The following is a 57,671-nucleotide window of genomic DNA, read 5'->3' on the forward strand; positions in this document are numbered from 1 at the left end:
CTTTCCGGTCACAGCACTAGCAGGGGCGCTTGCGGAGTTCCATCACGTAGTCGTGCGGCGCGCCCGCGGACTCGGCGGCGTCGGCGATCTCGCCCAGGTAGCGCGCCGACGGCAGGCCGCCCTCGTAGCCGTTCAGGACGTACACCCAGGCCGCCTCCTCGCCGTCCAGCGTGTGGACGCGGATCCGCATGCGGCGGTAGATGTCGAGGCCCACGCCCTCCCACCGGTCCATCGAGTCCTCGTCCAGCGGCGCGACGTCGTACAGGGCGACGAAGACCTGGTGGCGCGGCGCTTCGACGATCGTCGCCAGCGCACCCTCCCAGCCCATCTGCTCGCCGCCGAAGGTCAACCGCCAGTCGTTGATCCAGCCCGTGCCGCGCAGCGGCGAATGGGGAGCGCGGCGCGTCATCAGCCGCGGGTCGAGGTTGCCGGCGTACGCGGCGTAGAGCGACATGAGGTCGAGGGTACGGGAGGGCCGGGGCCGACCGCGTGCCCGGATCCGCCCGGATGCTGCCGGGACGGCGCCCGGATGGCCGGACCGGGGGAGAAGCACCTTGAAGCGTGCGGGACAATGGGGCACGGAATGCATCCCCCGGGGAGACCCCCCGGACCACCGGCCGGGGCGGCAGCCGGCCGGGTAGACGTGAGGCGGAGTTTTCGTGACCCGGATCGTGATCATCGGCGGCGGACCCGGCGGGTACGAGGCGGCCCTGGTAGGGGCCCAGCTCGGCGCGGAGGTGACCGTCGTGGACTGCGACGGCCTGGGCGGGGCCTCGGTCCTGACCGACTGCGTACCCTCCAAGACCCTCATCGCGACTGCCGAGGTCATGACGACCTTCGACTCGTCGTACGAGGAGCTCGGCATCGTCGTCGCCGACGACACCCCGCACATCGAGCAGGCCGCGCGCGTCGTCGGCGTCGACCTCGGCAAGGTGAACCGGCGTGTCAAGCGCCTCGCCCTCGCCCAGTCGCACGACATCACCGCCTCCGTCACCCGGGCCGGCGCCCGCGTCGTACGGGGCCGCGGCAAGCTCGGCGGCCCGCAGGGCATCGACGGCACGCGGGACGTCATCGTCACGGCCGCCGACGGTACGGAGACCATCCTGACCGCCGACGCCGTGCTGATCGCGACCGGCGGGCACCCCCGCGAGATCCCGGACGCCATGCCCGACGGCGAGCGGATCCTGAACTGGACCCAGGTCTACGACCTCGACGAGCTCCCCGAGGAGCTCATCGTGGTCGGCTCGGGTGTGACCGGCGCCGAGTTCGCCGGCGCGTACCAGGCCCTCGGCTCCCGGGTGACGCTGGTCTCCTCCCGCGACCGCGTGCTGCCGGGCGAGGACCCCGACGCCGCCGCCGTCCTGGAGGACGTCTTCCGGCGGCGCGGCATGAACGTCATCGGCCGCTCCCGCGCCGAGTCGGCCAAGCGCGTCGGCGACCGGGTCGAGGTCACCCTCTCCGACGGCCGGGTGATCACGGGCACCCACTGCCTGATGGCGGTCGGCGCCATCCCCAACACCAAGGACATGAACCTGGAGGAGTCCGGGGTCCGGCTCAAGGACTCCGGGCACATCTGGACCGACAAGGTCTCGCGTACGTCGTCGCCCGGCGTGTACGCGGCCGGCGACGTCACCGGCATCTTCGCGCTGGCCTCCGTGGCCGCCATGCAGGGCCGGATCGCGATGTACCACTTCCTCGGTGACGCGGTGGCCCCGCTGAACCTGAAGACGGTGTCGTCGAACGTCTTCACCGACCCCGAGATCGCCACCGTCGGCTACACCCAGGCCGACGTGGACGCCGGCAAGATCGACGCGCGGGTCGTCAAGCTCCCGCTGCTGCGCAACCCGCGCGCCAAGATGCAGGGCATCCGGGACGGCTTCGTGAAGATGTTCTGCCGCCCGGGCACCGGCATCGTCGTCGGCGGTGTGGTCGTCTCCCCGCGCGCGAGCGAGCTGATCCACCCGATCTCGATCGCGGTCGACAACAACCTGACGGTCGAGCAGATCGCAAACGCGTTCACGGTGTACCCCTCCCTGTCGGGTTCGATCGCCGAGGTGGCCCGCCAGCTGCACACGCGGAAGGCGGCCGGGGAGGCCTGATCCGCCCCAACCGCCCCATACTGCAAGGGCTTTGGGGCGGTGGGCCGTCCCGGCGCCGGGTGTTCACCCGCCTCTCGGGCCGCGTATACCACTAGTCGCCCGGCCATATGGACAACTTCGGTATTCCGGCGCAAGGAGCTGAAAGCAGACGGTCGTTGGGGTTACTGTCAGTTTCGTGTTCGCTGCAGAACGTCGCCAATTGATCCTCGAAATGGTGCGGGCCAACGGAGCGGTGTCGCTCCGGGAGCTCGCCCGCGTCGTCCAGACCTCCGAAGTGACCGTACGGCGGGACGTGCGGGCACTGGAGGCAGAAGGACTCCTCGACCGCCGGCACGGCGGTGCGGTGCTGCCGGGCGGTTTCACCCGTGAATCCGGCTTCCCGCAAAAGTCCCATCTCGCGACGGCGGAGAAGACCGCCATCGCCGATGTCGCGGCCTCCCTCGTCGAAGAGGGCGAGGCCGTCGTCGTCGGCGCGGGCACCACGACCCAGGAGCTGGCCCGCCGGCTCGCCCGGGTGCCCGGACTGACCGTCGTCACCAACTCGCTGCTCGTCGCCCAGGCGCTGGCCCATGCCAACCGGGTAGAGGTGGTGATGACCGGCGGCACCCTGCGCGGCTCCAACTACGCCCTCGTCGGCAGCGGCGCCGAGCAGTCCCTCCAGGGCCTCCGCGTCTCCCGCGCCTTCCTCTCGGGCAGCGGCCTGACCGCGGAGCGCGGCCTGTCCACGTCCAACATGCTCTCCGCGAGCGTGGACCGGGCCCTGGTCCAGGCGGCGGCGGAGGTGGTGGTCCTCGCGGACCACACGAAGCTCGGCACCGACACCATGTTCCAGACGGTGCCGACCGACGTGATGACCCGCCTGGTGACGGACGAGCCCCCGCCCCACGACGACCGCGCGGCCACGGAACTCCAGGCCCTGGCGGACCAGGGAGTCCAGATCACGGTGGCCGGCGCGGGCATGCCCGGCGCGTCCTCCGGCGACGGCATCCCCCCGGGCCGCCGCCCCCGCCGCGACTCCCCCCTCCCGGTCCAACGCCGAGGCGGCCCCCAGCTCCGCAGCGCGGGCGCCATGCCGGAGCCGCAGCCGGGGGAACGGGCGCGGGTTGCGGACATGCGGCGGCGGTGAGGGGCGTCCGCGCAGAGGGCTTCGGCTGTGAGGCCATACGAATGAGGGTCGTGCTGCCGCTCGTCGACGGCCGCCCACGCAAGACGCCCGGCTGGGAAACCCCAGCCGGGCGTCTGCATGAACGGCCCGCGGTCTGGGCAACACGAGCCCGTGTTGCCCAGACCTACAGGCATCGCCTTTCGTTGCTGTTCGGTTGGAGTACCGGAAACCCCAGATCAGTCGCCACTCAGGGATTCGGCGGCTGCTGCAAGAGCTTCCTCCAGAGAGGCGGCGAGCCTGCCCGGACCTGGGGCTGCAGTGTCCTCCACTCGGTAGGTGCCTCCGGGTGTCGGGATTACATGTATTTCCTGGGACCCCTCAATCCCGTAATTCGTGCTGAGTCGCAGAGTCCCGTGGCTGAGGTTGGGGAAGAGGTCATTGAATCGGCCATCCGCGCGAAATGCTTCCACTAGGGGGCGCTCCTCGGCGAACATCTCCGAGGTTCGCAGCCATTTCCACTGAGCCGGAGTCGATTCACCTGTCTCGCGAGCTCTGGCCAGCCGACCGGGAGTCATGAAGTGGAACTTCTCGGCGAAGTTTTCCACTGGCGTACCGTCGCGCCATGCGGTGCATGCCATGACCACCTCTTCGAGGTCCTCAGTCACGCCATCGGCCCAAATGAATCGATTCTCCTGGATCCCGAGGTGGAATGCTCTGCTCCAGTCGCCCAGCGACACGGAGATCCTTCCTCGAGATGAATCGACCTCAGCCGTGACGAAAAGCCCCGGCCCCGATGTGTACTGACTGTAGACCCGACCCAAGTCGATGCCCTTCTTTCGGGCGACACCCTCCATCGCCGAGATGAGACCACCCATCGCGACGATGTCAGGATACAGATCGCCCTTGATCGATTCCGTCATCGCAGAGCCTCCCTCCGAACTCGACACGGTGCTCACAGACCTAATTGATATAAGGCCTGATCCTACCCATCGTCGACCAATCCGGCTCCGGGATCGAGAAAGGCTCGAGGACTCCCTTGGCGTTTGGTCGATAGAATGTGATGGATGACCATTTACGGCCACCGTGTACGACGGCCCTGGCTATCATGCCGAACTCCACATCCGTGGCATATGGGTGCCCCGGCTTGAGTCCGTCCATGGCCGATTCTTTGAAGCTGCCCATACCCTTCATGTTCACATGAAGGTTGTTGGACGTGTCCCGGATAGCAGCCTCCACAGGCCCCTGCCACTCATCCTTGCCGAGCTTGCCGAAGTGCTTGAAGTCCTTGCTCTCCGCCCAAGCGTAGGTTCCCTCCCCCTTCTGCCCCAATGCCACGTTGCAATTGTGGACAAGGATTGGAGCGGCCCCGGCGAGCACGTAGTACGTGTGCTCGCTGGCAACGGTGAGGTTGCGGACCTTCTTCTGCTGGGTCCAGCGCTGGACCTCGGTGACCTGAACCCAGGTACCGGAGGAGGTCTGGAGCCACTGGCCGGCCGTGAGGTCGGTAGCTTTCAGCCACCTGTCCAGGCTCGGGGCCCAGAAGGGGTGACCGTCGGTTGCGGTCAGCTTCTCGGAGGCGTCACCTGCTGCGCCATCGGTGTCGATCGTGATCTCGACCAGGTTCTTCTGACCCTCGCCGATGATCTGCGCGACGACCGGCTGAGCCGTGGTGGCACCGGACTCCGCGTTGGTGGCCACGACCTCGTCGCCGATGGCGACGTCCTCAATGGGCTTGGACGAGCCGTCGGCCATAAGGACCTTCGTGCCGGGCACGAAGCTGTTGCAGGTTTCGCCCTGCTGCGAGCCGCCGCTGTCGGAATCCTTGCCGTTCGACTTCTTCGGGGAGTCGGCCTTCTTCGTCTCCGAGGACTTCGACGCCTTGCCGTCTCCGTCGGCCTTCTTGGCCTTTTGTGCGGAGGCCTTGCCCTGCTTGGCCGCCGCCGCCTTGGCCTCATCGGCCTTCTTGGCGGCTGCGGCGGCTGCCTCTTGAACCCTTCTTCGGGCCGCCGCTGCCTCTTCCTCCAGTTTTCTCGCGCGTTCGGCGGCTTCTTCTATCTGCCGCTTCCATTCGGCGAGGTCTTCGGCGTATTTGGCCATGGCCTGCTGGTAGCGCTCGACCCGCCTGAGGATGTCGCGGGCGAGGGCGAGTTTGTGCGACCAGCTATTGAAGGCGTCCCAGGCTCGGTCCAGCGCCTTGAGGATGCGCTTGGCGCGGCCCGCGAAGGGCAGTGCGGCATCCAGGGCGAGTCCGGCGCATGCGCCCCAGTCGCCGCCCAGGCAGTCGCGGATGTCGTTGTAGCCGGAGGCGTCCTTGAGGATGCCCATGGCGACTTCGAGCGCGATGTCCAGGGCGCTCTTGCCCTGGATCATGTTGGCCCAGGCCGCCTCGGCGTCCGAGAAGTCCTTGATCGGCATCGTGGGAGGTGCGATCGACAGGCCGCTGGGGTCGCTGAACGTGACCGGCGAGTTGTTCGCGTAGACGTACGGGTTCTGCTGCTTGGGCTCGTTGAAGTCGACGACGGGGTCGACCGACAGGAACCGACCCGTGGACGGGTCGTACTCACGTGCACCCAAATGCACGAGCCCGGTGCTTTCGTCGAGCTCTCCGCCGACGAAGTTCTTCTTCCCCGGCCATATGGACGGGGCCGCACCGCGGACCTCGCCGTACGGCATGAACTTGCGGCGAGTGACCGCCATGGTGGTGGCGTCCACCGCGGTGGTCGCCGTGCCGTTCTTGTCGCCCATCAGGTACGACGTCGTGATGACGCCGTCCTTGGCCGTCTTGACCATGGTCGGGCCGGCCGGGTGGGCGTAGTAGCGGGTGCCCTCCAGCTTGCCCGCCGTCGTGAGCTTGACCTCGGTGCCCGGCAGATACAGCGTGGTACCCGACGGCTCGCGCCTGATCAGGCGGTTGCCGCCGGCGTCGTAGACGAAGTCGGTCGTCTCGGTGCCCTTGGTGACCTTCGCCAGCTTGCCCGAGGCATCCCACTCCAGGTTCTGGGTGTTGCCCTGGATGGTGCGGGTCTTGGTGTTGCCCGTCTCGTCGTACGTGTAGGACTCGGTGCGGGAGCCGCCCGGTCCGGTGGTGTCTACCTTCTGCAGCCTGTTGGCGCCGGCCTGGCCGGGAGTGCCGTAGGTGTAGGTGCGGGTGACGTCCTTGGTGAGGTCACCGGTCGGGGAGTGCTGGACCTCCTTGGTGCGGTTGCCCGCCGCGTCGAAGCTGTACGAGTTCCAGTAGGCGCTCGGGCCGCCGACCTGAGGCTTGGAGCCGGGACCGGATGCGCCGGGCTGGGCCGCGCAGTCGTCCGTCGCGGTCCACGCCTCGTTCATACGGCGCAGGTAGTCGTAGGCGAAGCACTGCACGTCGGCAGTGGCGGTCGGGCCTTCCTTGTCGGTGACCTTGAGGATGTTGCCGACGGCGTCGTAGTCGTAGGACGTGTCGTTGATCCGGCTGGGCGACTGTTCCTTGTCGTTGACCGTCCGGGTGAGGCGGCGGGTCTGCTCGTCGAAGAAGTTCGTCGAGTAGACCTGGGATCCGGCCGGGCCGGACTCGGTGCGCAGGACGTCGCCCATGGGCGAGTAGTCGACCTTGCCGACGAAGGTCTTGCCCTGGATGCCCATGATGGTGGGCAGTTCGAGGTGGTTGTACTTGATGCTGGTTAGCTCGGCGGGCAGGCCGCCGACGGCGGGCTGGTTCGTCCAGGCCGTCAGGCCGGTGTTCGGCCGGTATCCGTTGGAGAAGCTGTACGAACCGGCGAGGGCACCTTCCGACGCGGGGATGGTGATTTTCGTCCCCGTCGGGCGGTACTCGCTGTCGTAGCCGGTCACCTCCTGCGTGTAGGCGTTGCCGTTGACATAGCGGGTCGATGCGACCGGCAGGCCGACGGCACCCGGCAGGGTGTCGTAGGTGGTCGACGTGAGCTTCGGACCCGTCAGCGAACCCTCATGGGTGGCGATGACACGGCCCAGGTCGTCGTACTCGGGGGCGATGACCTTGCCGCGGGCATCGGTCAGGGTGGCCAGTCGGTCCCCCTGGCCGTACGTCATGGTCGCCGTGCCCTTTTCGGGGTCCGTCTGCTTGGTCTGGCGACCGCGGATGTCGTACTCGAAGCCCCACTTGTCGCCCGCCTGGTTGACGATCGACTCCATGGCGCCGCGCTGGTTGTACGAGTAGAGCATCTTGTCGTACTCGCCGGTCGGCGAGTCGGAGCGGAAGAGCCGCAGTTCCGTCTTGCGGCCCGCGCCGTCGAGGAAGGCCCGGGTGGGGGTTTCCCCCTTGGGCGGATCGACGGTGATGTTGTCGCCGCCGTACGAGGTGGTCGTACGGGAGGTCTCCAGGCCGAACTTGCGGGAGATCTGCGCGACCGAGCGGCCGGAGCCGTCGTACTCGGTCATCGTCGAGGACGGGACCTCGTTGTCCTTCGGGGCCCACTGGACGCCGGAGGGGGCACCGTCGGTGTAGTAGGCGCCGTTGCTCTTCCAGACCTGGCCGAGGCTGTTGTAGAAGGTGTCGGAGATGAGCCGACCGCCTCCCAGGGCCTCCATCTGGGTCTGGCGGATCCGCAGGCTGCTGTCGTAGATGTCATAGCTGGTGCGGTAGGTGCCGTCGTCCAGCAGACTCTTGTTGCTGATGACGACCGGACCGTCGGTGCGGACGTCGTAGGAGAACTCGCCGTCGGGCGACTTCGAAAGCGGGTCTCGGTCCGGGGACCAAACCTTCAGCAGCCGGCCGAGGCCGTCGTACTGCATCACCTGGCGGCGGCCGTTGGTGTCCTGCTTGGCCAGGATGGAGCCGCGGCCCTGGTCGGTCTCCGTCGTCTCGGTGTGACCGGCCGGGTTGGTGGTGACGACCTTGGTGACGATCTGACCCGAGGCGGGCGTGTAGTCGACCTTGGAGGTCTTCCCGAACACGTCGGTCGTGGTCTTCATACGGCCGTACGCGTCGAAGGTCGCGCTTCCGTCCGTCGTGTAGAGCGGGGTGCCGTTGGAGTAACCGGACAGCGACTCCGTGGACTTCAGATTGCCGACAGCGTCGTAGTACATCCGCGCGTCCGAGGTCACGTCCTCGGGGCGCTTGACGTCTGTCGCCGTGCAGGACTTGGCGACCGTCTCGATCCGCTTCTGGCGGGCGATGATCCAGCGCGTCTCGTCCGAGTCGTACTCGTAGCGGGTGCAGCTGGCGTCCGACGGGTCGGCCATGTCCCCGAGGTTCGATACCGACTGGGCGAAGCCGCGGTTGTCGTAGACCGTGCTCATCGCCGTACGGCGCCAGCCGCGGCCGTCGGAGAGCAGGATTCGGGAGTTGACGCCCGTGGTCTGCTGGACGAACGACTGCTGAGGTTCGATCGCCTCCTCGGCGGTCGCGCCCGGGCGCAGGCGGGTCGCGGTGGGGCCGTAGATCCACGGGGTGTACGTGGTCGCGGCCTCCAGCGCGCCGCCTTCGCCGTTGTAGGCCAGGACCTCGCGGGTCTGGCCGGCGTAGAGGCGGTGGTCCGCGATCTCGTTGCCCTCGGAGTCCTTGACCTTGACCGACCGCTTGCCGCCCGTAGGCGTCGCCCGGTCACCGTCCAGGCCGCGGAAGAACAGCGTCTCCGTCTGCGAGCGCTTGTCCGGGGCCGAGCCGATGAAGGTGCGCACCCGCTCATAGCCGCGCCATTGAGACCAGGTGCGCGTCTTGGGACGCATCGTCTCGGTCTCGTCGTCGTAGGCCCAGGCCGGGTTGCCGAGGAACTGGTATTCGGTGCGCCGCGTGGGCGAGTTGCCGTTGCGGTCCTCCTCCTGGACCCAGTCGACGACGTGCTTGTGGAACCAGTCGGTGACGTAGAGCTTCTTCTCGTGCGAGGGATCGTTCGGGTCCGGGATCTCGGAGACGACCGGGTAGCAGCGCAGCGTGTTGGTTTCCGGCGAGGCCGGCATGACGCGCGGGTCGGCGGCGCGGCACTCGGGGTCCTTGTAGTGCGCAAGGATCGTCGAGCCGGTCTCGCTGTCGATCGCCTCGATGCGGTAGCGGAGGTACGGCGGCTTGCCGTCTGCGGCGCCGTCGACCCGGTTGGGGAGCTGCTTGCCGCGGAACTTCACCGGCGGGAGCGGGGTGTCGGCCCCGTTCTGGCCGGTGTGCTTGATCTCGCCGAGCCACAGCGGGTAGTCCGTGCCGTCGCCGGTCATCGGGAAGTCCTGGGTGAGCTTCCAGGAGTCCACAGGCTTGCGGGCGGTGCCGTCCCAGACCGAGGTGCTGATCTCGGTCAGGCGCTTGCGGGTGAAGAAGGTCGGCGTGAACCGTCCCTTGCACTCCTCGCCCGCCGCGCAGAGCTGGTCACCGGGGGTGTCGGGCCAGTTCTTGGCGATGTCCCAGGCGACTTCCGGCTTCAGCTTCTCCGGCGCGCAGTCGAACGTCGCGGTGACGAGGCAGCGTTCGGCGACGGTGAAGTTCACCTGGGCCGGGGCCTCGGTGAACAGGTTGTCGTTGCGCAGGCCGTAGGAGATGTGGTCCAGCCAGCCGGAACGGTCGTACGCACGGGCGGTGGAGCCACCCGCGATCTTGTAGTTCGACCCGTAGTAGTTGACCTCCTTCTGATACCAGTAGGTCATCGCGTTGCCCCGCGGGTCCACGACGTAGTCGAGGTTCCAGCGGTAGGCCTGGTCGCAGACCGCGTCGGCGAACACCGCGTTGTAGCAGGGCTCACCGGGCTGGTTGCCGTAGACCGGAACCGTCCAGGCGGAGTTGGTGACGGGCTTGCCCGTCGCCCAGCCGGCCAGCCTGTTCAGACCGAAGTAGAACTGGATGCCCTGGGGGTTGGTGAACCTCCAGTGGTCACCCTCCTTGTCGCCGTTCTGGGCGCCCTGGAGCAGTTCGACCCGCGAGCCGTCGTCCTTGGCGGGGCGCCACTTCTTGGTGGCGTCGTCCAGGACCAGCTGCGTGGAGCCGCCGTTCAGCGACAGGGTGACCATCGGTGCGCCGTGGCAGAGGTCGCCGGTGTCGTCCTTCGGGTTGTTGAACCCGGAGCCGGCCAGCTTGTCCTGGCTGCAGGGGACGTAGCCCCGCTCGATGTAGTTCGAGGCCAGATCCCAGCCGTCACCGACCCACGAGGTCTGCTGCGCGGAGGCCGACGTACGGCCGTCGATCTGCGCGCTGGAGTAGCCCAGCGACAGCGAGGGGCTCGGACCGCCCAGCGAAGCGGGGATGTCCATCGGGTAGGACCACGAGAAGTCACCCGCCGAGCCGCCGGCCTGCCAGGCACCCGACGGGTTCAGGGAAGTGGCCTTGTACGTGCCGTTCGCGCCGTCGGCGCCCGGGCTCGCGGCCAGCGTCATGCTGCCGGTGCTCGCAGCGGTCGCGGTCACCGACGAGGCCGAGGACAGGTTCATGCCGGCCTTGTCGGACGACGCGGCCTGCGGGGCGGGAGCGGTAGCGGAGGGCGCCGTGAAGGTGGCGATCAGCTTCCCGGTCACCGGGTCGTTCTTCGTGGTGACCGGAACGCTGCCCTTGCACTCGGGCTTGTTCGGCGTGGTCAGCGCACACGTGGGGATCGCCGTGAAGCGCAGCCGGGAACCCCAGCTGCCGCCGTAGGCGTTCTTGAACGCGTTGTAGTCGAGCTCCACCGAGACCGGAGCTGCAGTCGTGCCGGCGTCGGTGCGCTTCACGTTCAGCAGCAGGCTGTTGGCCAGGCCGGCCTTCTTCGCGGCGGCCTGGTCGAGCAGGTCGACCTTCAGCTTCACCGGCACTGCGGACGCGTCGGACTGCGGCGCGGCCTCCTGCGCGGACTTCTGGGCGGCCTTGGGTCCGGCCGCCGCGGCCGAGGCCGGGAGCGCAGCGAAGGTGACCGGGAGGGTGCCCGCCTTGACGGGGTTGCCCGGGGCCTTCGACGGGCCGAGGGCGAACGCCCCGGCCGTCCCCTGGGGGGCCGACTTCAGGCTGACGACCGGCGGTGCGGACGCGTCGGGAAGGGCGATCTCCGCCGTACCCGCCTTCGGCCAGGCGATCTTCGGCGCGGAGGACTTCCACGCCTTCTTCTGCGATTCGGCGGGGCCCGCTGCGGGCTTGCCGGTGACGGGCGCTCCGCCGACCTTGGTGAGCTTCTGCAAGCCCGGCCGCTTCAGATCGGATTCGCCCGCCATGGCGGGGGTGGCGGTGAGCCCGGCGGTCAGCATGCTGAGCGCCAGCACCGGTATCGGCCACCGCCAGACACGCCTCAAAGGCGCACGCAAGGCGTGCGCCTGGGATCTTCTCAAGATTCGAACACTCCAAGCCGTCGCGCGCGGCGAAACAGGACACCGCGCTAGTGGGCAACGGCGCTGAACCTAACAAGCGAACCCGCTGTGCGTCGAAGGGTGACGGGTCGTCTGATGACGCAGATTTAACAGAGATTGCCCGGTCAGCAACGTGCCAAAAGGTTGTACAGCGAAGTTGATCAAATTTGGGCGGGGTTCTTGTCGGGCCTGCTCATGCTCGGGGCCCATGAAAGTCTTCCGGCTGGAAACTGTTGCCCCGGCTGCTACAAATCATTCGAACAGTCGGTGACCAATCGCCAGCATGGCTTAAAACAAGCCATTGGTGGGAGGTCGTCTCAGCCACCGGTCGCCGCCCCGTGCGGCCACCGCATCAACTCTTGAGGACCTGTCAGTGAGACCACTCCCGACGCGTGCCCGCGTCGATGATCCGCACTCCCGCAGAACACCGGTGCTCGCCACGGCAACCGTGCTGACCGCCGCGCTGACCGCGACGTTGCTCGGCGGCCTGCCGGCCGCCGCGGCCGGCACACCCAACGCCGCCGCGGCCGACAAGGCCAAGGAGCGCCTGGCCGACGCCGCCGCGGAGACGAACGCCAAGAGCGAGGCGAAGAAGTCCGGCAAGCCCGTCGAGATCCACTCGAAGCGCACGGAGACGGACGACGTTTGGGCGAACCCTGATGGAACGCTCACTGCGAACCACGCGTTGGTTCCGGTACGCGTCTACCGTGGCGGCAAGCTCGTCGATGCGGACACCACGCTCGCGAAGGCGGCGGACGGGCGGATAGCCCCCGCGGCCACCGCCGTCGGCCTCTCCTTCTCCGGCGGGGGCACCGGTGCCCTGGTCACCATGCGCAAGGACGGCCGCGACGTCTCCCTGACCTGGCCGAAGGCGCTGCCCGCGCCGAAGCTGGAGGGCAACAGCGCCACGTACGCGAACGTCCTGGACGGTGTGGACCTGCGGGTCATCGCCGACGTGAACGGCTTCTCGCACCAGATCGTGGTCAAGACGCGCAAGGCCGCCGAGAACCCGGCCCTCGCCACCCTCGACTTCGGCCTCGAGGGCAACGGCGTCACGATCCGCAAGGAGGCCAACGGCGAGCTCCGCGCCCTGGACCCGGCCGGCAAGGCCCTGTTCAGCGCGGCCAAGCCGCAGATGTGGGACTCCGGCGCCGAGAAGATCCTCCCCGAGTCCACCGCCGGGACGACCGGCCCGACGCCGTCCACGGCCCCGGACCCGAAGACCGCGGACCCGAAGACCGCGGACCCGAAGACCGCGGACCCGAAGACCGCCGCCCCGAAGACCGCCGCCCCGAAGGCCGCGGCCCCCAAGACCTCCGCCCTGCAGGCGGCCCCGGCCGCCGAGGCCGTAGCTCAGGGCTCGGTCCCGCCGGTCCCTCCGGTGCCCGCCGTCGACGGCATCTCCAACGGGTCCAAGGAGGCCGACCTCGGTGTCGACCTCAAGGGCTCCAAGCTCACCCTGACGCCCGACCGCAAGCTGCTCACGGCCGCGGAGACCACCTACCCGGTCGTCATCGACCCGGTGTGGCGGGACGACTGGAAGTCGGCTTGGGCGATCGCGTACAAGCACACCGCCTTCGCCAACTCCGCCAACACCAACTACTGGAACGGCGGCACCCTCAGCAAGGAAGCCCGCGTCGGCTGCGCCAAGGACAGCGCCAACGGCGGGACCGTCTGCGCCAAGACCTTCTTCCAGGTCGGCATGGGCAGCGTGTGGGACAAGCAGATCCTCGAGTCCACCTTCCGCATCCAGCAGAAGTACGCGGGCTCCTGGAGCTGCCAGTCCGGTCAGCTCCAGATCTGGGACACCGACGCCATCGGCGGCGGCACCACGTGGAACAACCAGCCCGCCTGGAAGCGCATGGTCGACGCCTCCGGCCAGTCCTTCGGCGGCCGTAACTGCCCCGGCGACGGCGACACCATCGAGCTGAACGTGACCTCCGCGGTCGCCGACGCCGCCCGCTTCCACTGGCCGGCGTGGACCATGGGTCTGAAGTCCGCCAACGACACCATCGACGTGTCCTGGCGCAAGTTCAACCCGGACAGCGCCCGCATCTCGACCCGGTACAACACGCCGCCCGCCACCCCGTACGACCGCAGCTCCGACCCGTCGGTCTCCTGCACCGGCGGCGCACCGATTGGCACGACCGACGAGATCGTCCTGCGCGCCCGCATCGCGGACAACGAGGACAACTCGCTGTCCGCCGAGTTCCACTACTGGAACGCGAACGACTACGGCACGCTGAAGACCGCCCGGGTCCCCGTGACCAGCGGCAACATGGCCCAGCTGAGGATCCCCGCCGCACCGCTCGGCAGTAACACCTACCGGTGGGACGTGCGGGGCAACGACGGAACCGCGGACGGCCCCTGGGCCGGCCAGTGCCTGTTCACCATCGACACGACCCGCCCGGGCTCTCTGCCGGGCGTGTCCTCGGTGCAGTTCCCCGGGGATCCCGACAACACCGCCTACGCCCGCACCGAGGGAACCTTCAAGCTGACCTCCGGCGGCGAGACCGACATCACCAAGTACGAGTGGTGGACCGAGTCCGACCCGAAGGTCCAGGTGGCCACCCCGGCCGCGGCCGGCGGCTCGGTGGACGTCAGGTACACCCCGACCACGGCCGGCCCGCAGGTGATGTACGTCCGCAGCCTGGACGCCTCCGGCAACCGCTCGGACCTGAAGTCGTACCTCTTCTACGCCAAGCGCCAGCCGACCCGCGACAAGCCCGGTGACCTCAACGGCGACGGCACCGTCGATCTGTGGAGCGTCGACCCGGGCTCGGGCCAGCTGTGGATGCACCCGGGCAAGGGCGACGGCTCGTTCGACCTGTCCAGGAAGCTGAACCACGCTTCCTTCGGCAACGTCAAGTCGCTGAGCCACCGCAGCAGCTGGAACGAGGACTACTACGAGGACCTCCTCGCCCTGCGGCCGCAGAACGGCGACGCCAGCCGCAACACCCTGTGGGTCTACCCCGGCAAGGGTGACGGCGACCTCCGGCCCCTGGACGCCAACGCGTTCGAGGTGTCGGCCATCGACGACGCGGCGAACAACCACTGGGCACAGGCCGACCAGGTCGTGTCGATCGGCAGCGTCAACGACGACAACGGCGACGCCAAGATCGACGACAGCGACGTGCCCGACATGCTGGTCAAGGAGGGCGCCAAGCTGTGGCTCTACTTCGGGACGCCGACCGGCCTGGTCGACCTCCCCGGCCTCGAGCCGATCCTGCTCGGCAACGCCGACTGGCAGAACATGACCGTCATGGCTCCCGGTGACCTGAACGGCGACACGCTGCCGGAGATCTGGGTCCGCGACACGGTCAGCGGCAAGATCCACCAGTACACCAGCAAGAAGACCACCACCAACACGTCGCCCGCGATGATCGACCTGACGGTGTACCGCGACGCGGCCGTCCGGACGACCTCCATCGGCACCGGTTTCACCGGCGCTGCCTACCCGCACCTGTCCACCGACGGCGACTTCGAGAAGGACGGCTACGCCGACCTGTGGTCGCGCGACGGCAACGGCCAGATCACCGAGTTCCCGGGCCGCGTCCTGACCAGCGGCTCCGCCTTCGGTCCCGGCCGCAAGCTGGTCCTCGGCGGCACGCCGTGGTCCGAGTGCCAGGCGTTCACCAAGCCCGGTACCACCACCGCCCGCCAGCTGTGCGGGCCGATCCTGGCGAAGTTCCTCGCCAAGGGCGGCACCGCGACCCTCGGCTACCCGACCACCGACATCACCGAATCGTCCGACGCCGTGGGACGCTTCGTGCACTTCCGCAAGGACGGCGAGACCAGCGACAACGGGTCCATCTACTGGCACCCGAGCAGCGGCGCCTGGACGGTCGTCAACGGCATCCGCCAGAAGTGGATGAGCCTGGGCGCCGAGAAGGGCGTCATGGGCTACCCGACCTCCGACGAGGCCCTCACCTTCGACAACGTCGGCTGGTTCAGCACCTTCAGCGGACCTGACGGGTCCGGGGGCGCCATCTACTGGACGTGGGACTTCGGCGGCCAGTCCGTCCGGGGCACCATCTACAAGAAGTACATCGAGCTCGGCGGTCCCAGCGGCCCGCTCGGCTACCCGACCACCGACGAGACCAACCACCCCGACGGCGTCGGCCGCTACAACCACTTCCGCCACCGGGGCCAGACGGCCGACACCGCGTCCATCTACTGGACGACGACCACCGGCAAGGCCTGGTCGGTCCGCGGCACGATCCGCGAGAAGTGGGTCAGCCTCGGTGCCGAGAAGAGCTTCCTGGGATACCCGCAGTCGGACGAGTACGACGTCTACGGCGGCCCCCGCGAGGACTTCTCGGGCGGCTACATCCGCCACAACCACACCACGGGCGTCAGCGTCGAGCACAAGGCGACCGACCGCACCGCGGACAAGCGCACCGACCTGGGGGGTGACTTCAACGGCGACGGCCGCGCCGACATCGCCACCGTCTACGACTACGGCTACGACACCATGTCGCTCTACGTCGCGCCCGGCAGCACCGACGGCAAGTTCGCCGCCCCCGTGCTCGCCCACAACAGCGGCGTGTGGAACTGGCGCGTCAGCCAGTCGCAGTGGGTCGCCGGTGACTTCAACGGCGACGGCCGCGACGACCTGGCCGCGCTGTACGGCTACGACGACGGCTCCAACGGGATGTTCACGTTCCTCGGCCAGGCCGACGGAACCTTCAAGCCCCTGGCGCGCAGCGCTTACACCGGCGCGGGCAACTGGAGCGCCAAGTCGTCCAAGATCTTTGCCGGTGACTTCAACGGCGACGGCCGCGACGACGTGGGCATGATGTTCGACCACGGCGGCTGCTCCACCGGCACCCACACCTTCCTCTCGCAGGCGGACGGTACGTTCAACCTCTCCTTCCCGAGCTGGCGTTCCGTGGCGGGTGGCTGGTGCTGGAACGAGTCCAAGCACGTCACCGGTGACTTCAACGGCGACGGCCGCGACGACATGCTCGCCATGTACGGCCACGGCGACGGCTCGGTCGAGATGTACACCCTGCTGGGCAAGACCGACGGCGGCTTCGCGGCTCCCTTCCGTTCGTGGAACCGGAGCCCGGGCAACTGGAGCTACGACAGGAGCAAGCTCACCTCGGGCGACTACAACGGCGACGGCCGGGCCGACGCCGCCATCCTGTTCAGGTACGACAACGGCCGCTCGGCCATCTTCACCCTGACCGGAAAGGCCGACGGCGGGGTCAACGAGGACTTCCAGAGCTGGAGCAGCCCGGAGAACTCCTGGTACCTGGAGAACACCGGGAACCCGGTGTCCGGTGACTCCAACAAGGACGGCCGCGACGACGTCGCGATCATGTACAACTACGGCTCCGGAGCCACCAGTATCTTCGGCTTCAAGGCCCGCACCGACGGCGGGTTCGAAGCCCCGGTGAAGAGCTGGCAGGCCACGGCCGGCACCTGGTAACCACCGGGAGCCGCACATGACACGGCCCCCAGGACCCGTTCGGGTCCTGGGGGCCGTGTCATAAGTCCCCGCCGCACGATGAACGGGCGGTGACGGATCTCCACGCCCCGGCGGACCAGGGCGTCCAGATCACGGTGGCGGGGCGCCTCCGCGGCGGCCCTCAACTCCGCAGCGCGGGGCCCGGGCCGGAACCCCGGCCGGGGGAACGGGCACGGGTGGCGGACATGCGGCGGCGCTGAAGGCCGCTGACCGACCATCCTGGTTCCAGAACGAGCGAGGCCCTGCCGGGCAAACCGGCAGGGCCTCTTTCGTACACGGCCACGAGGAATCAGTCGATCCCGAAGCGCAGCTCGGGCGAACCTTTGGAGGGATCAAGCGTAGTCTTGAGAGATTTCAAACTCTCGCGGGATCCTCAAGGCAAGTAGATTCATGGCAGGAGTTCGCATCAGTGAATCGAGCCAGGAATTCAGTGTTTCTTCCCCCTCAGGAAACCACCATTTTGATCCGCTCCCGACATTCTCGAGTTCCTTGTCCAGCTGGTATCTGAACTCAAACTGGACGTGAACGTAACATTCATGCTCCCCCGAAGAGTCTGCAACTTCAAGTTGGCGAATCACGTTGCAGACGAACGTCGGCTCAGGGAACCAGTCCACCGGCCCATATTGCCACAGGTATCCGTCTGAATCCGATGCCTCTGGCACCTCGAATTCAATGCGAGAGAACCGGTGGACTAGCTCGGCAAAGCCTCGGTCGGTAGGTCGGTCGAATCGATCGACCTCTTTCAGGAGCGCATGTGCGATTCCTGAAGCCCCTTCCGTCTGATTTCTTTCCGGCATGAATGCCCTCCTCGTGTGACGTGCCGTGTCGCCGCTGCCTTCCTGTGTGCCGGAGGTCTCATCCGAGACAGGCAGGCAGCGATCATCACCTTCCTACGGCCAGTGGCCTCCCTGCAACTGTCGTCTGACGTGTCCTATGACATCCAGGGCCTCATTCCTGTTCCTTGCCCCAGCCATCAACTTATTCACGTACTTGTAGTACTCGTCCGTATGGATCTTCGAGTGCACTGACATGCCGTTAGGGTTGGGTGAGCTGCTGCTGCGCGGCAGCCATACGCCGTTCTCGGCATCATTTACGCCGATACCGAATTTGTCGAGCTGGGCCCTGGCGGCAGCCGCCTTTGGGGAATTGCCCGCAACAATGTGATGAGGCGAGTGAGGCGTGCTCGGCTCCATGTCGCCAGCAGCGTTCATGGCTTTTCTCAGCTTGTTCGCGCAGCCCGGATCGGCGTTGTGGACGAGAACAGGGGTGGCACCCGCGAGCACATAGTACGTGTGCTTGTCGGCAACCGTGAGGTTGTGGACTCGTTCTTGCTGCGTCCGCTGCTCGACTTCAGTGACCTGGACCCAGCTGCCTGCGGAGGTCCGCAGCCATTGGCCGGGCTTGAGGTCCGTGGCATCCAGCCACTTGCCCACTGACGCGACCCAGAAGGGGTGATGGTCGGTGGCAGTCACCTTTTCGGAAGCGTTGCCGCTGTCGCCGTCGGTGTCGATAGTGATCTCGACCAGGTGCTTCTGTCCCTGGCCGACAATCAGCGCAGCTACGGGCTCGGCGGTGGTGCTGCCGGTTTCGGCTTCTGTGGCCAGGACCCGCTCGTCGAGTTGGACGTCCTCGATGGGCTTCGCAGAGCCGTCAGCCATCAGGATCTTCGTGCCAGGAACGAAGCTGTTGCAACCGGGGGCGGGCGCTTTCATGTCGCCGCCGCTGTCGTTGTCCTTGGAGGCCGATTTTTTCGGGCCGTCGGACTTCTTCGTTTCCGAGGACTTGGACGCCTTGCCGTCACCGTCGGCCTTCTTGGCCTTCGTCGCGGAGGCCTTGCCCTGCTTCGCCGCGGTTGCCTTGGCCTCGTCGGCTCGCTTGGCAGCCGCTGCTGCTGCCTCTTGGACCCTTCTTCGGGCCGCCGCGGCTTCTTCCTCCAGTTTTCTCGCTCGTTCGGCGGCCTCCTCTATCTGCCGTTTCCACTCGGCCAGGTCCTCGGCGTACTTGGCCATCGCCTGCTGGTAGCGCTCGACCCGCCTGAGGATGTCGCGCGCCAGAGATAGCTTCTGTGCCCAGCTGTTGAAGGCGTCCCACGCACGATCCAGCGCCTTCAGGATGCGCTTGGCGCGGCCCGCGAAGGGCAGTGCCGCATCCAGGGCGAGGCCGGCGCAAGCGCCCCAGTCGCCGCCGAGGCAGTCGCGGATGTCGTTGTAGCCGGAGGCGTCCTTGAGGATGCCCATGGCGACTTCGAGTGCGATGTCCAGGGCGCTCTTGCCCTGGATCATGTTGGCCCAGGCCGCCTCGGCGTCCGAGAAGTCCTTGATCGGCATCGTGGGAGGTGCGATCGAGAGACCGCTGGGGTCGCTGAACGTGACCGGCGAGTTGTTCGCGTAGACGTACGGGTTCTGCTGCTTGGGCTCGCTGTAGTCGACGATGGGGTCGACCGAGATGAACCGGCCGGTCGCCGGGTCGTACTCACGCGCGCCCAGGTGCACGAGGCCGGTGGACTCGTCGACCTCTCCGCCGACGAAGCCCTTCTTGCCCGGCCAGATGGACGGGACCGCGCCGCGGACCTCACCGTACGGTGTGAACTTGCGGCGGGTGACCGCCGAGGTGGTGGCGTCCACGGACGTGGTCGCCGTGCCGTTCTGGTCACCCATCAGATAGGACGTCGTGATGACGCCGTCCTTGGCCGTCTTGACCATCATCGGGCCGGCCGGGTGGGCGTAGTAGCGCGTGCTCTCCAGCTTGCCCGCTGCGGTGAGTTTGACCTCGGTGCCCGGCAGATACAGCGTGGTGCCGGACGGCTCGCGCTTGATCAGACGGTCGCCGCCGCCGTCGTAGACGAACTCGGTGGACTCGGTGCCCTTGGTGACCTGCGTCAGCTGGCCTGTGGAGTCCCAGTCCAGGGTCTGGGTGTCGCCCTGGATGGTGCGGGTCTTGGTGTTGCCCGCCGCGTCGTAGGTGTAGGACTCGGTGCGGGTGCCGCTCGGTCCGGTGGTGTCGACCTTCTTCAGACCGTTGGCGCCGGCCTGGCCGGGGGTGCCGTAGGTGTAAGTGCGGGTGACGTCCTTGGTGAGGTCACCGGTCGGGTTGTGCTGGACCTCCTTGGTGCGGTTGCCCGCCGCGTCGAAGCTGTAGGAGCTCCAGTACGCGCTCGGCCCGCCGACCTGCGGCTTCGAGCCGGGACCCGCGGCGCCCGGCTGGGCCGCGCAATTGTCCGTCGCGGTCCACGCCTCGTTCATGCGCCGCAGGTAGTCGTAGGCGAAGCACTGGACGTCGGTGGTCGGAGCTGCCTCCGGGCCCTCCTTGTCGGTGATCTTCAGGATGTTGCCGACCGCGTCGTAGTCGTACGACGTGTCGTTGATGCGGCTGGGCGACTGTTCCTTGTCGTTGACCGTCCGGGTGAGGTCTCGCGTCTGCTCGTCGTAGAAGTGCGTCGCGTAGACCTGGGATCCCGCTGGTCCGGATTCGGTGCGCAGGACGTCGCCCATGGGCGAGTAGTCGACCTTGCCGACGAAGGTCTTGCCCTGGATGCCCATGATGGTGGGCAGTTCCAGGTGGTTGTACTTCATGCTGGTGAGTTCGGCGGGCAGGCCGCCGACCGCGGGCTGGCTCGTCCACGCGGCCAGGCCGGTGTTGGGCCGGTACCCGCTGGTGTAGCTGTACGTACCTGCGAGAGCACCTTCCGAAGCAGGGATGGTGATCTTCGTCCCCGTGGGGCGGTACTCGCTGTCGTAGCCGGTGACCTCCTGCGTGTAGGCGTTGCCGTTGACGTAGCGGGTCGAGGCGACCGGCAGGCCAATGGCACCCGGCAGGGTGTCGAACGTGGTGGAGGTCAGCTTGGGACCCGTCACCGAACCCTCATGGGTGGCTATGGTCCGGCCGAGGTCGTCGTATTCCGGGGCGATGACCTTGCCGCGGGCGTCGGTGACGGTCGCGAGGCGGTCGCCCTGGCCGTACGTCATGGTCGACGTGCCCTTGTCGGGGTCCGTCTGCTTGGTCTGGCGGCCGCGGAGGTCGTATTCGAAGCTCCACTTGTCGCCGGCCTGGTTGACGACCGACTCCAGCATGCCGCGCTGGTTGTACGAGTAGAGCGTCTTGTCGTACGCGCCGGTCGGCGAGTCGGAGCGGTAGAACCGCAGCTCTGTCTTGCGGCCTGAGCCGTCGAGGAAGGCCCGGGTGGGGGTCTCGCCCTTGGGCGGGTCGACGGTGATGTTGTCGCCGCCGTACGTGGTGGTCGTACGGGAGGTTTCCTGGCCGAACTTGCGGGAGATTTGCGCGGTCGAGCGGCCGGAGCCGTCGTACTCGGTCATCGTCGAGGACGGGACCTCGTTGTCCTTCGGGTCCCACTGGATACCGGAGGGGGCACCGTCGGTGTAGTAGGCGCCGTTGCTCTTCCAGACCTGGCCGAGGCTGTTGTAGAAGGTGTCGGAGATGAGCCGGCCGCCTCCGAGTGCCTCCATCTGGGTCTGGCGGATGCGCAGGCTGCTGTCGTAGATGTCGTAGCTGGTGCGGTAGGTGCCGTCGTCCAGCAGGCTCTTGTTGCTGATGACGACCGGACCGTCGGTGCGGACGTCGTAGGAGAACTCGCCGTCCGGGGACTTCGAGAGCGGGTCGCGGTCCGGGGACCAAACCTTCAGCAGCCGGCCGAGGCCGTCGTACTGCATGACTTGGCGGCGGCCGTTGGTGTCCTGCTTGGCGAGGATTGAGCCGCGGCCCTGGTCGGTCTCCGTCGTTTCGGTGTGACCGGCGGAGTTGGTGGTGACGACCTTGGTGACGATCTGACCCGAGGCCGGTGTGTAGTCGACCTTGGAGGTCTTCCCGAACACGTCGGTCGTGGTCTTCATACGACCGTAGGCGTCGAAGGTCGCGCTTCCGTCCGTGGTGTGGACCGGAGCGCCGTTGGAGTACCCCGACAGCGACTCGGTGGACTTCACGTTGCCAGCCGCGTCATAGGACATGCGGATGTCTGAGGTGACGTCCGCCGGGCGCTGCAAGGTGGTGGAGTCACACGCCTTGGCCACCGACTCGACCCGCTTCTGGCGGGCGATGATCCAGCGCGTCTCGTCCGAGTCGTACTCGTAACGGGTGCAACTGTCATCGGACGGATCGGTGACATCGCCCAGGTCCGACACCGACTGGGCGAAGCCTCGGGTGTCGTACTTGGTCTCCATCGCGGTGCGGCGCCAGCCGCGGCCGTCGGAGAGCAGGATCCGGGAGTTGACGCCCGTGGTCTGCTGGACGAAGGCCTGCTGGGGCTCCATGTCCTCTTCGGCAGTTGCGCCCTTGCGCAGGCGCGTCGCCGTGGGGCCGTAGATCCACGGGGTGTAGGTCGTGGCCGCTTCGAGCGCGCCGCCTTCGCCGTTGTAGGCCAGGACCTCGCGGGTCTGGCCGGCGTAGAGGCGGTGGTCCGCGATCTGGTTGCCTTCGGAGTCGGTGACCTTCACCGATCGCTTGCCGCCCGTGGGCGTCGCCCGGTCACCGTCCAGGCCGCGGAAGAACAGCGTCTCGGTCTGGGATCGCTTGTCGGGGGCGGAGCCGATGAAGGTGCGGACGCGTTCGTAGCCGCGCCATTGAGACCAGGTGCGCGTCTTGGGACGCATGGTCTCGGTCTCGTCGTCGTAGGCCCAGGCCGGGTTGCCGAGGAACTGGTATTCGGTGCGCCGCGGCGGCGAGTTGCCGTTGCGGTCCTCCTCCTGGACCCAGTCGACGACGTGCTTGTGGAACCAGTCGGTGACGTAGAGCTTCTTCTCGTGCGCCGGATCGTTCGGATCCGGGATCTCCGAGACCACCGGATAGCAGCGCAGCGTGTTGGTTTCCGGCGAGGCCGGCATGACGCGCGGGTCGGCGGCGCGGCACTCGGGGTCCTTGTAGTGGGCCAGGATCGTCGAGCCGGTTTCGCTGTCGATGGCTTCGATGCGGTAGCGCAGGTACGGCACCTTGCCGTCGGTGGCGCCGTCGACGCGGTTGGAGAGCTGCTTGCCGCGGAACTTCACCGGCGGCAGCGGGGTGTCCGCTCCGTTCTTGCCGCTGTGCTTGATCTCGCCGAGCCACAGCGGGTAGTCCGAGCCGTCACCCGTCATCGGGAAGTCTTGCGTGAGCCTCCAGCTGTCGACAGGGTTGCGCTGGCTGCCGTTCCAGACGGAGGTGCTGATCTCGGTCAGGCGCTTGCGGGTGAAGAAGGTCGGCGTGAACCTGCCCTTGCACTCCTCGCCCGCCGCGCAGAGCTGGTCACCGGGGGTGTCGGGCCAGTTCTTGGCGATGTCCCAGGCGACTTCGGGCTTCAGCTTGGCAGGGTCGCAGTCGAACGTCGGGGTGACGAGGCAGCGTTCGGCGACGGTGAAGTTGACCTGGGCCGGGGCCTCGGTGAACGGGTTGTCGTTGCGCAGGCCGTAGGAGATGTGGTCCAGCCAGCCGGAACGGTCGTACGCACGGGCGGTCGAACCGCCTGCGATCTTGTAGTTCGACCCGTAGTAGTTGACCTCTTTCTGGTACCAGTAGGTCATGGCGTTGCCGCGCGGGTCCACGACGTAGTCGAGGTTCCAGCGGTAGGCCTGGTCGCAGACCGCGTCGGCGAACACCGCGTTGTAGCAGGGCTCACCGGGCTGGTTGCCGTAGACCGGCACGTTCCAGGTGGAGTTGGTGACGGGCTTGCCCGTCGTCCAGCCCGGGACCTTGTTCAGGCCGAAGTAGAACTGGATGCCCTGGGGGTTGGTGAACCTCCAGTGGTCACCCTCCTTGTCGCCGTTCGAGGCGCCCTGCAGCAGCTCGACCCGCGAGCCGTCGTCCTTGGCGGGACGCCACTTCTTGGTGGCGTCGTCCAAGACCAGCTGCGTGGAGCCGCCATTGAGGGACATCGTGACCATGGGCGCGCCGTGGCAGAGGTCGCCGGTGTCGTCCTTCGGGTTGTTGAACCCGGAACCGGCCGCCTTGTCCTGGCTGCAGGGGACGTAGCCCCGCTCGATGTAGTTCGAGGCCAGATCCCAGCCGTCGCCGACCCACGAGGTCTGCTGCGCGGAGGCCGACGTACGGCCGTCGATCTGCGCGCTGGAGTAGCCCAGCGACAGCGAGGGGCTCGGGCCGCCGAGGGAGGCGGGGATGTCCATCGGGTAGGACCAGGAGAAGTCACCCGCCGAGCCGCCGGCCTGCCAGGAACCCGACGGGTTCAGCGAGGTGGCCTTGAACGTGCCGTTCGCGCCATCGGCACCCGGGCTCGCGGCCAGCGTCATGCCGCCGGTGCTCGCAGCGGTCGCGTTGACCGCGGAGGGGGCGGAGGACAGGTTCATCCCGGCCTGATCGGACGAGGCGGCCGACTGAGCGGGAGCGTTGGCAGCCGGTGCCGCGAAGGTGGCGATCAGCTTGCCGGTCACCGGGTCGTTCTTCGTGGTGACCGGAACGCTGCCCTTGCACTCGGGCTTGTTCGGAGTGGTCAGCGCACATGAGGGGATCGCCGTGAAGCGGAGCCGGGAACCCCAGCTGCCGCCGTAGGCGTTCTTGAAGGCGCTGTAGTCCAGCTCTACCGAAACGGGCGCCGCGGTCGTGCCGGCGTCGGTGCGCTTCACCGACAGAAGCAGGCTGTTCGCCAGACCGGCCTTCTTCGCAGCGGCCTGGTCGTGCAAGTCGACCTGCAGTTTCACCTGGTCGGTAGTCGCCGTGTCGGCCTGCGGAGCGGCCTTCAGAGCGGACGACTTCGGGCCCGCTGCCGCCGAGGCCGGGAGCGCAGCGAAGGTGACCGGGAGGGTGCCCGCCTTGACGGGGTTGCCCGGGGCCTTCGACGGGCCGAGGGCGAACGCCCCGGCCGTCCCCTGGGCCGACTTCAGGCTGACGACCGGCGGTGCGGCCGCGTCGGGCAGGGCGATCTCAGCCGAGCCGGCCTTCGGCCAGGCGATCTTCGGCGCGGAGGCCTTCCACGACTTCTTCTGCGATTCGGCGGGGCCCGCTGCGGGCTTGCCGGTGACGGGCGCTCCGCCGACCTTGGTGAGCTTCTGCAAGCCCGGCCGCTTCAGATCGGATTCGCCCGCCATGGCGGGGGTGGCGGTGAGCCCGGCGGTCAGCATGCTGAGCGCCAGCACCGGTATCGGCCACCGCCAGACACGCCTCAAAGGCGCACGCAGAGCGTGCGCCTGGGATCTTCTCAAGATTCGAACACTCCAAGCCGTCGCGCGCGGTGAACCAGTCACCGTGCTATAGGGACAACGGCGCTGAATCTAACAAGCGATCAGGTGGCGCGTCGAAGGGTTCCCCGAGAGCGGACTGACGGCTTCTCAGCATAAAAGTGGAGGTCAGCGTTCCGCGAAAAAGTTGTGCGGCGAGGACGTCGAACTTTCGGCGGAGATCTTGTGGGACCCCGTCAACGCCGGGGTCGAGGCGGGATTCCCATCTGAAAACCTTCCCCAAGCTGCTAGAAATCATTCGAACAATCGGTGATCGATTGCCAGGATGGCAGTAGCAGGGCCAGCGGCATGAGGTCGTCTCAACCACCCGGTCGGTCGCCGTCTCGGCGGGGCCACCGCATCACACTTGAGGACCTGTCAGTGAGACCACTACCGACGCGTGCCCGCGTCGACGATCCGCCCTCCCGCAGAAGGTCGGCCGTCGCCACGACGACCGTGCTGACCGCCGCGCTGACCGCCACACTGCTCGGCGCCGTGCCTGTCACCGCCGCCGCGTCGGACAAGGGCAAGGAGCCGCTGGCCGACGCGGCCGCGGAGACGAAGGCGAAGGGCGAGGCCAAGAAGTCCGGCAAGCCGGTCGAGATCCCCTCCAAGCGCACGGAGACGGACGACGTTTGGGCGAACCCTGATGGAACGCTCACTGCGAACCACGCGTTGGTTCCGGTACGCGTCTACCGTGGTGGCAAGCTCGTCGATGCGGACACCACGCTCGCGAAGGCGGCGGACGGGCGGATAACCCCGGCGGCCACCGCCGTCGGCCTCTCCTTCTCCGGCGGGGGCACTGGTGCCCTGGTCACCATGCGCAAGGACGGCCGCGACGTCTCCCTGACCTGGCCGAAGGCGCTGCCCGCGCCGAAGCTGGAGGGCAACAGCGCGACCTACGCCAACGTTCTGGACGGGGTGGACCTGCGGGTCGTCGCTGATGTGAACGGCTTCTCGCATCAGATCGTGGTCAAGACGCGCAAGGCCGCCGAGAACCCGGCCCTCGCCACCCTTGACTTCGGTCTCGAGGGCAAGGGCGTCACGATCCGCAAGGAGGCGAACGGCGAGCTGCGCGCGCTGGATCCGGCCGGCAAGGCGCTGTTCAGCGCGGCCAAGCCGCAGATGTGGGACTCCGGCGCCGAGAAGATCCTCCCCGAGGCCACCGCCGGGACGACGGCCGCGACGCCGGCCCCGACCCCGGCCGGTAAGGCCGCCACTCCCAAGACCTCCTCCCCGCAGGCCCTCTCCGGCGCCGAGGTGCAGACCGCCCCCGCCGCCCAGGCCCCGCACCCGGCGGCACCCCCGGTGCCCGCCGTCGACGGCATCTCCACCGGCTCCAAGCAGGCCGACCTCGGTGTCGACCTCAAGGGCTCCAAGCTCACCCTGACGCCCGACCGCAAGCTGCTCACGGCCGCGGAGACCACCTACCCGGTCGTCATCGACCCGGTGTGGCGGGACGACTGGAAGTCGGCTTGGACGGTCGCCTACAAGCACACCGCCTTCGCGAACTCCGCCAACACCAACTACTGGAACGGCGGCACGCTCAGCAAGGAGGGTCGCGTCGGCTGCGCCAAGGACGCGGCCAATGGTGGGACCGTCTGTGCCAAGACCTTCTTCCAGGTCGGCATGGGCAGCCTCTGGGACAAGCAGATCCTCGACTCCACCTTCCGCATCCAGCAGAAGTCCGCGGGTTCCTGGAGCTGCCAGTCCGGTCAGCTCCAGATCTGGGACACCGGCACCATCAGCCGGTCCACCACCTGGAACAACCAGCCCAGCTGGAGCCGTCTCGTCGACTCCTCCGGCCAGTCCTTCGGTGGGCGCAACTGCCCCGGGGACAGCGACACCATCGAGCTGAGCGTGACCTCCGCGGTCGCCGACGCCGCCCGCCTGCACTGGTCGTCGTGGACCCTGGGCCTGAAGTCCGCCAACGACACCGTCGACGTGTCCTGGCGCAAGTTCAACCCGGACAGCGCCCGCATCTCGACCCGGTTCAACACGCTGCCCGCGCCCCCGAGCGACCGCACCACCGACCCGTCGGTCCCGTGCACCGGCGGCCAGATCGGCACGACCGACGAGATCGTCCTGCGCGCCCGCATCGCCGACGCCGAGGACAACTCCCTGTCCGCCGAGTTCCACTACTGGAAGGCCAGCGACTACAGCGGCACTCTGAAGTCCGTCAAGGTCCCTGTGACCAGCGGCAACGTCGCCCAGCTGAGGATCCCCGCCGCACCGCTCGGCAGTGACACCTACCGATGGGACGTACGGGGCAACGACGGGACGGCGAACGGCCCCTGGGCCGGTCAGTGCCTGTTCACCATCGACCGGACCGCCCCCAGCCATCTACCGGGCGTGACGTCGACACAATTCCCCGAGAACGATCCGGACAACACCGCCTACGCCCGCAGCGAGGGAACGTTCACCCTGAACGCCGGGGGCGAGAAGGACATCACCAAGTACCAGTGGTGGACGGAATCCGACCCGACGGTCCGCGAGGCCAGCCCGGCCGCGGCCGGCGGCTCGGTGATCGTCAAGTACACCCCGACCACGGCCGGCCCGCAGATGCTGTACGTCCGCAGCCTGGACGCCTCCGCCAACCGGTCCAACCTGAAGTCGTACCTCTTCTACGCCAAGCGCCAGCCGGTCCGCGACAAGCCCGGTGACCTCAACGGCGATGGCAGCGTCGACATCTGGAGCATCGACCCGGGCTCCGCCCAGCTGTGGATGCACCCCGGCAAGGGCGACGGCTCGTTCGACCTGTCCAGGAAGCTGGAACGCGGCTCCTTCGCCAACACCAAGTCGCTGGGCCACCGCGGCTCCTGGAACGACACGGACTACTACGAGGACCTCGTCGCCCTGCGGCCGAGCAACAGCGACCCCAGCCGCAACACCGTGTGGGTCTACCCCGGCAAGGGTGACGGCGACCTCCAGCCCGTCGACGCCAACGCGTTCGAGCTGGACACCTACACCGACGAGAACGAGCACTGGACCACCGCGGACCAGATCGTCGTGGTCGGCAGCGTCAACGACGACAACGGCGACGGCAAGGTCGATGACAGCGACAAGCCCGACCTCCTCGTCAAGGAGGGCGCCAAGCTGTGGCTCTACTTCGGGCAGCCGGACGGCTTCGTCGACCTCCCCGGTCTTGAGCCGATCCTGCTCGGCAACGCCGACTGGCAGAACATGACGGTCATGGCTCCCGGTGACCTGAACGGCGACTCCCTGCCGGAGATCTGGGTCCGCGACACGGTCAGCGGCAAGATCCACCAGTACAGCAGCAAGAAGACCGCCGACACCACGTCGGCCGCGTGGATCGACCTGTCGGTGTACGGGGACGCGGCCGTCCGGACGACCTCCATCGGGACGGGCTTCACCGGCGCCGCGTACCTGCACCTGTCCACCGACGGCGACTTCGAGAAGGATGGCTACGCCGACCTGTGGTCGCGTGACGGCAACGGTCAGATCACCGAGTTCCCGGGCCGCCTCCTGACCAGCGGCTCAGCCTTCGGTCCCGGCCGCAAGCTGGTCCTCGGCGGCACGCCGTGGTCCGAGTGCCAGTCGTTCACCAAGCCCGGTAGCACCACCCCCCGCTCGCTCTGTGGGCCGATCCTGGCGAAGTTCCTCGCCAAGGGCGGCACCGCGGCCCTCGGCTACCCGATGGGCGACGTCACCGAATCGACCGACCGCGTGGGACGCTTCGTGCACTTCCGCCGGGACGGCGAGAGCAGTGACACCAGCTCCATCTACTGGCACCCGAACACCGGCGCCTGGACGGTCGTCAACGGCATCCGCACGAAGTGGCTGAGCCTCGGTGCCGAGACCGGCTTCATGGGCTACCCGACGTCCGACGAGAACCGCACCTTCGACCAGGTGGGGGCGTTCTCCACCTTCAGCGGATCCGGCGGCAACGGTGCCATCTACTGGGCGCCCGAATTCGGCTCGAAGTCCATCCACGGCACCGTCTACAAGAAGTACATCGAGCTCGGCGGTCCCAGCGGCTACCTGGGCTACCCGACCACCGACGAGACCAACCACCCCGACGGCATCGCCCGTTACAACCACTTCCGCCACCGGGGCGAGACGGCTGACACGGCGTCGATCTACTGGACGACGACCACCGGCAAGGCCTGGTCCGTACGCGGCACCATCCGCGTCAAGTGGCTCGCGCTCGGTGCCGAGAAGAGCTTCCTGGGATACCCGCAGTCGGACGAGTACGACGTCTACGGCGGCCCCCGCGAGGACTTCTCGGGCGGTTACATCCGCCACAACCACACCACGGGCGTCAGCGTCGAGCACAAGGCGAACGACCGCACCGCGGACAAGCGCACCGACCTGGCGGGTGACTTCAACGGCGACGGCCGGTCCGACATGGCCACCGTCTACGACTACGGCAGCGATGCCATGGCGCTCTACATCGTGCCCGCCAAGGAAGACGGCGGATTCAGTGCCCCCGTCCTCGGCTACGTCACCGGCAAGGGGAACTGGAACAACTCCCACGCGCAGTGGACCGCCGGTGACTTCAACGGCGACGGCCGCGAGGACCTCGCCGCGCTGTACGCCTACAGCGACGGCGGCAACGGCCTGTTCACCTTCCTCGGCAACGCCGACGGAACCTTCACCAGCCTAGGGCGCAGCGCCTACTACGCCCCCGGCGGCTGGTCGGGTAACGCGGCCAAGATCGTCGCCGGTGACTTCAACGGCGACAAGCGCGATGACGTGGCCATGATGTACGACCACGGCAGCTGCTCCACCGGCACGCACACCTTCCTCTCGAAGGCGGACGGCACGTTCAACAACTTCACCAGCAGCTGGCGCTCCTCCAACGGCGGCTGGTGCTGGAACGAGTCCAAGCAGGTCACCGGTGACTTCAACGGTGACGGCCGCGACGACATCCTGGCGCTGTACGGCCACGGCGACGGTTCCGTCGAGATGTACACCCTGCTCGGCAAGACCGACGGCGGCTTCGCGGCTCCGTTCCGGTCGTGGAACCGGAGCCCGGGCAACTGGGACTACAACCGGTCCAAGCTCACCTCGGGCGACTACAACGGCGACGGCCGCGCCGACGCCGCCATCATGTTCAGGTACGACAACGGCCGTTCGGCCCTGTTCACCCTGACCGGCAAGACCGACGGCGGGGTCAACGAGGACGTCAGGAGCTGGGACACCCCGGAGGGGAACTGGTACGGGGAGAACGCCGGGATGCCGGTGTCCGGCGACACCGACAAGGACGGCCGCGACGACATCGCGATCATGTACAACTACTACGCCGGAGGCACTGCGGCCTTCACCTTCAAGGCCCGCACCGACGGCGGGTTCGACAACCCCCTGAAGAGCTGGGAGGCGCCGGCCGGCACCTGGTAGCAGCCGGGAGCCTGACATGACATGACGTCGGCCCCCAGGACCCGAAAGGGTCCTGGGGGCCGACGTCGTTCGTGCGACCTGCCGTGATCAGTCCTTGATCTCGCAGATGGCGGCGCCCGAGGTGAGGGAGGCGCCGACCTCGGCGGTGAGGCCGACGATGGTGCCGGAGCGGTGCGCGTTGAGCGGCTGCTCCATCTTCATCGCCTCGAGTACGACGACCAGCTCGCCCTCCTCGACGCGCTGGCCCTCTTCCACCGCGACCTTGACGATCGTGCCCTGCATCGGTGAGGCGAGGGTGTCGCCGGAGGCGGCCGGGCCGGACTTCTTGGCCGCGCGGCGCTTCGGCTTGGCGCCGCCCGCGGCGGCCGTACGGGCCAGGGTCATGCCGAGCGAGGACGGGAGGGAGACCTCCAGGCGCTTGCCGCCGACCTCGACGACGACCGTCTCGCGGCCCGGCTCGTCCTCGGTGTCCTCCGCGGCCGGGGCCACGAACGCCGGGATCTCGTTGACGAACTCGGTCTCGATCCAGCGGGTGAAGATCGTGAACGGGGTGCCGTCGGTCGGTGCGAAGGCGGGGTCCCCGACGACCGCGCGGTGGAACGGGATGGCGGTGGCCATGCCCTCCACCTCGAACTCGGCCAGCGCGCGGGCCGCGCGCTGCAGGGCCTGCTCGCGGGTGGCGCCGGTGACGATGAGCTTGGCCAGCAGGGAGTCCCAGGCCGGGCCGATGACCGAGCCGGACTCGACGCCCGCGTCGAGGCGCACGCCGGGGCCCGAGGGCGGGGCGAACTTGGTGACGGTGCCCGGGGCGGGCAGGAAGCCGCGGCCCGGGTCCTCGCCGTTGATGCGGAACTCGATGGAGTGGCCGCGCAGGACCGGGTCCCCGTAGCCGAGCGCCTCGCCGTCGGCGATGCGGAACATCTCGCGGACCAGGTCGATGCCGGTGACCTCTTCGGAGACCGGGTGCTCGACCTGCAGACGGGTGTTGACCTCCAGGAAGGAGATCAGGCCGTCGGCGGAGACCAGGAACTCCACCGTGCCGGCGCCGACGTAGCCGGCCTCCTTCAGGATCGCCTTGGAGGCGGCGTACAGCTCCGCGTTCTGGGCCTCGGAGAGGAACGGTGCGGGAGCCTCCTCCACCAGCTTCTGGTGGCGGCGCTGCAGCGAGCAGTCACGCGTGGAGACGACGACCACGTTGCCGTGGGAGTCGGCCAGGCACTGGGTCTCGACGTGCCGCGGCTTGTCGAGGTAGCGCTCGACGAAGCACTCGCCGCGGCCGAAGGCGGCGACGGCCTCGCGGACCGCGGAGTCGTAGAGCTCCGGCACCTCTTCGAGGGTACGGGCGACCTTGAGGCCGCGGCCGCCACCGCCGAAGGCGGCCTTGATGGCGATGGGCAGGCCGTGTTCCTTGGCGAACGCGACCACCTCGTCGGCCCCGGACACCGGGTCGGGCGTGCCGGCGACCAGGGGCGCGCCGGCCCGCTGGGCGATGTGCCGGGCGGCGACCTTGTCGCCGAGGTCCCGGATGGCCTGCGGCGGCGGGCCGATCCAGGTCAGGCCCGCGTCCAGGACGGCCTGGGCGAAGTCGGCGTTCTCGGAGAGGAAGCCGTATCCGGGATGGATGGCGTCCGCACCGGAGTCGGCTGCGGCCTGAAGGACTTTGGAGATGTCCAGGTAGCTGGCGGCCGGGGTGTCACCGCCCAACGCGAAAGCTTCGTCGGCCGCGCGGACGTGCAGAGCGTCCCGGTCCGGGTCGGCGTAGACGGCTACGCTCGCGATCCCGGCGTCCCGGCAGGCCCGAGCAACGCGGACAGCGATTTCGCCACGGTTGGCGATGAGCACCTTGCGCACGATGGCTCCCTCCTTGAAACAAGCTGAGTTTAGGGACAGCCCACACGGCCTTTCGACCCTTCCCCAGTGGTGACCTTGCCCACACAGAATGTGATGCGAGGCCCGGTGGGCTGGGAAACCCTTATGGCGGCCCAGGTCAGGGGGATCCCCGCCTGCACAGTAACCCCGTCATGTATCCAAGGTCTCTGTCCGGCCGGTCAGCGGGCCCGGGTGATTCTTTGTCGAGTCCCTACGAACGGCCCACATTTTCTTTGCTTGATCGCCGTGCGGCGGGTCCTACCGTAACGAAGCGGCCGCGACCCCTTGTCCGCACGTTTACCCGTTAGTAGCCTCCAGGCGTCGAACAGGCTTGTGACGTGTGGGGGGTGGGGCGTCGTGCTGCGCAGACTCGTGGCCGGACTGGCCGCGATCGTGCTCGTCGCGGAAGCGGCCGTGCTCGTGCTCGTGCACATCGTGCTGGGCAGGACCACGGCGAACCAGTCGATGTCCATCGCCGGCAGTGATCCGGATGTCATGTCCAAGGCAACCTACGCCATGGGGGCGGGCATGGGGGCCTTCCTTCTCCTGTGCGCCGTACTCGCCGCCCTGGCCGCGGTACGCGACCGGGAACCCGGCCGCTTCGCCCGCATCGCGCTCGTTTCCGCCGCCGTCACCCACGGCGTGCTCGGCGTCCTCACCGTCGCCCTGGTCGGCTGGGGCGCCTTCGCGGTGATGATGCTGATCCTGTGTCTCCTCGTACTGACCCTGACGCTCTACGCCGGGCGGCGCGAAACCGGAGCCCCGGACGGCGACGTACGGGACACGCCGCCGCCTCCGCCGCCGCTCGGGGAGCTCAAGCCCACAAGTCCGTGATGGACACGCCCAGTTCGGCCAGCAGGGAGCGCAGCAGCGGCAGCGACAGCCCGATCACGTTGCCGGGGTCCCCGTCGATGCCCTCGATGAACGGCGCCGACAGCCCGTCCAGGGTGAACGCGCCCGCCACGTGCAGCGGCTCGCCGCTCGCCACGTACGCCGCGACCTCCGCGTCCGTGGGCTCGCCGAAGTGGACCGTCGTGGAGGCCGTCGCCGAGACCTGACGGCCGTTGGCCGTGTCGATCACGCAGTGCCCCGTGCGCAGGACCCCGGACCGCCCGCGCATCGCCTTCCAGCGCGCCGTGGCCTCCTCGGAGTCCGCCGGCTTGCCCAGCGCCTCGCCGTCCAGCTCCAGTACGGAGTCACAGCCGATCACCAGCGCGCCCGCGGCCTCGTCCAAGGCCGCCACGACCGCCGCCTTCGCCTCGGCCAGCGCGAGGGCCAGGGCGGCCGGCTCGTCGTGGTCCAGCGCGTCCTCGTCGAACCCGCTGACGATCACGTGGGGGGCGAGCCCGGCCTGCCGCAGCAGATTCAGCCGGGCGGGGGAGGCGGAGGCGAGGACGAGCTTGCGCCCGCTCGCGGGCAGCGGAGTGACGGTCATGGGGCCATCGTAGGGGCGCGGGCGGGCCCCTCCGGAAGGCCCCGGCATCAGCGGCCCGCCCGGGCCGCCCACCCGCCGCCACGGCTCCTAGAAGCCCACGCCCAGGACGTAGACGACGACGAGCATGGCGAGGGCCAGCACCACGGTCATCCGCCGGATCATCGCCTGCGCGTCGCGCATGTCCTTCGGCGGCTCGTTCTTCGGATCGGACCAGAGCATGCCCCGATCCTGTCCCCGCAGACGCGTGTGGCGCCTGAGTACGGGTACTCAGGCGCCACCGTCCGTTCGCGTCATATTCCGCTTCGGGCTGAGGGCCTAGCCGGGCCAGTACGTACGGCCCCACGCGCGCGGCCCCGGCCGCGGCAGCCGGCGCCCCGCCACCCGGGCCGGCGTCGACCACTCGTCCGCGACCCGGGGCGCGCCCGACGGCGCGGAGGCCAGCGCCGCCGCGCGCGCTTGGACCACCGCCAGTGCGGCGGCCAGCTCCTCCGGGGTCGGATTGCCCTTGACGACCTTGATCACCACAGAGACCTCCTGGGGGCTAGAGGGGGATGTTGCCGTGCTTCTTGGGCGGCAGGGACTCCCGCTTGGTGCGCAGCTGCCGCAGCCCCTTCACCACGTGCGCCCGGGTCTCGGACGGCATGGTCACCGCGTCGACGTAACCGCGCTCGGCGGCCGTGTACGGGTTGAGCAGCGCGTCCTCGTACTCGGCGATGAGCCGTGCGCGGGTCTCCTCCACATCCTCCGCCTCCGCGATGTCGCGCCGGTGCAGGATGTTCACCGCGCCCTGAGCGCCCATGACGGCGATCTGCGCGGTCGGCCAGGCCAGGTTGAGGTCCGCGCCGAGGTGCTTGGAGCCCATGACGTCGTACGCGCCGCCGAAGGCCTTGCGGGTGATGACGGTGATCAGAGGCACGGTCGCCTCCGCGTACGCGTAGATCAGCTTCGCGCCGCGCCGGATGATTCCGTTGTACTCCTGATCGGTGCCCGGCAGGAAGCCCGGCACGTCCACGAAGGTCAGCACCGGGATGTTGAAGGCGTCGCACGTACGGACGAAGCGCGCCGCCTTCTCGGAGGCGTTGATGTCCAGGCAGCCGGCGAACTGCATCGGCTGGTTGGCGACGATGCCCACCGGGTGGCCCTCGACCCGGCCGAAGCCGGTGAGGATGTTCGGCGCGAAGAGCGACTGCGTCTCCAGGAACTCCGCGTCGTCGAGCACGTGCTCGATCACGGTGTGCATGTCGTACGGCTGGTTCGCGCTGTCCGGGATCAGTACGTCCAGCTCGCGGTCGGCGTCGGTCACCTCGGTATCCGCTTCCTCCGGGAAGGCGGGCGGCTCGGAGAGGTTGTTCGACGGCAGGTAGGCGAGCAGCGACTTCACGTACTCGATGGCGTCCTTCTCGTCACCCGCCATGTGGTGCGCGACGCCGGATGTGCTGTTGTGCGTGCGCGCCCCGCCCAGCTCCTCGAAGCCCACGTCCTCGCCGGTGACCGTCTTGATGACGTCCGGTCCGGTGATGAACATGTGCGAGGTCTGGTCGACCATGACCGTGAAGTCGGTGATGGCGGGGGAGTACACGGCGCCGCCCGCACAGGGTCCGACGATCAGGCTGATCTGCGGAATCACCCCGGAGGCGTGCACGTTGCGGCGGAAGATCTCCCCGTACATGCCCAGCGCGCTGACGCCCTCCTGGATGCGGGCGCCGCCGGAGTCGTTGATGCCGATGAGCGGGCAGCCGGTCTTCAGCGCGAAGTCCATGACCTTCATGATCTTCTGGCCGTAGACCTCGCCGAGGGCCCCGCCGAAGACGGTGAAGTCCTGCGAGAAGACCGCCACCGGGCGGCCGTCGACGGTTCCGTAACCGGTGACGACGCCGTCGCCGTAGGGGCGGGTCTTCTCCAGCCCGAAGCTGGTGGAACGGTGCCGGGCGAATTCGTCCAGCTCGACGAACGAGCCCTCGTCCAGCAGCAGGGCCACCCGCTCACGCGCCGTCAGCTTGCCCTTGGCGTGCTGCTTCTCCACGGCTCGCGCGGATCCGGCGTGGGTGGCCTCGTCGATGCGGCGCTGCAGGTCCGCGATCTTGCCCGCGGTGGTGTGCATGTCGATCGGCTCTGACGGTTGTGACATCGGGGTCGCGGCTCCCTGCGTGGTGTCAACTGCCTGGTCAATTGAATGACTACGGCTGGCTACTGGTGCGTAGCGTATCGGCGGGCATGGCGCTCGGCAGTGCGGCGTTTGACACACCTACATTGGCTTGCATGACGCCATCAGATGCATCAGCAGGAGCTTCCGACGGACGCTGGTCGAACCTGGACCGGCCGCCCCTCAACGCCGCCGGCCTGAAACGGGCCCTGGTCGGCGAGGGCGGGCTGTGGACCTCCCTGGAGGTGGTGCCCGCCACCGGGTCGACCAATTCGGACCTCGCCGCGCGGGCCGCGGAGCTGCCCGAGGGGGCCGTGCTCGTCGCCGAGGAGCAGACCGCCGGGCGCGGGCGGCTCGACCGGAGCTGGGTCGCGCCCGCCCGGTCCGGGCTGTTCTTCTCCGTCCTGCTCAAGCCGGGCGGGGCCGTCCCCCAGGAGCGGTGGGGGTGGCTGACCCTGCTGGCCGGGGTGGCCACCGCGACCGGGCTGTCCCGGGCGGCGGGAGTGGACACCTCCCTCAAGTGGCCCAACGACCTGCTGGTCACCGTGGAAGGTGAGGAGCGCAAGACCGGCGGGATCCTCGCCGAGCGGGTCGCCGACGGCGTGGTGATCGGGATCGGGCTCAACGTCACCCTGACCGAGGACGAGCTGCCGGTGCCGGGTGCCGGGTCCCTCGCCCTGGCCAAGGCCACCGTGACCGACCGGGATCCGCTGCTGAGGGCCGTACTGCGGGCCCTGGAGCAGTGGTACGGGACCTGGCGGGCGGTCGGCGGCGACCCCGCCGCCAGCGGCCTCCAGGAGACCTACGCGGCCGGCTGCGCCACCCTCGGCCGCCATGTCCGCGCGGAGCTCCCGGGCGGCCGCACGCTCACCGGAACGGCCGAAGCGGTCGACACCGATGGCCGCCTGGTGATCCGTACGGCCGAAGGGCAGCACGAGGCCGTGGGCGCGGGGGACGTCGTCCACCTGCGGTCCGTGCACTGACCCCTGCATCCCGTGCACCCCGGCGCCGCCCGGGCGGGCCGCGTCCGCCGTCCGGCCGCACTCCCCCTTCCCCGAAGAAACGGGGAGGGGGAGTGAGCTACGGCACACCTGCCGTATGGTTTAGGCGATCCCGGTGCTCGCGGTGATCAACCGGTTCGGCAGGGCATTGCGCACGGAATGGACAGGAGGCGGCCCTTGACCGTCGGCGATTCAACGTCCAGCGCGCCCAACCACGGGCACACCGGTCCGGGCACCCCGATCGGGCGGGATCAGCACACCCCCCACCACGAGGTCGACCACACGGTGCAGCCCACGGCGGACCCTCTCGCCATCCGGCTGGAGCAGCTGATCCTCGGCGCCGAGCGCCGCTACACGCCCTTCCAGGCCGCCCGCAGTGCCGGGGTCTCGATGGAGCTCGCCTCGCGCTTCTGGCGGGCCATGGGCTTCGCCGACATCGGCCAGGCCAAGGCGCTGACGGAAGCCGACGTACTGGCGCTGCGCCGGCTCGCCGGCCTGGTGGAGGCCGGGCTGCTGTCGGAGCCGATGGCGGTGCAGGTGGCCCGGTCCACCGGGCAGACCACGGCGCGGCTGGCGGAGTGGCAGATCGACTCCTTCCTGGAGGGGCTCACGGAGCCGCCGGAGCCGGGCATGACCCGTACGGAGGTCACGTACCCCCTGGTGGAGCTGCTGCTGCCCGAGCTGGAGGAGTTCCTGGTCTACGTGTGGCGGCGCCAGCTGGCGGCCGCCACCGGGCGCGTGGTGCAGGTGGCGGACGACGAGGAGATGGTCGACCGGCGCCTCGCGGTGGGCTTCGCCGACCTGGTGGGCTTCACCCGGCTGACGCGGCGGCTGGAGGAGGAGCAGCTCGGCGAGCTCGTCGAGTCCTTCGAGACCACGTCGGCGGACCTGGTGGCCGCGCACGGCGGCCGGCTGATCAAGACCCTCGGTGACGAGGTGCTGTACTGCGCCGACGACGCGGCGACGGCGGCCGAGATCGCGCTGCGGCTCATCGAGACGATGGAGGCCGACGCGCAGATGCCCGAGCTGCGGGTCGGGATCGCCTTCGGCACGGTGACGACGCGGATGGGCGACGTCTTCGGGACCACGGTGAACCTCGCGAGCCGGCTGACGTCGATAGCGCCGAAGGACGCGGTGCTGGTGGACGGGGCGATGGCCGAGGAGCTGGGCCGGACCGGGGCCGCGCCGGTCTCCGAGAAGGAGGCCGAGTCCGAGGAGGGCGGCGGCGGGTACCGCTTCGCGCTCCAGCCGATGTGGCAGCGGCCGGTGCGCGGGCTGGGTGTCGTGGAGCCCTGGTCGCTGACGCGCAGGAAGCCTAAGATCCCCGGATAACGTTCGTTAACCGGGAGGGTCCTGTGCCAGTGCAGTCACAGCCAGTCGAGTCGGAGTTCGTGGCGGTACGCCGGCACGAGGGCGGGGTCACGGAGCTGGTCCTGGACCGCCCCAAGGCGATGAACGCGGTGTCCACGCAGATGGCCCGCGCCATCGGGGCTGCCTGCGCCGACCTGGCCGCGGACGCTTCCGTACGGGTGGTCGTGCTCTCCTCCACCGCGGAACGGGCGTTCTGCGTCGGTGCGGACCTCAAGGAGCGGAACTCGCTGTCGGATGCCGAGCTGGTGCGGCAGCGGCCGACCACGCGGGGGGCGTACGGGGGCGTGCTGGAGCTGCCGATGCCCACGATCGCCGCCGTGCACGGCTTCGCGCTGGGCGGCGGCTTCGAGCTGGCCCTGGCCTGCGATGTGATCGTCGCCGACGAGACGGCCGTGGTCGGCCTGCCCGAGGTGTCGGTGGGCGTGATCCCGGGCGGCGGCGGCACGCAGCTGCTGCCGCGCCGGGTGGGGGCGGCGCGGGCAGCCGAGCTGATCTTCACGGCGCGCCGGGTGGAGGCGGCCGAGGCGCTGTCCCTGGGCCTGGTGGACTCGGTGGTTCCCGCGGGCGAGGACCGGGAGCAGGCCCTGGCGCTGGCGGCCCGGATGGCGGCGAACTCCCCGGTGGGCCTGCGGGCGGCCAAGCGGGCACTGCGGCTGGGGCACGGGATGGACCTCACGGCCGGTCTGGAGATCGAGGACGCGGCCTGGCGGACGGTGGCCTTCTCCGGCGACCGGGCGGAGGGCGTGGCGGCGTTCAACGAGAAGCGCAAGCCGAACTGGCCCGGGCAGTAGCGGGGGGCTGCCGCTTACGGCCCGTGATCTTGCTGTCACCGAAAGCCGCGCCAATTATCACTAAATCGGACAAACTTCCCTAACCTGGGGTGATGGGAGTCGACGGGCGGCTGCGAGCCGTGGTGGGCCTCGCGCAGGCGATGGCCGCGGCCAACGCTCCGCGGGACAGTGTGCGGGCGGCCGCGCGGGGCGCGCGGGTGGCCCTGGACGGCTCCTTCGCCGCGATCTCCGCCTGGGAGCGCGAGCGCGGGCGCCTGCGGGTGCTCGTGAACGAGGGGGAGCGGCGGCCCGGGGAGGTGGAGTTCCCCGAGGACGAGTCCTACCCGGTGCACGACTTCCCCGAGATCACCGAATTCCTGCACGAGCGGTGGGCGGGCGGCGGCGGCCCGCACGCCTGGGTGGAGAACGCGGTCGGCGACCGGCCGGGCCGGCGGGGCGAGGCCCTGCGGCGGCGCGGTCGCGGGACCTGCGTGGTCGCGCCGGTGGTGCTGAGCGGGCGGGCCTGGGGCGAGCTGTACGTCGCCCGGGACGAAGGGCTGCCCGACTTCGACGAGGACGACGCGGAGTTCGCGACCGTGCTGGCCGCCGTGGTCGCGGCCGGGCTCGCGCAGAACGAGCGGCTGGAGGAGGCCCGGCGGCTCGCCTTCACCGACCCGCTGACCGGGCTCGCGAACCGGCGGGCCGTCGACATGCGGCTCGACGAGGCACTGGAGGAGCACCGGCGGACGGGGGTCGTGGTGAGCCTCGTCGTCTGCGACCTGAACGGCCTGAAGAAGGTCAACGACACCCTGGGCCACGCCATGGGCGACCGGCTGCTGGAGCGCTTCGGGTCGGTGCTGAGCCTGTGCGGGGCCATACTGCCGGGTGCGCTGGTGGCGCGGCTGGGCGGTGACGAGTTCTGCCTGGTCGGGGTCGGGCCGACGGCGGACGAGGTCGTACGGGTCACCGAGGAGGTGTGCGCGCGGGCCGCGGAGCTGGAGCTGGGGGAGGGGGTGGCCTGCGGGGTGGCGTCCACCGGGGATCCGATCGGGCTGGTGAAGTCCTCCCGGCGGCTGTTCCGCCTCGCCGACGCCGCGCAGTACAAGGCGAAGGCGGCCCGCTCGGCGAAGCCGGTCGTCGCGGGGCGCGACACCGCGGTGGTCCGCCTGGCCGACGCCGCCGCCGAAGCCGCCTCGGGCGAACGCCGCCGGTTCCGAGGCCGCCCATGACGGCCCCGCGTCCCCAGGCCCCCTGCGGGTCCGCGTCCTGGGGCTCTGCCCCAGCCCCCGCGCCTCCATCGCCGGCGGGGCTGCTGGTGGCTGCTGCCGTCCGTTTGGCGCGGGAGCCGGGCGTCGGCCGAATCAAACCCCGCCGGCGATGGAGGCGCGGGGGGCGGGGCGGGGCCCCAGGCTCTGGCCCGCACGCGGGCTGTGGCATCGGCCGAATCAAGCCTCGTCGGCGTTTGAGGCGCGGGGTGCGGGGCGGAAGCCCCGGCGGTGACCCGCAAGGGGGGCGCGCCCGGCCCGTTCAGCCTCGCCGGCGATCGGGGCGCTGGGCGGGCCCGGTGGACATGCCCCGCAGGGGGGAGGTGGCTGTTCCGGGGCCCGGGCCGGGAGGGGGTGACATGAAGCGATTCAATCCGTAGGGTGCTGAATATGGATATGCACACTGTCGTAGTGGGGACCTCCGGGACCACCGCCGAGGACGTCATCGCCGTCGCCCGCGGCAACGCACGGGTCGAGCTGTCCGGCGAGGCCCTCGACGCGCTCGCCCGCGCCCGCGAGATCGTCGACGCGCTCGCCGCCAAGCCCGAGCCCGTCTACGGGGTGTCCACCGGGTTCGGCGCGCTCGCCTCCCGCCACATCAGCCCCGAGCTGCGCGCCCAGCTCCAGCGCAACATCGTCCGCTCGCACGCCGCCGGCATGGGCCCGCGCGTCGAGCGGGAGGTCGTCCGCGCGCTGATGTTCCTGCGGCTCAAGACCGTCGCCTCCGGGCACACCGGCGTGCGCCCCTCCGTCGCCCAGACCATGGCCGACGTGCTGAACGCCGGCATCACCCCCGTCGTCCACGAGTACGGCTCCCTCGGCTGCTCCGGCGACCTCGCGCCGCTCTCCCACTGCGCGCTCGCGCTCATGGGCGAGGGTGACGCCGAGGGCCCGGACGGGATCGTCCGCCCCGCCGGCGAGCTGCTCGCCGAGGCCGGCATCGAGCCCGTCGAGCTCCGCGAGAAGGAGGGCCTCGCCCTCCTCAACGGCACCGACGGCATGCTCGGCATGCTGATCATGGCCCTCGCCGACCTCGGCAAGCTCTACACCTCCGCCGACATCACCGCCGCGCTGACGCTGGAGGCCCTGCTCGGCACCGAGAAGGTACTCCAGCCCGAGTTGCACGCCATCCGCCCGCACCCCGGCCAGGGCGCCTCCGCCGCCAACATGGCCGCCGTCCTGAAGGGCTCCGGCCTCACCGGGCACTTCCAGGAGGAGTCCGCCCCGCGCGTGCAGGACGCCTACTCCGTGCGCTGCGCGCCGCAGGTGGCCGGCGCCGGCCGCGACACCATGGCGCACGCCGCCCTGGTGGCCTCCCGCGAGCTGGCCGCCGCCGTGGACAACCCGGTGGTCCTGCCCGACGGGCGCGTGGAGTCGAACGGCAACTTCCACGGCGCCCCGGTCGCGTACGTCCTGGACTTCCTGGCCATCGCCGCCGCCGACCTCGGCTCCATCGCCGAGCGGCGCACCGACCGGCTGCTCGACAAGAACCGCTCGCACGGCCTGCCGCCCTTCCTCGCGGACGACGCCGGCGTGGACTCCGGTCTGATGATCGCCCAGTACACGCAGGCCGCCCTGGTCAGTGAGATGAAGCGGCTCGCGGTGCCGGCCTCCGCCGACTCGATCCCCTCCTCCGCCATGCAGGAGGACCACGTCTCGATGGGGTGGTCGGCCGCGCGCAAGCTCCGTACGGCGGTCGACAACCTGACCCGGATCATCGCCATCGAGCTGTACGCGGCCACCCGCGCCATCGAGCTGCGCCACGGGCTGACCGCGGCCCCGGCCAGCCGGGCGGCGATCGAGGCCGCCCGCGCGGCGGGCGTGCAGGGCCCGGGGCCGGATCGTTTCCTCGCGCCTGACCTGGCCGCCGCTGACGAGTTCGTCCGTACGGGCGCTCTCGTCGCCGCGGTGGAAGGCGTGACGGGCCCGCTGGCCTGACGGAGTCGACACCGCAGCCGAAGGGCCGTCCCGACCGGGGCGGCCCTTCGCCGTGCGCGGGCCCTACAGGGCGCGGGAGCGGCGTACCGAGAACGTGACGAAGCCGGCCCCGATGCCGAGGCAGACCGTACCGCCCAGGAGGTACGGGGTGGTATCGGTCGAGCCGGTGTCGGCGAGCGAGAGCGGAACCGGCTGGGAGCCCGTCTGGGTCCGTGGCCCGGCCGCGGGCGCGGCACTGTCGGCGCTCGCGGCGTTCGCGGCGGCGGGGACGCCCGAAGGGCCTCCTGCGGCCCCGGGCGCGGTCGCATTGGCCGAGGGCACGAACCAGAGGGCGCCGAGGAGGGTGGTCGCTCCGAGAGCGGTGAGCAGCGGACGGCGTGCGGACACGGTGCGATCCCCCTTGTGGCAGCAGTGAATTGGCCGTGTGCGGTGATGCTACGGAAAGGGGCGGGTCGTGGGAAAGCCGGGGGTTCCGCGGGCTTACTCTCCGTCGTATGAACCCTTCTGAGACATCACGATTCATCCGCCTTCGGGTGGATTTGGTACTGGAGGTTCCGGATCCGGATGCACTGACCGGAGCGGCCCTCACCCACATCGAGGCCGACGAGTTCATGCCGGAGGAGGAGCGCGGCCACGCCGAGTCCGCCGTCCGCGAGGACGAATCGGAGGCCCTCGCCTACCTGGTCGACCCCACTGACCTGGTCGCGGAGATCCCCGGCGTGGAGCTGGCGCAGGCCTCATGGAGCAGCGAGCCCGTGGAATACGACCCCGAGTCCATGGAGTGGGACCTCGACGAGGAAGATGGGGACTTCGACGAAGAAACCGGCAACGCCTGACCGTGTGGTAGCCCACATCCCACCGGAATGTGGAACCGACCCGCGCCGTTAACGCGTTGTCAGGACGAGGCAGGGGGGCGTTTCCCCCTGCCCGGCCAACCCCGGGACGGCAGCCCCGGGGTTTCCGGCAACGATGGAGTGGCGTGTGAGGACGGACAGCAAGCGGCGGAAAAGGTCCCTGGTGGCTGTATCCGCCGTGCTCGGCGGTGTACTGATGCTCGCGGCGTGCGGTGGCGAAGACGACGGGAAGCCGGGCGCAGCCGAGACCAGCAAGTCCCAGGCGGAGGTCGACGCGGCGGCGGCCAAGGACGCCTCCAAGGCCCGAATAACGATCACGCCGAAGGACGGCGCCACCAACGTCGGCCTCAACGACGCGACGAACGTCGCCGTCAGCGACGGCACGCTCACCAGCGTCGAGCTGAAGACCTCCGAAGGCACGGCCGTGGCCGGCAAGATCGCGGCCGACGGCAAGAGCTGGAAGCCCGACGCGGCGCTGAAGCGCTCCACCAAGTACGCCCTGTCGGCGACGGCGAAGGACGCCGGCGGCCGCGAGGCGCACGAGAACGCCTCCTTCACCACGGTCTCCCCGGAGAACAGCTTCGTCGGCTCGTTCATCCCGGACGAGGGCCAGACCGTCGGCGTGGGCATGCCGGTCTCCATCACCTTCAACAAGCCGATCAAGGACCAGAAGGCCGTCCAGGCCGCCATCTCCGTCACCTCCAGCAGCGGCCAGGAAATCGTCGGCCACTGGTTCGGCTCGCAGCGGCTGGACTTCCGCCCGGAGCAGTACTGGCAGGCGAACTCCACCGTCACGCTGAAGCTGGCGCTGGAGGGTGTCCAGGGCGCTCCCGGCGTCCAGGGCGTCCAGAACAAGACCGTCACCTTCAAGATCGGCCGGAGCCAGGTCTCCACGGTCGACGCGAAGTCGAAGAAGATGACGGTCACCCGGGACGGCGCGGTCCTCAAGACCATCCCGATCTCGGCGGGCTCCCCGGAGAACCCGACGTACAACGGCCAGATGGTGATCTCCGAGAAGTTCAAGGAGACCCGGATGGACGGTTCCACCGTCGGCTTCAAGAACGAAGAGGGCAAGGGCGAGTACGACATCAAGGACGTACCGCACGCGATGCGCCTGTCGACCTCCGGCACCTTCATCCACGGCAACTACTGGGGCTCGGACTCGATCTTCGGCAGTGTCAACACCAGCCACGGCTGTGTCGGCCTGAACGACGCCAAGGGCGCGAACGACCCGAACCAGCCGGCCGCCTGGTTCTACGACAACTCGCTCATCGGCGACGTGGTCACCGTCGTCAACTCCCCGGACAAGACCGTCAAGCCGGACAACGGCCTCAACGGCTGGAACATGAGCTGGGCGGAGTGGAAGGCCGGCGCGGCCGTCTGATCCGCCCGACCCGCGCGACCTCCTGAAGACGGACGGCGGGGAGCCCCTCACGGGCTCCCCGCCGTCCGTCTGTCGTCGTGCGGCCCTTCCAGGATCCGGGTCGGCAGCGGGCCCCTCGGCTAGGAGGCGGCCGGGGCAACCGGTACAGCCGGGACAGCAGGTGCGGCCGTGGCGGTCTGGCCGGGTGGGGCCGCCGACGGGGAACTCCACGACGCCAGCAGGCGCAGGGCGTCCTCGGACGGCGAACCCGGTGCCGGGTGGAAGGTGACCAGGCACTGCTCCGGATCGCCCGGGAGCGTCAGCGTCTCGAAATGCAGGTCCAGCGCGCCCACCAGCGGATGCCGCAGCTTCTTCAGCCCGTGCGTCTTGTCCGCCACCGTGTGCGCCGCCCACAGCCGCCGGAACTCCTCGTTCTTCACCGACAGCTCCCCGACCAGCGCCGACAGCCGCTCGTCGTCCGGGTGCCGGCCCGCGTACATGCGCAGATTGCTTACCACCTCGCAGGCCCGGCACTCCCATTCCGCGTACAGCTCCGCCGTCGCCGGGTCCAGGAACACCAGCCGCACCAGGTTCCGCTCCTGCGGCGGCAGCGCCCCGAAGTCCCCGAACACCGCGGCCGCCAGCCGGTTCCAGCCGATGACGTCCTGGCGCCGCCCCACGAGGTACGCCGGTACGCCGTCCATCGCGTCCAGCAGGGCCCGCAGTTCCGGCCGGACCTGCTGGGGGCGGTGGCTCTGGCGGCGCCTGCGCGGAGTCGGGCGCGCCAGGTGCATCAGGTGCGACTGCTCGGTCGCGGTCAGCCGCAGCGCCCGCGCGATCGCCTCCAGGACCTCCGTGGAGACGTTGTGCCCGGCGCCCTGCTCCAGGCGCGTGTAGTACGCGACCGACACCCCCGCCAGCTGCGCCAGTTCCTCGCGGCGCAGCCCTGGGACGCGCCGGCGGCGCCCGTAGTCCGGCAGGCCCACGTCCTCGGGGCGCAGCCGCGCGCGGCGGGAGCGGAGGAACTCGCCGAGACATGCGCCGTGATCAAGCTGGTCCATGGCGCCAGTATCGCCGGGCGGCGGGCCGCCGCGCCGGCTTGTTCCTGACCCCGCCAAGGGTAGGTTCGCCAGTCCTAGGCAGGACAGGGGGCTGGGTGGGCGCCGCCCGGCCCGGCAGTCTGGGCACCGTCACCGCGGCGCGGACGCTCTTCGCGCCGCGGCGGCAATCACCACCCTCATCGTTTGAGAACCAGCGTCACCGCCGAGGAGCACCCATGTCCGTCACCCAGGTCGCCGCCTACGCCGCCCCCGCCCCCAAGGCCCCGCTGGAGCGCATCACCGTCCCGCGCCGCCCCGTCGGCGAGTACGACGTCCTCATCGACATCAAGTACGCCGGCATCTGCCATTCCGACATCCACCAGGTCCGCGACGGCTGGGGCGAGGGCATCTACCCCATGGTTCCCGGCCACGAGATCGCCGGTGTCGTCACCGAAGTCGGCCCGGGCGTCACCAGGTTCGCGGTCGGGGACCGGGTGGGCGTCGGCTGCTTCGTCGACTCCTGCCGCGTGTGCGCGTACTGCCTGGCCGGCCAGGAGCACTTCTGCGCCGAGGGCATGACCGGCACCTACAACGCCCTCGACAGGAACGGCGAGCCCACCTACGGCGGTTACTCCAGCCACGTCGTCGTCGACGAGAACTACACCGTCCGCATCCCCGACGCCCTCCCCCTCGACGCCGCCGCCCCGCTGCTGTGCGCCGGCATCACCCTCTACTCCCCGCTGCGGCACTGGCAGGCGGGCCCCGGCAAGAAGGTCGCCGTCGTCGGCCTCGGCGGACTCGGCCACATGGGAGTGAAGATCGCGGCGGCGATGGGCGCGGAAGTGACCGTCCTGTCCCAGTCGCTGCGCAAGAAGGAGGACGGCCTCAAGCTGGGCGCCTCCCACTACTACGCCACGAACGACGAGACCACCTTCGAGGAGCTGGCCGGCAGCTTCGACCTGATCCTGTCCACCGTCTCCGCGCCGATCGGCCTCGACGCGCACCTCGGCCTGCTGAAGGTGGACGGCGCCCTGGTGAACGTCGGCGCCCCGGAGGAGCCGGTCTCGCTCAACCTCTTCTCCGTCATCACCGGCCGCAAGACCCTCGCCGGCTCGATGATCGGCGGCATCGCCGAGACCCAGGAGATGCTGGACTTCTGCGCCGAGCACGGGCTGGGCGCGGAGATCGAACTGATCACCGCGGACCAGGTCAACGAGGCATACGAGCGCGTCCTGGCGAGCGACGTCCGCTACCGCTTCGTGATCGACGCGTCGACGATCTGACCCGCCGCTCCACCGCTGGGGGGTCGTACGCGGCTCGGCGTCCGGGCACTTGCTATCGCCCATGGCCCACGCGTCCGGCCCGATCTTCGCGAGGGTCACGCACGCCTCGCCGTCCGGGTGGGTGTTGCCTCCACACGCCTTGCTGAACTGGGCTCCGTCGATGTCGAGGCTGTACAGGTCGGTCATCTGGTCCTCCTTGATTCAGATGGGAAGGGCACCGCTGTCCCGCTCGCGGGGTGTCCGGGTGCCTCGCAGCGCTTCTGCGATCTGCTCGACGTGAGCAGCGGGGATCGAGCCCAGGTGCACGAGCGGCTGGTCCCTGGGGGTCACCTGCGGCCGCATCGCCGCGTAGGCGCTCTCCGGCAGGCCCAGGGAGGCGAGAAACCTCGCGCATGGCCTCGGAGGCGTTCACGGCCGCTGTGTGTCCGTCTCTCCACGTCTGCATGTCCACTACTGCACCTCGGGGTGTTTCTTGGGGTGCGCGGCCAACTCGACGTTGCAGTCCGAGACGGCGGACAGGTCCCCGTTGCCGTACGCCGCGGTGCGCTGCTTCGCGAGGGCGGCGCAGACACCGCAGCCCGGCGCAGGTCCGGGCGGTGTGCGAGGGAGGGACAGTTGAACCGGCGGGTCCATCGTGGTGCTGGGGCTGCTCACTGGGATTCCCTCCCTCGGGGTCGGCACCGCTGATGCTTCACCCGCTGAGCAGCTCGTTCTAGGACCTTTCCTGTTGGGGCAAGAACCCGACCCGAAGGACGTACAGCTTTACCTCGACGCGTTCGAACGATTCGCCGCGGTGGCGGTACCGCCCGCCGGATGCCGGACTTCCCCATGACCTGCTTCAGCCTCCACGACGAATACGCCACCGGAGTACGTGCTCGCAGATCAGGAAGCGGAAGCAGCGGCCGGGCTCGTACAGGACCGCTTGCCGTTCGAGCCGAGCGGCCACGGTCTTGGCCCTGGTCTCCTCCGGCAGGGCCGGAGGCAGGGAGAAGATGGCAGAGGCGTACTCGGGTGTCTGGAGGAGTCCAGGGACGAGCTGGCCCTGGAAGAGACTGAGCGTGGCGGTGCCGGCCTCAATGGCCCGGATGGTCTTCTGATGCTTCCACGGGCCCATGCGGCGCAGCAGTCGCCATGCGGTGGCCTCGGTGGCTTCAGCGCGGGCTGCCGCGAGGAACTCTGCCTTGACCGCCTGGCTCACGCCTATGGCGGTGAGGACCAGGTCCACGTCCTGCACGGTCGGTCGTACCTTGCCGGTCTCGATCTTCGACAGCTTCCCGGCAGACATGGAAGCCCTGCGGGCCACCGAGTCACCCGTGAGTCCGGATGCGTCGCGCAGGGCCCGCAGGGCTTTCCCCATCGAATCGGCGGTCAGTGGTGCCGCTCCCAGTAGTCCGCGAACGGCACCGCTTCGGCCAGGGCGCGGTCCTGGTGATTCTGATACTCGGCAAGGCTGTGGGCAGGGAGCAGTTCGGCGCCGAGGAACGCGCCTTCGGGTGTGTAGTGCATCCGGTACACGTCCTGGTCGTCGAACAACCAGAAGTCGTGATCAGGCAGGCCGATCACGTCCTGCTCAGCCTGGTCGATGATGCCGATGGTCTCGCCGGCCGTGATGTTGCCTGGGTAGGAGGCCAGCTCGTACCGCAGGTAGTCGGTCAGTGGAGACCGGAGTACGTGGACACGCGAGACGTTCTTGCCCTTGTCGGTCATCGACCGGACCCAAGGATTGTCGTCCCAGGTTGGGCCCATGTCCCCGCCCGCCAAGAAGCGTTCGAAGTCCTCGCGCTCCTCCTCCACGTCGTAGACGGCGAGTGTCTCCAGTCGGAAGGCGGTCCGCTCGAAGGTCTCGAAGAGTCGACCGAACTCCTCACCGCTGAGCACGGAAGTACTCCTCCAGCACCGCGGCCGGGATTACGACGGCGGTCTCGCCCTCTGGCAGGTCGAGTTGCGCCAGCCGCTCGGGGTCGGTGATGACGTAGCCCTGAACCACGTAGTCCTTGGCGTCCTCGGTGCCCCACAGCGTCGGGCACGCTCCGTTCCTGCACTCCGGGTCACCGGACAGCTTCCGCAGCATTCTTGCCCCCACATGTCGGCGTACCCTTGTCGCGTTCGATGCTCCCGAGCCGGTCACGGCGGGGTCAAGTGCTGATCCTTTCCAGAACAGGAAAGAAGCCTTCTCGGTTGGAATCGAGGATGCGTTGGGACGTACGCGGCGGCTACAACGGCAGCATGACCGTCTTCCTGTGTGCCAAGTGCGGCGGCAGTCTTACGCCAAACCTGACGCCGCTGCCTGCCGTTCCCTCAGTGCCTGACGACGAAGAACGGGACAAGGAGAGTCGGCTGGCGCCGGCCACGCTGCCGCAGGGGCACTACGCGATCGAGACCGAACCATGGGGTGCTCCATACGTGCCGCATCCAGACCAGGAAGACGGCGCGCCTGCGCAGCCGCGTGGGCCGTGGCGGAGTGATGAAGGGGTGGCAATGGTCTCGGCCGGGCCGCGCAACAACGTCGTGGTACACCCTGAAGACGCGCCTGACCTCCAGCCGCTGCCGGACTGGGAGAACAGCGCTGGATGCTGCGGTCCGTCCGGCGACAGCGGACTCAACCGTGCCTGCCCCTGTGGCGCCCGGGTGGCCACGCTCGTCGCGGACTGCTTTGGCCCGTACGAGCTCCACTTGGACGCGATGCGGGTCTACGGCTACGACCCGTCCTGATCAGTACCCCGAGGGGTGCCAGGCGGTGTGCCGGTCGCGCATCCGGTCCCGTCCCGCGGGGGTGGCGAGGATGACGTCCGCGCCGCCGTCGTATGGGTGGTGGATCCGGGTGAGGTCGGTGTCCGTGACGAATACGCCGGGCAGTGCGTCGTCGGCGGCCGCGCGGAGCAGCGGGTCGAGGCAGTCGCTCTGCCAGCGGCGGCGGTCGGCGTAGAAGTACCAGCGGGTGTGGAACTCCGGATCCGGATCGTCGGTGTCGTCCAGGGTGGTCCACAGCGTGCCCTCCGGGTGGAGGGCACGGCGGTGCTCCGACCACTGCGTCGGCTCGGACGGATCGGCCCAGTCGGTGGTCACCACATACACCTCGCCGCCCGCGAAGAGCTCGTCGAGGACCGTGTTGTACCGGTCGAGGAGAATCGCGTACTCCCCTTCGTCCTCCGCGTAGCGCTTCGACTCCGGCAGGCTGTGGAAGCGCACCCACCGGTCGGTGTATGCCGTCTTCAGCTCATGCGGGAGAAGCGGCCCGGCAGGTGTCCAGTCCTGCCACAGCCGGGTCAGCCGCTCATGTGCGGGGTCGGCGAGCGGGGCGGTCACTCTCCGGGTGCCTCGGTGATGCCAATGGGGCAGGCCACGCCCGTGCCGCCGATGCCGCAGTAGCCATTAATGTTGCGGTCGAGGTACTGCTGGTGGTAGGCCTCTGCCGGCCAGAAGGGGCGGTCCGCCGCCGGGAGGACGGCCGTGGTGATCCGGCCGTGGCCCGAGGAGGTCAGGACCTGCTGGTAGGCCGTGCGGGAGGCCTCCGCCGCGGCCTGGTGGGCGGGGGAGTGGGTGTAGACCGCCGAGCGGTACTGGGTGCCGACGTCGTTGCCCTGGCGGAAGCCCTGGGTGGGGTCGTGGGACTCCCAGAAGAGTTTGAGGAGGGTCGCGTAGGAGACCTGGGCCGGGTCGAAGACCACGCGGACGACCTCCGTGTGGCCGGTCAGGCCCGAGCAGACCTCCTCGTACGTCGGGTTTTCGGTGAAGCCGCCCTGGTAGCCGGCCAGGGTGGTCCACACCCCCGGGGTCTGCCAGAACTTGCGCTCGGCGCCCCAGAAGCAGCCCAGACCGAAGTCGGCGACCTCCAGGCCCTCCGGGTAGGGGCCGGCCAGCGGGTTGGCGAGGACCGTGTGGCGGTCGGGGACGGAGAACAGCGGCTCCGCGCGGCCCGTCAGGGCCTCCTCGCGGGTGGGGAGCTCGGGCGTGCGGCGGTACGAGAACATGGAATCGATTCCCTTCTTGTGGGAGTGACAACGGACAGGGGCCGGCCGGGATTCCCCGGCCGGCCCCCTTCTCGTCGCGCGCTACGCCTTCTTCGCCACCTGGCGCACGCAGAAGTCCCGCGCCTTGAGGTAGCGGGCCTTGCTGTCCGCCACGTACGTCCACGGCGTCGCGCCGATGTACCCGTCGACGGCCCGGAACTGCTCCAGCGCCTCCTCGTACCGGTCCTGCCAGTACAGGACCCACGCCAGCATGTGCCGCAACCGCCCCGCCCGCTGGTCGTCCGGCCGCGCCGCCGCCAGGTCCGCCAGCGCCGCGTCCGCGGCCGCGACGACCTCCGGCTGCTTGTAGTAGACGTCCGGGTCCGCGTCCTGGGTGGCCATCTCCTGCTCCAGGTGCGCGTACAGCGGCAGCAGCGTCAGCAGGTCGCCCGGCGCGCCCGCGGCCGCAGACTCCCGCGCGAAGGCCCGCGCCTCCTCGTGCGAGCCGCGCCACTTGCGGCACCAGTACTGGAGCGCGCCCACGTGCGCCGACAGCACCTTCGGGTCGCGCTTGGCGATCTGCGCCCACAGCTCCCGGTACCGCTCGTGCGAGTACCCCAGTGCCATGGCGATCGGCTGCTCCACCATGTACGGGACCGGGTCGGCCGGATCGGCGATGCGCTGCGCCTCGTGCGCGGCCTCCTGGGCCTGCGCGATGAGCTGGTGGAAGACCCGGAACTGCTCCTGCGTGGTCCGGCTCGCGCTCAGCGACCCGCGGACGTTCCACGCCACCTGCACCGCGGCGTCGGCGTGCACCACCGCGGCCGTCGGGTCCTGCGGCCGGGCCGCCCGCCACGCGAGCAGCCAGTCGTCCTCCACCGCCGCCAGTTCGGACAGGACCTGTACGCGCCGGATGCGCTCGTCCCAGTCCGCTGCGGCCGCGTCCACCCAGGCCGCGCAGGTCTGCCAGTCGCCCGACTTCGCCGCGGCCACGGCTGCCTGCTGGTCGGCGGAGACCGGAGCCCGGTTCTCCGTGTCCAGCAGGTCGGCGGGTACGAAGCCCTGCTCGACGGCGGTCCGGGCGTCGCCGCCGCTGGGGCCGCGGCCCTCCGCCTTGCGGCCCTGGCGGCCCTTGCTCCACAGCTTGTAGGCGCCGCTCAGCAGCATGACGCCGAGGATGATGAGGCCGATCACGGGGCAAGCACCAGCTTTCGCAGCAGTTCGGTGTCGGGCTGGTCCGCCACGACCGCGTCCAGGGCCAGGCCGAGCTGGTCCTCGAAGCCCTCGGCCTGGTAGCGCAGGGTCGCCGATTCCGACCAGGACAGCTGCCAGCGGGCGGCGCCGCGGGCCGTCAGCTCGGCGGTGACCAGCTGGTTCAGAGCGCGCCGGACGACCGGGCGGGCGAACTCGCGGGCCGCGCGGCCGGTGGCGGCGGCCGCCTGCTCCGACTTCGGGAAGCGGTCGGCGATCCGCCAGCGCACCGCCGGGTCGGCGTCGACCGCGTCCAGCAGGGCGGCGAGCTCAGGGCCCGCCCCCTCGGCGGTGAGGGCCTCGCGGATGTCCTCCGCGCCCTGGCCGACGTACCGGGTCATCGATTCGTGGACGAGGTCGTCCCAGTCCATCCGCTCCAGCGCGAGGGCCTGCGGGGTGAGGACCGCCTGCTCCAGGGCGGCCAGCGCCGCCTCGGGCGAGGAGAGCAGCTCCATGGCCGGGCGGGCCCCCTGGCCGGCCCGGCCGTCGTCGGGCAGGGCCTCGATGCGGGCCACGCGCTCGGCGAGCGCGGGGTGGGAGTCGTACGGGGACGAGGGTTCGGTGGACAGCTCCCGGCGCAGTTCGTCCAGGTCGCCGGAGCGGGCGTCGAGGAGGCGGCGCAGGCCGCCGAAGACCTCGCCGGGGCGGGGCAGCAGGCCGGCGCCGACCCCGAGGGTGGCGTACGAGCTCATGTAGAAGTCGTGCGCCGAGTCCAGGGCGTTCAGCTCGCGCAGCGCGGACGCGGCGGCGTCGCGGCCGGCGACCCGCACCGAGGCGAGGTCGGCGGCGAGCTCCTGGCGGCGGGCGGAGGAGAGGGTGGCGCGCATGTAGAAGGTGCCGTACGCCGTGTAGATCTTGGCCATCGCGCGGTACATCGCGCCCTGGCCCGTGGTGTCGACCGCCTTGGCCTTCTTGCCCTTGGCGATCCGCTTCTCGGCCTGCTTCTCCTGCTTCGCGCGCTCCTTGGCCACCTTGTTGTCCGCGCGCTCGTGGAAGTGGCCGATGGTGCGGATCAGTTGGGCGCGACCGCGGGCGATCAGCGGGGTGAGGCGGGTGTCGAGGTTGGCGTAGTGGCCCATCTCGTGGGCGAGCACGGCGCGCAGCTGCATCTCGTCCAGGCCGGTCATCAGGGGCAGCCCGAGGTAGAGGCGGCGGGTGCCGGGCCGCAGGCCGAGCAGCCGGGCGTCCTCGCTGACGGCGGCGTTGACCTCGTCGATCAGCACGATCTCGTCGGGGGCACGGGTGCCCACCTGCCGCGCGATCTCGCGGACGGTCTGCCAGAGCAGGGGCTCCTGCGCCTCCGTGACGGGGACGCCGGCCGGCGGCTCGCCCTTGGGGGTGCGCAGCATGAACAGGCCGCGCACGATCGGGACGGCGAGGACCACGGAGACGATGACGAGCTTGGCCGCGGCCGGGCCGTGCAGGCCGCCCGCGACGGCGGCGTAGTCGATGCCGGCCAAGGCGGCCAGCAGGACCACGCCGAGCAGATAGAAGCCGGCGAGCAGGACGAGCGCGCGCAACGCGCGCAGTGAAGCGCCCATATGGACAGATCCCCCCACGGGATGAAAGCGGTGCTGAAGTGTGCGCGTCACGTTCGCGCGCGGGCGGCTGCGTGTGCGCACACGTGCGCCCGTACGTACGCGTGCGTACGCGTGCGTACGGGCGCGGGTGCATGCGTGAACGCGCCGCCACCGCCGCATCATGCGGTCCGGTGGTCACTTACGGCAACCTTATTGGCCCGGGATTCTTCCTGGTGAGGGGGTGGTCCGTCCGCTCAGTGCGGGAGCGTCGCCGGCGAGCCGCCGTTCGCCTCGTACCCGGCGACCGCCAGCGCCCGGTAGATCGCGTACTGCGCCGCCGGGTCCTCCGAGGCCGACCACGGCAGGGCGCCCACGTAGCCGTCCACGTGCCGCACCTGCTCCATCGCCTCCGCCCAGCGCTCCATGTTGACCAGGAACAGCAGCAGCAAGTGCCGTACGTGCGCGAGCATCGGGTCGTCCTGCCGCGCCGTGTGCACCGCGTACAGCGCGCCCTCCACCGCCCGTGTCACGACCGCGCTCTGGTAGAAGCCGCCGGTCAGGATCACGTCGGGCAGGTTCTCGTACAGCGCGAACAGCGGCAGCGCCGCCAGCAGCGAGCCCTGCGGGGCGCGGGCCGCCGCCGCGTGCGAGAAGGCGTCGGCCTTCTCCCGCGAGCCGTGCCACTTCTCGCACCAGTAGTGCAGCGCCGCCAGATGCGCGCCCATGTGCTGCGGCGCCCGGTCGATGACCTTCGCCCACAGCTCGTCGAACTCCGCCTCCGAGTAGGCCAGTCCCCGCGCGACCGCCAGCTCCGTGATGTACGGGACCGGGTCGCCCGGCGACAGCAGCGCCGCCTTGCGGCACGCCTCCCGCGCCTCCTCCAGGATGATCCGGTGGTCGGCGGAGCCGACACCGCCCGAGGCCCGCCACGCCTGCTGCACCAGCAGCTCCGCGTGCACCTGCGCGCCGCCCGCGTCCTTCTCCGCCTCCAGCCGCCAGGCCTTCAGCCACTGTGCGCCGACACCGGGCTGCTGTACCAGCTCCAGCGCCGCCGCCCCGCCGAAGGCCTGCACGCGCTGCCAGCGCTGCTCGCCCTCCTTCGGGGTCCCGGCGAGCAGCTGCGAGGCCGCCTGCCACTGCCCGGTGCGGCGGACGTTGTCGAGGGCGTCCATCAGGTCGTTGTCGGGCCCCGGGATGCGGATGTCGAGGTCCTCCTGGCGGTCGAATCCGTAGTTCGCGGGGTCGGCGGCGTCGGGGCTGCCGGGCGCGACCTGGCGGATGCCGCCCCCGCGCCGGGCCCGTGCGTACGAAACGGTCATGGCGGCGAGCAGGGCGAACCCCATCAGGACCCAGATAATCTCCATGCCGCCAAGCGAACCAGACTGAGGGGGCCGCAGGCCAATGGCGGGCCAAGAGAGGAGCGCAGGCCAGGCGGGGCATAGGCTCTGCCCATGAGCGACGACAGCCACGAGCACCAGAGCTTCGAGACCCGCGCGATCCACGCGGGCAACACGGCGGACCCGCTGACCGGCGCGGTCGTACCCCCGATCTACCAGGTATCCACGTACAAGCAGGACGGCGTCGGCGGCCTGCGCGGCGGCTACGAGTACAGCCGCAGTGCCAACCCGACCCGTACCGCGCTGGAGGAGAACCTCGCGGCGCTGGAGGGCGGCCGGCGCGGCCTCGCCTTCGCGTCCGGTCTCGCCGCCGAGGACTGCCTGCTGCGTACGCTGCTCTCCCCGGGCGACCACGTGGTCATCCCGAACGACGCGTACGGCGGCACCTTCCGCCTCTTCGCGAAGGTCGTCTCCCGCTGGGGCGTGGAGTGGTCGGTGGCCGACACGTCGGACGCGGATTCCGTACGGGCCGCACTCACCCCGAAGACCAAGGTCATCTGGGTCGAGACCCCGTCCAACCCGCTGCTCGGCATCACCGACATCGCCGTCGTCGCCGACATCGCGCGCACGGCCGGTGCGAAGCTGGTCGTGGACAACACCTTCGCGTCGCCGTACCTCCAGCAGCCGCTCGCGCTGGGTGCGGACGTGGTCGTGCACTCGCTGACGAAGTACATGGGCGGGCACTCGGACGTGGTGGGCGGCGCGCTCGTCACCGCGGACGCGGCGCTCGGCGAGGAGCTGGCCTACCACCAGAACGCGATGGGCGCGGTGGCCGGGCCGTTCGACTCGTGGATCGTGCTGCGGGGCATCAAGACGCTGGCGGTACGGATGGACCGGCACGCGGAGAACGCGGCGAAGGTCGCCGAGCTGCTGACCCGGCACCCGAAGGTGCACAAGGTCCTCTACCCGGGGCTGGCCGAGCACCCGGGGCACGAGATCGCGGCGAAGCAGATGCGGAACTTCGGCGGGATGATCTCCTTCCAGGTCGTGGGCGGTGAGGAGGCGGCGGTCGAGGTCTGCAACCGCGCGAAGCTGTTCACGCTGGGGGAGTCCCTCGGCGGGGTCGAGTCCCTGATCGAGCACCCGGGCCGTATGACGCACGCGTCGGTGGCGGGCTCGGCACTGGAGGTCCCGGCGGACCTGGTTCGCCTGTCGGTGGGCATCGAAAACGCCGATGACCTCCTGGCGGACCTCACCCAGGCCTTGGGTTAGCCCCCGCCCCCCGCCGGGCTCCGCCCGGGCCCGGCGGGGCCCGAGCCCCGGCAGCGGCGCCGCACACAGGACTTCGGCGGTTACCAGCCCTCCAGTGGGGGTGAGATGCCGCTCGGCGGGGTGGTCCAGGGGTGGGTCAGGGAGGCCCAGACCGTGAAGGCGGCCGCCGCCGCGAAGAGGACGGCCCAGCCGAACCGGCGGAGCACCCGGCGGCGGCGCAGGAGGCGGTCGCCGCGGGCCGCGGCGCCCGCGGCCAGGCCGGCCGGGACCGCCGGGTAGGGTCCCTCCAGCAGCCGCCTGACCTGCGCTTCCTTCCGGTCCGGGAAGCTGCTCACGCCGCCTCCCGGGAGGACCGCAGCACGGCCACGGCCCGATTGCACAGCACCCGTACCCGCTCGGCCGGCAGCCCCAGCTGCGCCGCCGTGACCTCCTCCGCGACCCCCTCGTAGATCCGCAGGACGAGGACGAGGCGTTCCTGCGGGCTCAGCCGGCCCAGCACCCCGGTGCCCCCGTGATGGCGCCACCCGGTGCGCGCGAACGCGGTGCACAGCTCCTGGCGGGTGAAGTCGTACGGGTCGTCCCCGCGCAGGCGCCGCCAGTTGGCGTACGTACGGGCGAGCGCGCCCGCCAGCAGCCGGCGCGCGGGCTCCGGTTCGCCGGTCAGCAGGACCGCGACATACAGGAGCCGCCCCGCCGCACCCGCGACGAAGGCCTCGAACTCCGCATAGCGGGCCGCCTGTTGGCCCCCGGGGTCGACCTCCCGCATAGCCCACATAGTGCGGGCAGCGGGAGTACCCAGGTCAAGGGGTCGGACGGGCCCGGCTCAGGACGCCGGACCGGCGTCCGCGACGGCTGCCATCAGCTCCGACAGCGACAGGTTGAAGCGGGTCAGCAGCGCGGTGAAGGACTCGCGCTCCTCCGCGCTCCAGCCCGCCGTCACGCGCGCCATCAGCTCGCGCCGCGAAGAGCGGACCTCCTCCAGCCGTGCCAGCCCCCGCGGGGACAGTGCGAGCACCACGGCCCGCCCGTCCTCCGGGTGGGAGGTCCGCTTGACCAGGCCGCTGTCGACCAGCGGCGCGACCTGCCGGGTCACGGTGGAGGAGTCGATGCCCATGCCGCAGGCGAGCGCCTTGACGCCCATCGGGCCCTCCAGGTCGAGCCGGTTCAGGAGCAGGTACGCGGCGCGGTCCATCGAGTTGCGGGCCTGGCCCACACCGCCCAGGCGGGTCTGCTCGGCACGGCGGGCGAAAACCGCCACCTGGTGCTGGAGCGCGTCGAGGAGACCGCCTCCGGCGGGCGCTTCGGCCGCCGAGGGCAGGTCGGAATTGGCCTGGGTGGAAGGCATGGCCGTGGGCTCTCTTCGCGTGGGTCCGACAAGGATGGGGGACAGAGTACGCGGCCGTGCGGCGGCTCGTACGCCTCGTACAAGAACTGATACGGCCCGTTCGTGAGGCCGCTCCGCCACCGTCCCGGATGGCGAGATTTCGACCCTTTCCGCGGCCCCCAGCCGGGCCGCGCGCGGGCTGCGAGACTGGCGGCATGAACTACCGCGTGCCCGAGCCCGTCCCGCA

General features: G+C 69.7%; 40 protein-coding genes and 1 pseudogene (1 of these 41 cut by a window edge). 16 read left to right on the forward strand and 25 right to left on the reverse strand.

Going from position 1 to position 57,671, the window contains the following annotated elements:
- Positions 1-16: 16 nt before the first annotated feature.
- Positions 17-454, reverse strand: a complete 438-nt coding sequence (locus J7E94_RS19470; RefSeq protein WP_215017095.1) for a gamma-glutamylcyclotransferase — start codon at positions 452-454, stop codon at positions 17-19.
- Positions 455-659: 205 nt separating this feature from the next.
- Here J7E94_RS19470 and J7E94_RS19475 point away from each other — a divergent pair, with 205 nt between their 5' ends.
- Positions 660-2,099, forward strand: a complete 1,440-nt coding sequence (locus J7E94_RS19475; protein ID WP_215017096.1) for an NAD(P)H-quinone dehydrogenase — start codon at positions 660-662, stop codon at positions 2,097-2,099.
- A 175-nt stretch (positions 2,100-2,274) separates the two neighbouring features.
- A complete protein-coding gene (locus J7E94_RS19480) occupies positions 2,275-3,225 on the forward strand; it encodes a DeoR/GlpR family DNA-binding transcription regulator (RefSeq protein WP_215017098.1) in 951 nt (316 codons plus the stop codon).
- 215 nt (positions 3,226-3,440) lie between these two features.
- Here the strand turns inward: J7E94_RS19480 and J7E94_RS19485 are convergent, their stop codons facing one another.
- Together J7E94_RS19485 and J7E94_RS19490 are read right to left on the reverse strand one after the other, a co-directional pair.
- Positions 3,441-4,124, reverse strand: a complete 684-nt coding sequence (locus J7E94_RS19485; protein WP_215017100.1) for a DUF6193 family natural product biosynthesis protein — start codon at positions 4,122-4,124, stop codon at positions 3,441-3,443.
- A gap of 40 nt (positions 4,125-4,164) precedes the next feature.
- The gene (locus tag J7E94_RS19490; protein ID WP_215017102.1) at positions 4,165-11,367 is read right to left on the reverse strand and encodes an RHS repeat-associated core domain-containing protein; all 7,203 of its coding nucleotides are present in this window, start codon (positions 11,365-11,367) and stop codon (positions 4,165-4,167) included.
- Between the two features lie 457 nt (positions 11,368-11,824).
- Here J7E94_RS19490 and J7E94_RS35750 point away from each other — a divergent pair, with 457 nt between their 5' ends.
- Positions 11,825-16,885, forward strand: coding sequence for an FG-GAP-like repeat-containing protein (locus J7E94_RS35750; RefSeq protein ID WP_215017104.1), 5,061 nt, complete (start codon positions 11,825-11,827; stop codon positions 16,883-16,885).
- Between the two features lie 371 nt (positions 16,886-17,256).
- Here the strand turns inward: J7E94_RS35750 and J7E94_RS19500 are convergent, their stop codons facing one another.
- Both J7E94_RS19500 and J7E94_RS19505 read right to left on the reverse strand, forming a co-directional pair.
- Positions 17,257-17,721, reverse strand: a complete 465-nt coding sequence (locus J7E94_RS19500; RefSeq protein WP_215017106.1) for a hypothetical protein — start codon at positions 17,719-17,721, stop codon at positions 17,257-17,259.
- Positions 17,722-17,814: 93 nt separating this feature from the next.
- Complete coding sequence (locus tag J7E94_RS19505; RefSeq protein ID WP_215017108.1) at positions 17,815-24,996, reverse strand: polymorphic toxin-type HINT domain-containing protein; 7,182 nt, start codon at positions 24,994-24,996, stop codon at positions 17,815-17,817.
- A 462-nt stretch (positions 24,997-25,458) separates the two neighbouring features.
- Here J7E94_RS19505 and J7E94_RS35755 point away from each other — a divergent pair, with 462 nt between their 5' ends.
- Positions 25,459-30,438 (forward strand): FG-GAP-like repeat-containing protein, encoded by a 4,980-nt coding sequence (locus J7E94_RS35755; RefSeq protein WP_215017110.1) that lies wholly within the window; start codon positions 25,459-25,461, stop codon positions 30,436-30,438.
- An 87-nt stretch (positions 30,439-30,525) separates the two neighbouring features.
- On the opposite strand, the gene J7E94_RS19515 is transcribed toward J7E94_RS35755, so the two are convergent.
- Positions 30,526-32,289 (reverse strand): biotin carboxylase N-terminal domain-containing protein, encoded by a 1,764-nt coding sequence (locus tag J7E94_RS19515; protein WP_215017113.1) that lies wholly within the window; start codon positions 32,287-32,289, stop codon positions 30,526-30,528.
- Positions 32,290-32,664: 375 nt separating this feature from the next.
- On the opposite strand from J7E94_RS19515, the gene J7E94_RS19520 reads away from it, so the two are divergent.
- Positions 32,665-33,141: a hypothetical protein gene (locus J7E94_RS19520; RefSeq protein ID WP_215017115.1), complete on the forward strand. Its 477-nt coding sequence runs from the start codon at positions 32,665-32,667 to the stop codon at positions 33,139-33,141.
- Here J7E94_RS19520 and J7E94_RS19525 read toward each other — a convergent pair.
- From J7E94_RS19525 to J7E94_RS19535, 4 genes are all read right to left on the reverse strand, one after another.
- Entirely contained in the window at positions 33,122-33,742 is a 621-nt protein-coding gene (locus J7E94_RS19525) for a nucleoside triphosphate pyrophosphatase (protein ID WP_215017116.1), read from the reverse strand. The two genes, J7E94_RS19520 and J7E94_RS19525, sit on opposite strands and share 20 nt — an antisense overlap.
- An 87-nt stretch (positions 33,743-33,829) precedes the next feature.
- Positions 33,830-33,961 carry a morphogenic membrane protein MmpB gene (gene mmpB, locus J7E94_RS35460; protein WP_285440800.1) on the reverse strand — a complete coding sequence of 44 codons (132 nt, stop codon included), beginning with the start codon at positions 33,959-33,961 and terminating at the stop codon, positions 33,830-33,832.
- Positions 33,962-34,057: 96 nt separating this feature from the next.
- Complete coding sequence (locus tag J7E94_RS19530) at positions 34,058-34,267, reverse strand: acyl-CoA carboxylase epsilon subunit (RefSeq protein WP_215017118.1); 210 nt, start codon at positions 34,265-34,267, stop codon at positions 34,058-34,060.
- A 16-nt stretch (positions 34,268-34,283) separates the two neighbouring features.
- Positions 34,284-35,870, reverse strand: a complete 1,587-nt coding sequence (locus tag J7E94_RS19535) for an acyl-CoA carboxylase subunit beta (RefSeq protein ID WP_215017120.1) — start codon at positions 35,868-35,870, stop codon at positions 34,284-34,286.
- Positions 35,871-36,001: 131 nt separating this feature from the next.
- Between J7E94_RS19535 and J7E94_RS19540 the strand changes: the two genes are divergently transcribed.
- The 5 genes from J7E94_RS19540 (at position 36,002) to hutH (ending at position 42,230) form a co-directional block, all read left to right on the forward strand.
- Positions 36,002-36,868: a biotin--[acetyl-CoA-carboxylase] ligase gene (locus tag J7E94_RS19540; protein WP_215017121.1), complete on the forward strand. Its 867-nt coding sequence runs from the start codon at positions 36,002-36,004 to the stop codon at positions 36,866-36,868.
- Between the two features lie 195 nt (positions 36,869-37,063).
- Positions 37,064-38,218 carry an adenylate/guanylate cyclase domain-containing protein gene (locus J7E94_RS19545; protein ID WP_215017123.1) on the forward strand — a complete coding sequence of 385 codons (1,155 nt, stop codon included), beginning with the start codon at positions 37,064-37,066 and terminating at the stop codon, positions 38,216-38,218.
- A 29-nt stretch (positions 38,219-38,247) separates the two neighbouring features.
- Positions 38,248-39,048, forward strand: a complete 801-nt coding sequence (locus tag J7E94_RS19550) for an enoyl-CoA hydratase-related protein (RefSeq protein WP_308345336.1) — start codon at positions 38,248-38,250, stop codon at positions 39,046-39,048.
- 92 nt (positions 39,049-39,140) lie between these two features.
- On the forward strand, positions 39,141-40,256 hold the full coding sequence (locus J7E94_RS19555) for a GGDEF domain-containing protein (RefSeq protein ID WP_215017127.1): 1,116 nt from the start codon (positions 39,141-39,143) through the stop codon (positions 40,254-40,256).
- Between the two features lie 432 nt (positions 40,257-40,688).
- Positions 40,689-42,230 (forward strand): histidine ammonia-lyase, encoded by a 1,542-nt coding sequence (gene hutH / locus J7E94_RS19560; RefSeq protein WP_215017129.1) that lies wholly within the window; start codon positions 40,689-40,691, stop codon positions 42,228-42,230.
- A 63-nt stretch (positions 42,231-42,293) separates the two neighbouring features.
- Here the strand turns inward: hutH and J7E94_RS19565 are convergent, their stop codons facing one another.
- Positions 42,294-42,617: an LPXTG cell wall anchor domain-containing protein gene (locus tag J7E94_RS19565; RefSeq protein WP_215017131.1), complete on the reverse strand. Its 324-nt coding sequence runs from the start codon at positions 42,615-42,617 to the stop codon at positions 42,294-42,296.
- A gap of 107 nt (positions 42,618-42,724) precedes the next feature.
- Here J7E94_RS19565 and J7E94_RS19570 point away from each other — a divergent pair, with 107 nt between their 5' ends.
- On the forward strand, positions 42,725-43,066 hold the full coding sequence (locus tag J7E94_RS19570; RefSeq protein ID WP_215017133.1) for a hypothetical protein: 342 nt from the start codon (positions 42,725-42,727) through the stop codon (positions 43,064-43,066).
- Between the two features lie 133 nt (positions 43,067-43,199).
- The gene (locus J7E94_RS19575) at positions 43,200-44,468 is read left to right on the forward strand and encodes an Ig-like domain-containing protein (protein ID WP_215017134.1); all 1,269 of its coding nucleotides are present in this window, start codon (positions 43,200-43,202) and stop codon (positions 44,466-44,468) included.
- A 119-nt stretch (positions 44,469-44,587) separates the two neighbouring features.
- Here J7E94_RS19575 and J7E94_RS19580 read toward each other — a convergent pair whose 3' ends face one another.
- Positions 44,588-45,508 carry a helix-turn-helix domain-containing protein gene (locus J7E94_RS19580; RefSeq protein WP_215017136.1) on the reverse strand — a complete coding sequence of 307 codons (921 nt, stop codon included), beginning with the start codon at positions 45,506-45,508 and terminating at the stop codon, positions 44,588-44,590.
- Between the two features lie 215 nt (positions 45,509-45,723).
- On the opposite strand from J7E94_RS19580, the gene J7E94_RS19585 reads away from it, so the two are divergent.
- Positions 45,724-46,770 carry an NAD(P)-dependent alcohol dehydrogenase gene (locus tag J7E94_RS19585; RefSeq protein ID WP_215017138.1) on the forward strand — a complete coding sequence of 349 codons (1,047 nt, stop codon included), beginning with the start codon at positions 45,724-45,726 and terminating at the stop codon, positions 46,768-46,770.
- On the opposite strand, the pseudogene J7E94_RS34725 reads toward J7E94_RS19585, so the two are convergent.
- From J7E94_RS34725 to J7E94_RS19605, 5 genes and pseudogenes are all read right to left on the reverse strand, one after another.
- A pseudogene (locus J7E94_RS34725) lies at positions 46,741-46,956 on the reverse strand (DUF397 domain-containing protein); the annotation flags it as partial. The gene J7E94_RS19585 and the pseudogene J7E94_RS34725 overlap by 30 nt on opposite strands.
- Before the next feature lie 264 nt (positions 46,957-47,220).
- Positions 47,221-47,424, reverse strand: coding sequence for a hypothetical protein (locus J7E94_RS19590; RefSeq protein WP_308345338.1), 204 nt, complete (start codon positions 47,422-47,424; stop codon positions 47,221-47,223).
- Positions 47,425-47,608: 184 nt separating this feature from the next.
- Positions 47,609-48,127: a Scr1 family TA system antitoxin-like transcriptional regulator gene (locus J7E94_RS19595; RefSeq protein ID WP_215017140.1), complete on the reverse strand. Its 519-nt coding sequence runs from the start codon at positions 48,125-48,127 to the stop codon at positions 47,609-47,611.
- An 11-nt stretch (positions 48,128-48,138) separates the two neighbouring features.
- Positions 48,139-48,648: a DUF6879 family protein gene (locus J7E94_RS19600; protein ID WP_215017142.1), complete on the reverse strand. Its 510-nt coding sequence runs from the start codon at positions 48,646-48,648 to the stop codon at positions 48,139-48,141.
- Positions 48,635-48,841 carry a hypothetical protein gene (locus J7E94_RS19605; protein WP_215017144.1) on the reverse strand — a complete coding sequence of 69 codons (207 nt, stop codon included), beginning with the start codon at positions 48,839-48,841 and terminating at the stop codon, positions 48,635-48,637. The genes J7E94_RS19600 and J7E94_RS19605 overlap by 14 nt, the downstream gene beginning before the upstream one ends.
- A gap of 155 nt (positions 48,842-48,996) precedes the next feature.
- Between J7E94_RS19605 and J7E94_RS19610 the strand changes: the two genes are divergently transcribed.
- Positions 48,997-49,482, forward strand: a complete 486-nt coding sequence (locus J7E94_RS19610) for a hypothetical protein (protein WP_215017146.1) — start codon at positions 48,997-48,999, stop codon at positions 49,480-49,482.
- On the opposite strand, the gene J7E94_RS19615 is transcribed toward J7E94_RS19610, so the two are convergent.
- The 5 genes from J7E94_RS19615 to J7E94_RS19635 form a co-directional block, all read right to left on the reverse strand.
- Positions 49,483-50,076: a hypothetical protein gene (locus J7E94_RS19615; protein WP_308345340.1), complete on the reverse strand. Its 594-nt coding sequence runs from the start codon at positions 50,074-50,076 to the stop codon at positions 49,483-49,485. It lies immediately after the preceding gene.
- Positions 50,073-50,741, reverse strand: a complete 669-nt coding sequence (msrA, locus tag J7E94_RS19620) for a peptide-methionine (S)-S-oxide reductase MsrA (RefSeq protein ID WP_215017148.1) — start codon at positions 50,739-50,741, stop codon at positions 50,073-50,075. The genes J7E94_RS19615 and msrA overlap by 4 nt, the downstream gene beginning before the upstream one ends.
- 81 nt (positions 50,742-50,822) lie before the next feature.
- Positions 50,823-51,914 (reverse strand): hypothetical protein, encoded by a 1,092-nt coding sequence (locus J7E94_RS19625; RefSeq protein WP_215017150.1) that lies wholly within the window; start codon positions 51,912-51,914, stop codon positions 50,823-50,825.
- Complete coding sequence (locus tag J7E94_RS19630) at positions 51,911-53,512, reverse strand: M48 family metallopeptidase (protein ID WP_215017152.1); 1,602 nt, start codon at positions 53,510-53,512, stop codon at positions 51,911-51,913. Before J7E94_RS19630 ends, J7E94_RS19625 begins: the two co-directional genes overlap by 4 nt.
- A 233-nt stretch (positions 53,513-53,745) precedes the next feature.
- Positions 53,746-54,855, reverse strand: coding sequence for a hypothetical protein (locus J7E94_RS19635; RefSeq protein WP_215017154.1), 1,110 nt, complete (start codon positions 54,853-54,855; stop codon positions 53,746-53,748).
- Between the two features lie 87 nt (positions 54,856-54,942).
- Between J7E94_RS19635 and J7E94_RS19640 the strand changes: the two genes are divergently transcribed.
- The gene (locus tag J7E94_RS19640) at positions 54,943-56,100 is read left to right on the forward strand and encodes a cystathionine gamma-synthase (protein WP_215017156.1); all 1,158 of its coding nucleotides are present in this window, start codon (positions 54,943-54,945) and stop codon (positions 56,098-56,100) included.
- An 80-nt stretch (positions 56,101-56,180) separates the two neighbouring features.
- Here J7E94_RS19640 and J7E94_RS19645 read toward each other — a convergent pair whose 3' ends face one another.
- The 3 genes from J7E94_RS19645 to J7E94_RS19655 are packed head-to-tail and all read right to left on the reverse strand — an operon-like array spanning position 56,181 to position 57,445.
- The gene (locus tag J7E94_RS19645; protein ID WP_215017158.1) at positions 56,181-56,435 is read right to left on the reverse strand and encodes a hypothetical protein; all 255 of its coding nucleotides are present in this window, start codon (positions 56,433-56,435) and stop codon (positions 56,181-56,183) included.
- Complete coding sequence (locus J7E94_RS19650; RefSeq protein ID WP_215017160.1) at positions 56,432-56,866, reverse strand: sigma factor-like helix-turn-helix DNA-binding protein; 435 nt, start codon at positions 56,864-56,866, stop codon at positions 56,432-56,434. The genes J7E94_RS19645 and J7E94_RS19650 overlap by 4 nt, the downstream gene beginning before the upstream one ends.
- A 57-nt stretch (positions 56,867-56,923) precedes the next feature.
- Positions 56,924-57,445: a MarR family winged helix-turn-helix transcriptional regulator gene (locus tag J7E94_RS19655; RefSeq protein ID WP_215017162.1), complete on the reverse strand. Its 522-nt coding sequence runs from the start codon at positions 57,443-57,445 to the stop codon at positions 56,924-56,926.
- 194 nt (positions 57,446-57,639) lie between these two features.
- Between J7E94_RS19655 and ilvA the strand changes: the two genes are divergently transcribed.
- Positions 57,640-57,671: the beginning of a threonine ammonia-lyase gene (ilvA, locus tag J7E94_RS19660; RefSeq protein ID WP_215017164.1), read on the forward strand. The gene runs 1,201 nt beyond the window's last position; 32 of the gene's 1,233 nt are visible here — the first part of the coding sequence; the start codon lies at positions 57,640-57,642; its stop codon lies off the right edge, out of view.

Origin of the sequence: Streptomyces sp. ISL-94 (assembly GCF_018614075.1) — a bacterium.
Taxonomy (GTDB): Bacteria; Actinomycetota; Actinomycetes; order Streptomycetales; family Streptomycetaceae; genus Streptomyces.

Bases quoted from the DNA above. Each gene is read 5' to 3' on its own strand.
- J7E94_RS19470 (WP_215017095.1), bottom strand. From the start codon at position 454: ATGTCGCTCTACGCCGCGTACGCCGGCAACCTCGACCCGCGGCTGATG.
- J7E94_RS19485 (WP_215017100.1), bottom strand. From the start codon at position 4,124: ATGACGGAATCGATCAAGGGCGATCTGTATCCTGACATCGTCGCGATG.
- J7E94_RS19500 (WP_215017106.1), bottom strand. From the start codon at position 17,721: ATGCCGGAAAGAAATCAGACGGAAGGGGCTTCAGGAATCGCACATGCG.
- J7E94_RS19525 (WP_215017116.1), bottom strand. From the start codon at position 33,742: ATGACCGTCACTCCGCTGCCCGCGAGCGGGCGCAAGCTCGTCCTCGCC.
- mmpB (WP_285440800.1), bottom strand. From the start codon at position 33,961: ATGCTCTGGTCCGATCCGAAGAACGAGCCGCCGAAGGACATGCGCGAC.
- J7E94_RS19535 (WP_215017120.1), bottom strand. From the start codon at position 35,870: ATGTCACAACCGTCAGAGCCGATCGACATGCACACCACCGCGGGCAAG.
- J7E94_RS19540 (WP_215017121.1), top strand. From the start codon at position 36,002: ATGACGCCATCAGATGCATCAGCAGGAGCTTCCGACGGACGCTGGTCG.
- J7E94_RS19555 (WP_215017127.1), top strand. From the start codon at position 39,141: ATGGGAGTCGACGGGCGGCTGCGAGCCGTGGTGGGCCTCGCGCAGGCG.
- hutH (WP_215017129.1), top strand. From the start codon at position 40,689: ATGCACACTGTCGTAGTGGGGACCTCCGGGACCACCGCCGAGGACGTC.
- J7E94_RS19570 (WP_215017133.1), top strand. From the start codon at position 42,725: ATGAACCCTTCTGAGACATCACGATTCATCCGCCTTCGGGTGGATTTG.
- J7E94_RS19575 (WP_215017134.1), top strand. From the start codon at position 43,200: ATGGAGTGGCGTGTGAGGACGGACAGCAAGCGGCGGAAAAGGTCCCTG.
- J7E94_RS19580 (WP_215017136.1), bottom strand. From the start codon at position 45,508: ATGGACCAGCTTGATCACGGCGCATGTCTCGGCGAGTTCCTCCGCTCC.
- J7E94_RS19585 (WP_215017138.1), top strand. From the start codon at position 45,724: ATGTCCGTCACCCAGGTCGCCGCCTACGCCGCCCCCGCCCCCAAGGCC.
- J7E94_RS19595 (WP_215017140.1), bottom strand. From the start codon at position 48,127: ATGGGGAAAGCCCTGCGGGCCCTGCGCGACGCATCCGGACTCACGGGT.
- J7E94_RS19605 (WP_215017144.1), bottom strand. From the start codon at position 48,841: ATGCTGCGGAAGCTGTCCGGTGACCCGGAGTGCAGGAACGGAGCGTGC.
- J7E94_RS19610 (WP_215017146.1), top strand. From the start codon at position 48,997: ATGACCGTCTTCCTGTGTGCCAAGTGCGGCGGCAGTCTTACGCCAAAC.
- msrA (WP_215017148.1), bottom strand. From the start codon at position 50,741: ATGTTCTCGTACCGCCGCACGCCCGAGCTCCCCACCCGCGAGGAGGCC.
- J7E94_RS19630 (WP_215017152.1), bottom strand. From the start codon at position 53,512: ATGGGCGCTTCACTGCGCGCGTTGCGCGCGCTCGTCCTGCTCGCCGGC.
- J7E94_RS19635 (WP_215017154.1), bottom strand. From the start codon at position 54,855: ATGGAGATTATCTGGGTCCTGATGGGGTTCGCCCTGCTCGCCGCCATG.
- J7E94_RS19640 (WP_215017156.1), top strand. From the start codon at position 54,943: ATGAGCGACGACAGCCACGAGCACCAGAGCTTCGAGACCCGCGCGATC.
- J7E94_RS19650 (WP_215017160.1), bottom strand. From the start codon at position 56,866: ATGCGGGAGGTCGACCCCGGGGGCCAACAGGCGGCCCGCTATGCGGAG.
- J7E94_RS19655 (WP_215017162.1), bottom strand. From the start codon at position 57,445: ATGCCTTCCACCCAGGCCAATTCCGACCTGCCCTCGGCGGCCGAAGCG.